Here is a 56,159-nt window from a genome sequence, read left to right on the forward strand (position 1 = left end):
TGTCCGGGTCCGCCGGGACGGCGACTTCGCCGAAGTGCGCCTGGCGGTAGGCGATCCGCAGCATGACGACGGCGTGCCGCAGCGCGGCGTACAGCGTGTAGAAGTCCATGTCGCGCGGGGTGTGGCCGGTGAGGTCCGCGTAGCGGGCCTCGACCCGGTCGCGGCGCAGGAAGTCGGGCAGCCCGGGTTGTCCGAAGGCTGTCGTCAGGTCGTGGAAGAAGCGGTGCAGATAGACGGTCCAGCCGAGGTCGACCTCGCGCGGGGCCAGTGCCGCCATCTCCCAGTCGAGGACGGCCACGGGTTCGAATCCGTCGTAGATGACGTTCCCGATGCGCGCGTCGCCCCAGTTGAGCACCGGCGTGCCCGGGTCGCGCGGCCAGAGCTCCTCCAGGCGCTCGAACGCCTCCTCGATGAGCGGTGAGCTGGCGAGCCCGTCAACCACCCATTCGTAGTAGGCGCGTTGGGCCGTGACGTGCCGCCGCAGCGCGTCACCCTCACCCGGGAGCCCCAGGAACTGCGCCTCCTTCGGCGGGACTTGGTCGTGCAGCCGGGCCAGCAGCCCGATCGTCGCCGCCTCCAGCCGCTCGCGCTCGGTGTCGCTCGCCGCGTGCAGCCAGTTGCCCTCGTAGGTGTACGGCATGACATCGGGTGGCACGCGTCCGTCGACGCGCTCCATGACGAAGAAGGGCGCCCCGAGCGGGCCCGGGTCCTCCTCCAGCCACAGCATCCCGGGGACGGGGACGTCGGTGTGCCGGGCCACGAGGCGCATCGTGCGGTACTGGCGGGCCATGTCGTACACCGGGAAGACGGTGTACGCCGCCGGATCCGCCGCGAGCCGCAACGCGCAGGCGTCCACCGGGGGTTGGAGACGGCCGGCCCCCTCCGCGTACTCGACGTCGAACAGCAGGGTCTCGCTGGACATGCCGTTGGACGTGGGGGCGGTGACGCCTACGGCCCTGGCGCCGGGCAGTCGGGTGTCGAGCCAGGCGGTGAGGCGACGGGCGAGTTCGTCCCGGTCGCGGGTCGTCGTACGGGGGCGGGGCGCCGCGGTCATGTGCCGACTCCCTTACGGTGCGACCGAGTCGAAGCCGGTGAACCCGCTCGGGTCGTGCCGCCCGAACGAGCCGTGCTCGAAGACGCCGTGCCCGACCCGGCCGTCCAGACTGAAGCGCGCGGCGTGGTCGGTGACGCCGTAGGCCGCCAACGGGTGGGCGTCGGTGAGGTCGTAGCTGCGCCGGTCGACCCATCCGCGCCCTTGCCAGGTGCCGTGCTGCCAGTCGTCGGCAGGCGGGTAGCCGGCGCCGAGGGCGAGCGGGGACGAGGTGAGGACCTCCACCTCCAGTTCCCACGGCTTGCGTACGTCGCCGAGGTGGACGAGGGCGCGTTCGGGGTGGCGGGTGCCCGAGCGGTAGGTTATCTCGGGCTGGGGCCAGCCGAGTTGGCGGTCGCGGCGGCCGGGGCGGACCAGCGTCGCCTCGTTCAGCGAGCGGTGTCCGTCCGCGTCCTCCTGGACGATCACCATCAGGAACCGGTCCTCGAAGCGCACCGGACACCAGATCCAGTGGAAGCCCTCGGTAGCGCGCTCCTCGGCGAATCGCCCGCCCTCCTCGCCCGGTATGGGCCGCACACCCCAGCTGCGGTCGCGGGTGCCGGTCCACTCGGCAGGGGTGACGCGGAACTCCTGCCCGCCCGCACGCATGGCCCCCGCCACGCCGCCCGCCTGTACGAAGCGGCGCCCTTCGAGGGTGAGCCGGTCGCCGCGGCGCTGGACGTGGTGGGGTTCCCAGAGGGCCGGGAAGTCGGCGGTCCAGGTGATGTCGTACGACAACTCGTCGTCGTCGCAGATCAGCCGCAGCCGGCGCAGCGGCTCCGCGACCTCGATGCGCAGCGGCCCGACGGCGAGCCGCGTCCGGTCCTCGCCGAGCGCGTCCGAGGCGCGCACGGCGTGCAGGGTGTTCCCCACACGCACAGTGGCGTACGCGTCGATCACCCCGACGTTGGGATACACCCCGAGGCCGAGGATGAGCAGGGCACGCCCCTGGTGGTCGAGGACGTGGAAGATGCAGCGGTCGTAGGCGTTGCGGTCGCTGGTCGCGACGTACTTCATGGACAGGGGCACCTGGTGCACCGGGTACTCGTCGAGCGGTACCGGGCGGTCGTCGTCGGCCACGGCAAACCTCCCTGGAGGCGGGCTGGGCTGACGGTACGTCAGACAGCCTCGGGTGGCCAGAGAGCGAGCCGGACGTTCGCGAACTCACGCCCTATTCCCCTCAGCGGTGACTTGTCCGCCTGCCTCCGCGTTGCCCTGGTATGCCCCCTACGTACTCCGCGACCGGTCCCCAGCGCCGTATCTTCGTTCCGCGGCCCGCGGGAGCGGTCACGCCGGCACCCCCACAGCAGCCGGACCCGCCGATCTACCGCGATCTGATGCGCACGTGGGCCGACCGTGGGCGCACCCTGCCGGGGCGCCACGACCCGGAGTGGATCCGGCTCACGGCGCCGACGGTCAGGCACGGTCAGTTCAGCGTCCTTCGGGACCTGCCAGGTGACGGGCGATGACCATCCGCTGAATCTGGTTGGTGCCCTCGACGATCTGCAGGACCTTGGCCTCCCGCATATAGCGCTCGGCCGGGAAGTCCGCGGTGTAGCCGTACCCGCCGAGGATCTGGACGGCGTCGGTGGTGACCTTCATCGCGGTGTCGGTGCAGTGCAGCTTGGCCATGGCCGCCTGCTTGGCGAACGGCCGGCCGGCGTCGCGCAGCCGGGCCGCCGCCAGATACAGGGCGCGGCCCGCCTCGATCTGGGTCGCCATGTCGGCGAGCATGAAGCGCAGGCCCTGGAAGTCGGCGATCGGCTTGCCGAACTGCCGTCGCTCGGTCGCGTACGTCACCGCCTCGTCCAGCGCCGCCTGCGCCACGCCGATCGCGCAGGCCGCGATGCCGAGGCGACCCGAGTCGAGTGCGGACAGGGCGATCGCGAAGCCCTGGCCCTCGTCGCCGATACGCCGTTCGTCGGGGACCCGCACGCCGTCGAGGTGGACCTGGGCCGTGGGCGAGCCCTTCATGCCCATCTTCTTCTCGGGCGCGGCCGCGCTCAGCCCTTCCGCGTCACCGGGCACCAGGAACGCGGTGATCCCGCGCGGCCCATCCTCACCGGTGCGGGCCATGACCGTGTAGAAGTCGGCGATCCCGCCGTGCGTGATCCAGGCCTTGGTACCGGTGATCACCCACTCGTCGCCGTCCCGCACCGCCTTGGTGCGAAGGGAGGCCGCGTCCGAGCCCGACGCCGGCTCGGACAGGCAGTACGCGCCGAGGAGCCCGCCGCCGAGCATCGCTGGCAGGTGCTCGACCTGCTGCTGCTTGGTGCCGTAGGCGGCGAGGGCGTAGGAGGCCAGGGTGTGCACGCTGACGCCGAGGCCGACGGTGAGGCGGGCCGCGGCGAACTCCTCGAGGACCTGGAGATAGACCTCGTACGGCTGGTCGCCGCCGCCGTACTCGGAGTCGTACGGCAGGCCGAGCAGTCCGGACTCGGAGAGCAGGGTGAAGACCTCGCGCGGGAAACGTCCGGCGTCCTCCTCCTCGGCCGCCTTCGGGGCGATCTCGCGCTGCGCGATGTCGCGGACGAGCGAGATCAGGTCCCGGGCCTCGTCCGTGGGCAGTTGACGGTCCACCGGCTGCGGGGCGCGGTCGGGCATGGCGACGCTCTCCTCCCTTTCGGGAATGTCGGCGGTCGCACGCCTTGGGTGGGGCGGCTCCGCCTGGTCTCTCGGGTGCCGTCAGGTGCTCCGCTCCCGGATCGCGGAAGCTGCTGACCAGCGGCTCTGCGGTGAGTATGCCCGATCGGGGACATCGAGTCACCAGTTAACGACCGCTTACTCCAAGAAACTTTCGGGCCACTGCCCGGAGGCTCCCCGGTCGCCCAAATTGGTCCGAACCATTGACCAAGTGGTCTAGTCCTCCTACCGTTTCGGTCCAACGCCTCCCCGCGTTCATGCCAATCGGCGTGCCATCCCGTGCGTTCCCCTCTGTCCCCTGCGAGGAGACACCCGATGCACACCCCGCTCCACTCCCGCGCTCGCGGCCGCACCCTGCTGGCCGCCGCGTGTTCCGCCGCCCTCGGCGCCGTTCTGCTCGCCGGCGCCGGCCCGGCCACCGCCGACCAGAACGGCCCCGACCGGGACGCCGACCGCAAGGCGGCCGGCTCCAAGGTGGTCGGCTACTTCACCGACTGGGGCATCTACGGCCGCCAGTACTTCGTCAAGAACATCGAGACCTCCGGCTCGGCCAAGAAGCTCACGCACATCAACTACGCCTTCGGCAATGTCGTCGACGGCAAGTGCGCCATCGGCGACCCCTGGGCGGACACCGACAAGCCGTTCACCGCCGCCGAGTCCGTGGACGGCGTCGCGGACACCGCCGACCAGCCGCTGAGCGGCAACTTCAACCAGCTGCGCAAACTGAAGAAGCTCCACCCGGACCTCAAGGTCGTCTGGTCGTTCGGCGGCTGGAGCTGGTCCGGCGGCTTCGGCGAGGCGGCCAAGGACCCGGCGGCCTTCGCCCGGTCCTGCCACGACCTGGTCGAGAACCCCAAGTGGGCGGATGTCTTCGACGGCATCGACATCGACTGGGAGTACCCCAACGCCTGCGGCCTGACCTGCGACACCAGCGGCCGGGAGGCCTTCCCCGAGCTGATGAAGGCGCTGCGTGCCGAGTTCGGCAAGCGGGAGCTGGTCACCGCGGCGATCACGGCCGACGCCAGCGCGGGCGGCCGGATCGACGCGGCGAACTACGCGGGCGCGGCGCGGTACGTCGACTGGTACAACCCGATGACCTACGACTACTTCGGCGCCTGGGCCGCCACCGGCCCCACGGCACCGCACTCCCCCTTGCGCTCCTACCCGGGCATCCCCCAGGAGGGCTACAACACCGCCGCCACCATCGCCAAGCTCAAGGGCCTGGGCATCCCGCCCTCGAAGCTGCTGCTCGGCATCGGCTTCTACGGCCGCGGCTGGACCGGCGTCACCCAGGCGGCGCCCGGCGGCACCGCCACGGGCCCGGCGAAGGGCACCTACGAGGACGGCTTCGAGGACTACAAGGTGCTCAAGCAGACCTGCCCGGCGACCGGCACGGTGGGCGGCACCGCGTACGCCAAGTGCGGGGACGACTGGTGGAGTTACGACACCCCGGCGACCATCGCGACCAAGATGAAGTACAAGGACCGGCAGGGACTGGGCGGGACCTTCTTCTGGGAGCTCAGCGGGGACACCGCGAACGGTGAGCTGATCAGGTCCATCAAGTAGCGGGACTCGCGGGGCACTTGGGGCGGAGGACCACGCGCCTCCGCCCCTCGGGCCTGTCCGGCCGGGTCAGTCGTCCCGCCGGGCGGGGTCGGGCGCCTTGTAGGAGGGGTCGAGCTCCTCGATGGCGCGCATGGCGCCGCCCAGGGTCTTCACCAGCAGCTCGCGCATGGTGTCGCGGGGCAGCTCGGGGCGGTCGATCCAGTCGAGGGTGGCGCCCTCCACGCTGCACACCCAGGCGAGCAGGCCCATGCGGGCGATGGGGGCGATGTCGGTATGGCCGTACGCCCCCTCGGCGATGGTCGCCACGATCGCCTCGCGCACCCCGTCCCGCACGGCGTGCACCTCGGCGTCGAAGCCGACGCCGCCGCTGACGATGGTGCGATAGGCGGCCTGGTTGTGCTCGGCGTAGCGGAGATAGCTGTCGATGGTGCGGTGGACCCGGTCCACCGGCGGCAGCTCGACGCCGCCGGCCGCGTACGTGACCAGGTCGGCGACGGAGTCCTGGATGATCGCCAGGTAGTAGCCGCGCTTGGACTGGAAGTAGTAGTAGATGAGCCCCTTGGCGACATGTGCCTGCCGGGCGATGTCGTCCATGGAGAGCGCGTCGTACGACGTGTCGGCGAACAACTTCCGCCCGATGGTGATGAGTTCGGCGCGACGCGCCACCGAACGCTCGGTGCCGCGGGAGCGCGGACGGGCCGCGTCACGCTGTTGACTAATATTCAATTTCGACCCTGGATTCCAACGGGCGGCGGGACATCGGCAGTATGGCAGACCTGCACCAGCTGCTCGTTCGAGTCTGATCGACTCTGTTGGGGCCACTCACCGCCGGGTCGGCATATGTCCGGCCAAAGAGCTCTGTGTGTCTCAGCTCACAGCAGACCGAGCTGGGTGATGAGCATCGCGACGACCACGACGAGGGTCCAGCCCAGGACGTGCTCGGCGATCTTGGGGCCGTCTTCCTCGGGGCCGCCGGTGCGGACGCGGGCGGCTGTGGCTGAGTGCGCGGTCATATGCCCACCTTGCCACCGGGAGCGGCCTTTGCGGTGGAGACGTTGCTCACAGCACAAAGGCCCCGGTTGCCCGGGGCCTTTCCGTTCGTCCGCGCCCGGCGGCTCAGCGCACGCCCACCGCGGCGAGCGCGGCGCGCTGGCGCGCGGTCGGATGTGCCGGGAAGTAGAGGTAGCAGACCCCACCGGTGCCGGAGACGACCTTGCCCGCGGCGTTGTACCGCTTGGTCCGCAGCCAGATGTTCTCCCACTCGCGCCGCCGGTAGACGCGCCGCACCGCCTCGTTGCTCGGCGAGTTCGGGTCGTTGGCGATCACGTCGCCGTCGGCGGTGAACCCTATGACGGTCATCAGGTGCCCGGCGGTGCCGTAGCCTGCCCCGGTCAGCTCCTCCTTGAGGAAGGACTGGGACGTTATGGCCGGGATGCCGGCCGCGATCAGCGTCTCCAGATCGGTGAGGGAGCCGAGCCGGGTGACGACGCCCCGGAGGCCCTCGAAGGTGGCCGCGTAGGCGGCGTTGAACGGCCAGTTGCCGCAGCCCTCGTACTGGTAGTCGTAGGTGAACCGGGCCGCGTGGCAGACCTGCGGGTCGGCGAACGCCGGGTCGACCCAGGCCAGCTGCTCCGGGGTGAGGCGACCGCCCCAGTACTCGATGATCATCTGCGAGGAGGTGGGGCTGCACCAGGCCTCGCCGCCGTTGTCGTACTCCGGGTACTGCCCGATGTGGGTCTCCTGCGAGTACCGAGGGACGATCAGCTCCCGGGCGAGACCGGGGGTGGAGGCCGGGACGGTGAAGCGGTCGGGGACGTCGGAGCCCATGGCGCCGACCCGCCAGACCTTGGGGGTGAGCTTCGTGCCGGGCTTGCGGTGGAGGGTCAGCCGCAGCCGGTAGGAGGTGAGGCGCAGTCCGGTGGCCGGGTCGTCGACGGCGAACGTGTCCGTCCAGATGCTGCTCCTGCCGTCGCTCTGGTCGTCGACCGAGGTCCGCCTGATGTCCTGGTCGCCGGCGGCCCAGCGGCCCATCACGTACCAGGGGGTGTCGGTGCCGTCGGAGTACGTCCCCCGCAGCTCGATCTGGAGCCAGGTGCCGTCGGGGGTGTGCGCGTTCCAGGAGGCGATCGCCTCGGTGGCGGGGACCGAGAGGCGGTGGACGGGGGACGTCCAGGTCGCGTACTCCCAGCGGGCGGTCCGGCCGGTGTGCGGGTCGGTGTAGTCGGTGGTGCCGGCGGGCGAGGCGATCACGATGCCGGGGCGGCTGCCCGCGACGGCCCGGGTGCCCTCGGCGGTGCCGCGGCACCAGTCGGCGTACGTGGTCCAGGCACGGTTGTCGACGGTGCGGGCCGGGGTGTCGGCAGGGGCCGCGGCATCGGCGCCGGCGTCTGAGGCGACGGCGGGGCCCGCGCTGCCGGCGACGGCTGCGGCGAGGGCGGCGGTCAGGACGGCTCTCCGGGACGGCTGTTCGGCTCTGCTCATGGGCGGAAGACCCCCAGGTGTCCGAGTCGGGCGATTCCGGTGCACGGCTGTCCGCCAACTATGGACGCAGGCGGCACCGTCTGCCAGCACTTCGGCCCTGGCGCGCCTACGAATATTGGTGTCGACCACTGGCACGACAGGGGGCGGCTCTTCGGGCCGAACGCCTTACGAGCGGGACGAGATGAGCGGGACGAGACTCTCGGCGTACGCCGCAGGAACGGCGTACGCCGAGAGGGTGACAGTTCGTCAGACGAGGTCCATGGCCGCGACCTCGTCCGGGCGGCCGTAGCTGACCGGTCCGTGGAAGCGGCGGCGGGCGGTGGTGAACCACCACACCGTGGCCACGGCCAGGACGACGGCCAGGGCGATCGGGGCGTAGTTGAAGGAGCGGGCCGTGATCGGTGAGGCGTGCGGCAGCATGAACAGGACGCTGCTGAGCAGGATCCAGGTCACGGCGACGGTCCCGACCGGCCGTCCCCAGCGGCCCAGGTGCCAGGGCCCCGGCTGGAACTCGTCCCCCAGTCGCAGCCGGAGCAGGATCGGGACGGCGTAGGCGAGGAAGAGTCCGACGACGTTGACGCTGACGATGGCGGTGAACGCCGTCTGCGACCACCAGCCGGGCAGCACGAGCGCCAGCGAGCAGGCCACCGCCAGCCACACCGCCTTGACGGGTGTGCGGGTGCGCGGCGAGACCGAGTGCCACCAGCGGGAGCCCGGCATCGCGCCGTCCCGGGAGAAGGCGAAGATCTGCCGGGTGTTGCTGGTGAGATTGGCCAGGCCGCAGAAGAGCATGGCGCCGATCACGATCAGCAGCAGCGCCTTCGCGGTGCCGACTCCGAGGCCGTCGATCAGGATCCGTACGGGAGGTGCGTCGGCGCTCGCGACCCGGTCGTAGTCACGAATGCTGTAGACCAATGCGAGCATCAGCAGCAGTCCCGCGATCGCCGAGTAACCGATCGCCCGCGTGATCCCCTTCGGCGCGTTGACCGTCGCCCGAACCGTTTCCTCGGACATGTGGAAGCTGCCGTCGAAGCCGGTGAAGGTCCAGCTGGTGACCAGCAGCCCGAGCATCCCGCCGTAAAGCCCGCTCGTGAAACCGGTGTTGTTCACGAAATGCGTGACGAAGGAAGCCGACTGATGATGTTCGGGCATGACGATCAGCGCGCTGACGATCACCACGAGTCCGATCAGCAGCCACCACACGGAGATCCGGTTCAGTACGGCGACCAGCTGCACGGTGTAGGTGTTGGCCAACCCCTGCAACACGATGATCAGGGTTGTGATCAGCACCGTTCGGTGGGGCGTCGGCTCGTACGACGGCCACTGCAGGGCCATGAAGGCCTGGAGGAAGGTGGCGGCGGCGTATCCGGTGGCCGCCGTGCCGCCGACCTGGCCCACGAAATTCAGCCAGCCGGTGTACCAGGACCAGGCGCCCTTGTGCCGTTTGGCGAGCTTTCCCGCGGAGAAATACAGCGCGCCGCTCGTCGGATAGGCCGAGGCGACTTCCGCCATCGATGCTCCCACGAAGAGCACCATGACGGAGACGCCGATCCAGCCGAAGACGAGAATGCTCGGGCCGCCCGCGTTGAGACCGAACCCGATTCCCGAAAAGATACCCGAGATGATGTTGATGATGGTGAACGAGATGGCGAAATTGTCGAATGCCTGAAAACGACGCGTGAGTTTTCTCGGATAACCCATCGCGTGCAGGGTCGCGTCGTCGTCGAGCTCGATCGGAACCGCTCCCCCGCGCGCTCGGGCACGCGGAGCCGTTATCCCTTCTGACACGGAACGGACCTTTCTCTTGGTGGGGGGTTGCGATGCGTCAGACGGGCGGCACCGGCAGCCTGCAGGCGCGGCGCGCCCGGGACAGCTGCTCGGCCGGGTCGCCGAAGACGCACCAGGGCATGCGGGAGGCGTACGGCCCCATCGCCGTGAAGGCCGCGCGTGCCTCCTCCTCGCGCCGGGCCATGACCAGGGCGTGTGCGAGGTAGGCCAGGTCGAGGACGGGGGTGAACCGGTATCCGGCCACCGTGGCCAGCCAGTTCTCGTGGATCGCCAGGGCGGTGGAGCGCCACTGCGGTTGCTCCCAGACCCGGTCGGCGAGCAGCTGGGTCGGGTCGTAGCACTCGACCAGGGCGACCAGCGGCAGCAGGCGCAGCGGTGAGTCGGCGGGCGCGCGCTGGCCGAGGAAGGCGGCGACGTCCCAGGCGGCGGTCACGGAGCCGCCGTAGCGCGGGAAGAAGCAGGCCAGGAAGCGGTGGTGGGCCTCGCGGTGCCAGAGGTCGAGCGAGAGGATGTGGGCGAACAGACGCCAGGGCCCGGGCGGCGCGGTGAGCAGGCCGCGCGGCGCATGGTCGCGCAGCCGGTGCAGCCGCGCCATCGCCAGCTTGGCCACCCAGGGCGTGGGATCGGCGGGGTCGGCCGTCGCGGCCCGGTCGCAGGCGGCCAGCGCTATCCGCTCCAGCGCCTCGGTGCGCGGGTCACGGGCGTCGGCCGCGCGCAGCGCCCGCAGCACGGCCACCCGGGCCCACAGCAGCTCGGCCTCGGGGCCGGGCTCCTCGGCCAGCCAGCGCTCGACGAGGTCGGAGTCGGCGGCCTCCGAGGCGAGCACCAGAGAGCGGTGGGCGCGCAGGCCGAAGTCGCCGCGGGATTCGGCCAGGGCGTCACGGGCGCTCAGATAACGGCCGGCCCGGACATCGACGCATGCGCTCGCGAGCAAGCGGTCGTCGGCCGCCGGATGCCACACATACTGCCCTTCGAATAACCCCGCGGCCATCTGTCCCAGCCCATCCCCGTTACGGCGTCCCACAGTTGTGCACCTGGCACCTTACTCACCGCGGGTCACAACCGGAACGCACATTTCGCGGTGGCGGCCGGAGTTTTTCGGTGGCATTGCGGACACCGGCGGCTAGTTCAAAGCGACACGTTTTCTGTTCTCGTCCGGCCATCCCGCTCCAGTACGCGCTTTCCCCTCAACTAGAATGTTCCAACGAAATATGCCCACCCCTGCTCAACTCCGGGAAAAACGATTCACGACCTCGCCACCCGGCTCCGCCGTCTCCCCCCGTCCTGCGGCCCGGTCCGACTGATCGGCGTCGACGGGCACGCCGGCTCCGGAAAGTCCACGTTCGCCGGGCAGTTGGCCCGGGCGCTGGGCGACGCCCCGGTGCTGCACCTCGACGACATCGCGAGCCATGACGAGTTGTTCGAGTGGACCGGACGCCTGCTGACCCAGGTGATCGAACCGCTCGCCCGCGGCGAGACCGCCCACTACGCCCCCTACGACTGGCGCGCGCGCCGCTTCGGACCTCGCCTCCCCGTCCCGGCCGCACCGGTGGTCGTCGTCGAGGGTGTCGGCGCCGGCCGCCGTGCGCTGCGTCCCTACCTCTCCCGTTTGCTGTGGATGGACATGCCGCACGAGGAGTCCTGGGCCCGGGGCCGCTCACGGGACGGGGAGGAGCAACGGGAGTTCTGGGACGGGTGGGTCGCGGCGGAACAGAGGCACTTCGCCGACGACCCCTCCCGACCGTTCGCCGACCTCCTGGTTCGGCAGTGCGGCAAGGGGTATGAGGTGCTTACTGGGCCTGCCGGGACGGTTGGACCGGACCAGCCGTTCACTCAGGGTGACGACCCATCGGCAATGTGCTGAACTTGTGAAGAGCCTTGCGGGACAACTTCCCGGAGTGCTCCAACTCGGCTTGACCCGGGGGCCGTACAGGACTTACGTTCTGAATGTGCGGCCAATCGAGGTCGCCCCCAGACGCGAAGCCCCCGGTTGTTCCCCCGTGATCGGGGGCTTCGTTCTGCCCTCACATCTCTTCTCCCGCGCTGTGAGGCGCGATTCGCTCACCCTCGGTCACCGAACGCGGTACACGCGCTCGGCCCCCACCTCGTCAAACGGCCGGTGCGGCACCCTGGGGCGGGCCATACCCGCGCAGGTACGATGCCCTCGGTGCGACCTACGGACGGCTGCTCTGCGCACCGCTGCAACTCCGGTCCGTGGTACGGCGGTTCGAACAAAGGCGGCCCTGGGCGACGGCCCGGCGGTCAACCGACGGGGGCACGGTTTGTGGGGGACGTGATGGACTTCGGCATGCAGGGGCCCGAGGCCCCGGCCGACCTCGCCTGGCTGCGAGGTGTGGATGCCTACACGATGGGGGCCTATCCGCAGGCGGAGGAGGAGTTCCGCACCGCGGTGCGGATCGATCCCGGGATGGCCGACGGCTGGCTCGGCCTGCACGCGCTGCGCGTCGACACGACGACCGCGCTGCTGCGGATGTTCCGGCACCGGGACCGCTTCGGGGAACAGCGCGCCCGGCACCGGCGGACGCTCAACTCCTGGTACTGGCTGGGCTGGTGGGTGCAGCCGGTCCTGGAGAGCCCGCGCGATCTGTTGCTGGCCCACGCCTCGCACTGGCTGGACGGCCGGCACGTCCCGGAACTGGACCGGGCACTGGCCGGGCTGCCCCCCGTGGACGCCGACCACCAGGTGCGCTTCCTGCACTCCTGCCGCGCCTATCTGGTCAAGGACTGGGAACAGCTCGTACGGCACACCGACCCGCTGCTCGACGACCCGATGCTCGGCATCGAGGCGGGCCTGTTCGGCGGCATGGCACGGGTACGGCTGGAGATGTACGGGCAGGCCGAGCCGCTCCTGTCGGCCGCGCTGATGCGCTGCCGCAGCGAGCAGCCGCAGCGCAAGGAGTTGCGGTACTGGCTGGCCCGGGCGCACGAGGGCACGGGCCGGTCCGCGGCCGCCTTACCGCTCTACCGTGCCGTGCACCGCGTCGACCCCGCCTTCATGGACACTTCGGCCCGGCTCGCGGCGATCGCCGAGGGCGACGGATACGACGACCCCGCCGACCTCGCGGCGATCACACTGACCGGCGTGGGCCAGGACATGGCAGACGGCCCCGACGGGCTCGATCCGCTCTTCGGCACGGAGGGACGGGACCTCCGGCTGCCGGACGCCGACCTTCCGCCGACCGGGCCGTTGCCGTCGGTGGTCGATCCGGCGGTGCGCGAGAAGACGGCCGTGTCGTCGCAGCCGCTGCCCGCCGGCCCCACCGATCCCGGGTTACTCGAGGAGGCGCTCGCCGAGCTCGAGCGGATGGTGGGGCTGGAACCCGTCAAACGCCAGGTCAAGGCACTGTCCGCGCAGCTGAACATGGCGCGGCTGCGCGCCGGGCAGGGGCTGCCGGTCCAGCCGCCCAAACGGCACTTCGTCTTCTCCGGGCCCTCGGGCACCGGCAAGACCACGGTCGCGCGCATCCTGGGCCGGGTCTTCTACGCCCTCGGGCTGCTCGGCGGCGACCATCTGGTGGAGGCCCAGCGGGCCGACCTGGTCGGCGAGTATCTGGGCCAGACGGCCGTGAAGGCCAACGAGCTCATCGACTCCGCGCTCGGCGGTGTCCTCTTCGTGGACGAGGCGTACTCCCTCTCCAACTCCGGCTACGGCAAGGGCGACGCGTACGGCGACGAGGCCCTGCAGGTACTGCTGAAGCGGGCGGAGGACAACCGGGACCACCTGGTGGTGATCCTGGCCGGGTATCCGGAGGGCATGGACCGTCTGCTGGCGGCGAACCCGGGCCTCTCCTCACGCTTCACGACTCGCGTCGACTTCCCGTCCTACCGGCCCCTCGAACTCACCTCGATCGGTGAGGTGCTCGCCGCGGAGAACGGGGACGTGTGGGACGAGGAGGCGCTGGACGAGCTGCGGTCGATCGCCGGGCACGTGGTCGATCAGGGGTGGATCGACGAGTTGGGGAACGGGCGGTTCCTGCGGACGCTGTACGAGAAGAGCTGTGCGTATCGGGATCTGCGGCTGACCACTTATCCGGGGGCGTTGACGAGGGACGACTTGTCGACACTTCGGTTGCCGGATCTGATGCAGGCGTATGGAGAGGTGCTGTCGGGGCGGGGGCCGCAGGATCCGTCGGCGATGTGACGGATCCTGCGACTCCGTATCCGGGTCAGCCGGCCAGCGCCCCCTCCGGCTCCCCGCTGCTCAGCCGCGGACTCGTCACCCGCACCTCCGGCAGCTCCCGATGCGCCGGATCCCGTACCTCGCCGACCAGCAGCTCCAGTACGTCCTCCAGCGCGACCAGCCCCAGCACCTTCCCGGACGTGTCGGCCACCTGGGCCAGGTGCGTCGCGGCGCGGCGCATCACCGTCAGGGCGTCGTCCAGGGGGAGCTCGGAGCGGAGGGTCGTCATCGGATGCCACAGCTGCTGGGGCACGGCCCGCTCCGACTCCTCCAGGTCGAGTACGTCCTTCACGTGCAGGTAGCCCATGAAGGCGCCGTTCTCCGCCGCCACCGGGAAGCGCGAGTACCCGGTGCGGCCGGTGAGCTCGACGATCTGGCCGGGGGTGACCGAGGGGCTGACGGTGACCAGGGACTCGCGTTTCAGGAGCACGTCCGTCACCGGGCGGGAGCCCAGTTCCAGGGCGTCCTCCAAACGTTCCTGCTCCTCCGGGTCGAGCAGTCCCGCCTGCCCGGAGTCCTCCACGAGCCGGTTGAGCTGCTCGCTGGTGAACACCGCCTCGACCTCGTCCTTCGGCTCGACGCGGAAGAGCCGCAGGATGGCCTGGGCGACGGCGCCGAGGGCCACGGTGATGGGCTTGCAGAAGCGGGCGAACCAGACCAGGCCGGGGCTGAGCCACAGCGCGACCTTCTCCGGGGCCGCCATCGCCAGGTTCTTCGGCAGCATCTCGCCGATGACCAGATGGAAGAAGACCACCGCGGCGAGCGCGATGACGTAGGTGAGCGGGTGGATCATGCCGTGCGGCAGGTGGATCCACTCGAACACCGGCTCCAGCAGGTGCGCCACCGTCGGTTCGGCGACCGCGCCCAGCGTCAGCGAGCAGAGCGTGATGCCGAACTGGGCCGCCGCCATCATCTGCGGCAGCCGCTCCAGTCCGTACAGCACCTGCCGGGCGCGTGCCGTGCCCAGCGGTTCGATCTGGCTGCGGCGGACGGAGACGAGGGCGAACTCGGCGCCGACGAAGAAGCCGTTGGCGAGCACGAGCAGCGCCGCGAAGGCGAGTTGGAGGACGCTCATCGGGCGACCTCCACCACGGGACCGGTCCGCACCAGGCGGACCCGCTCGGCCCGGTAATGGCCGACCCGGCGCACCGACAGCCGCCAACCCGGCAGCTCCGCCTTGTCGCCGACGGCCGGGATACGCCCGAGCAGGTCGGCGACGAGTCCGGCGACGGTCTCGTACGGCCCCTCGGGCACGTCGAGCCCTATGCGCTGGAGGATGTCGACCCGGCAGCTGCCGTCGGCGTCCCAGGCGGGCCGGCCCTCCTCCGGCGGTGCGGCGGCGAGTTCGGGCAGGTCCTGGCCGTCGTGTTCGTCGCGGACCTCGCCGACGATCTCCTCGACGATGTCCTCCAGGGTGACGACTCCCGCCGTGCCGCCGTACTCGTCGACGACGACCGCGATGGGCTGCTCGCTGCGCAGCTGGGCGAGGAGCGGCTGGACCGGCAGGGTCTCGGGGACGAGCAGCGCCGGGCGGGCGATGCGGCCGACCGGGGTGCGCAGCCGGTCACTCGAACGGATCGCCAGCGCGTCCTTCAGATGGACCATGCCGACGATTTCGTCGATCTTCTCCCGGTAGACCGGGAAGCGGGACAGACCCGTGGCCCGGGTCAGGTTGACGACGTCCTCGGCGGTCGCCGACGAGTGCAGGGCGCTCACCTTCACGCGAGGCGTCATGACGTGCTGCGCGGTCAGTTCGGCGAGCGACAGCGTCCGTACGAAGAGGTCGGCGGTGTCCTGCTCCAGGGCGCCGGCCTGGGCGGAGTGCCGGGCCAGGGAGACGAGTTCGTCGGGGGTGCGGGCGGAGGCCAGCTCCTCGGTGGGCTCGATGCCCAGGGCGCGCACGAGGCGGTTCGCGACCGAGTTCAGCGCGGCGATCACCGGGCGGAACAGACGCGCGAAGACGTGCTGCGGGCCGGCGACGAAGCGCGCGACCTGCATCGGCCGGGACACCGCCCAGTTCTTGGGCACGAGCTCGCCGATCACCATCTGCACGGCCGACGCCAGCAGCATGCCGACGACGACAGCGACACCGGGTACCGCGCCCTCGGGGATGCCGATCGCGGTGAAGGGGCCGCCCAGCAGTTCCGCCAGCGCCGGTTCGGCGAGCATGCCGACGACGAGGGAGGTGATGGTGATGCCGAGTTGGGTGCCGGAGAGCTGGAAGGACAGCTCCCTGAGCGACTCGACGACCCGGTGGGCCCGTCGGTCGCCCTCGGCCGCGGCCTTCTCGGCGTCCGTCGCCTCGACCGTGACCAGGCCGAACTCGGCGGCCACGAAGAAGCCGTTGGCGAGAATCAGGAGGAAGGCAGCTGCCAGGAGCAGCAAGGGGATGGTCATGACGCGGCCGCCCCGGTATGTCGGGAGGGGGCGGCGCAGGTACTACAGGACGATCCGTCCATCGCTGGAGGGAGTCACTCCTCGGGTAGCAGGAACCTCTGAAGACCGGTCGGAACATCAGTGGCGGAGGCGCCACAGATACGCCTCCGCCAACAGATTAATCAAGACATGGGGATTTACGGCAGGGTGAACGTCCCTCGGTCAGCCCTGCCGGTCCCCGGGTTCGGTGACGGACCGGGCCTCGGCGAGCGCCCGCAGGGCGCGCGCGTCGGCGATGGCGCGCTGCTTGGCGATGCCCGGCTGGATGCCGAGCGCGGGCAGGCTGGTGCCGTCGCTGAGGTTGAGGAACACCCAGGGATCACCCGGGCGGAGGTTCACCTGAAGGATCTCGGCCCAGTCCAGACGGCGGCTGCTGGCGATGTTCACCACGGTGACGCCGGACTCGTCGGCGACGACCTTGACGCGCGCCAGCATGGCCAGCACGCCGAACATGAGCGCGCCGGTGAGGATGAAGCTGAGGCGTTCGCCGGGGCCGAGCTTCTCCAGCAGCAGCGCGATCGCCGTGATGACGACGAAGATCGCGCTGCCGGCGGTGAGCAGGACGGCCCGGGTGCGGCCCGGCCGGAATGTGACGGGCAGAGTGGGCGGTTCGGAGGACACGGGTCGTTCGGAGGACATCGGTGTACGGCTTCTCGGTTCAGAGGCGGCAGGCGTGGATGGCCGTGGTCAGGATGGCCCGGGCGCCGATGTCGTACAGGTCGTCCATGATGCGCTGGGCCTCCTTGGCGGGAACCATCGCCCGGACGGCGACCCAGCCCTCGTTGTGCAGCGGCGAGACGGTCGGGGACTCCAGGCCCGGCGTGAGCGCGACGGCCTTCTCGAGCTGCTCGACGCGGCAGTCGTAGTCCATCATCACGTACGTCCGGGCGACCAGGACGCCCTGGAGGCGGCGCAGGAACTGCTGCACCTTGGGCTCCTCGCCGTCCGCGCCGGTCTGGCGGATGACGACGGCCTCGGACTTCATGATCGGCTCGCCGACGACCTCCAGGCCGGCGTTGCGCAGCGAGGTGCCGGTCTCGACGACGTCCGCGATGACCTGGGCGACACCGAGCTGGATGGCGGTCTCGACGGCGCCGTCGAGGTGGACGACGGAGGCGTCGACGCCGTGGTCGGCGAGGTGCTTGGCGACGATGCCCTCGTAGGAGGTGGCGACCGTCTTGCCGTTGAGGTCCGCCAGGTCGTGGCCGACGATGCCGGGCTTGGTGGCGAAGCGGAAGGTGGAGCGGGCGAAGCCCAGCGGCAGGATCTCCTCGGCGTTGGCGCCGGAGTCGATCAGCAGGTCGCGGCCGGTGATGCCGATGTCGAGCTGGCCGGAGGCGACGTAGATGGCGATGTCGCGGGGGCGCAGGTAGAAGAACTCGACGTCGTTCTCGGGGTCGACGATCCGCAGTTCCTTGGACTCGCGGCGCTGCTGGTAGCCGGCCTCATGCAGCATCTCCGCCGCAGGGCCGGACAGTGAACCCTTGTTGGGGACGGCGATGCGCAGCATGAGGTCGGCTTCCTTCGTTCGCTCTTACGGGTGTGCGGTTGCTGGGTGCTCAGAGGTGGGCGTAGACGTCGTCGAGGGAGATCCCGCGGGCGACCATCATCACCTGGACGTGGTACAGCAGCTGCGAGATCTCCTCGGCGGCCGCTTCCTTGCCCTCGTACTCGGCGGCCATCCAGACCTCGGCGGCTTCTTCGACGACCTTCTTGCCGATGGCGTGGACGCCCTTGCCGACCAGTTCGGCGGTGCGGGAAGTGGCGGGGTCGCCGTGTGCGGCCTTGTGCTGGAGCTCGGTGAAGAGCTCCTCGAACGTCTTCTTGGACATGGTGACGCTCAGCCTATGCCACATACGGGATTCGTCAGCGCCATGGTTCAGATACTGAGCGGAGGGTCGCCGCCGTCGCCACGGCCGCCGTCACCGCCTCGTGCCCCTTGTCCTCGTTGGAGCCCTCGATGCCCGCCCGGTCCAGGGCCTGCTCCTCGGTGTCGCAGGTCAGCACGCCGAAGCCGACGGGGACGCCGGTCTCGACCGAGACCTGGGTCAGGCCCTGGGTGACGCCCTGGCAGACGTACTCGAAATGGGGGGTGCCGCCGCGGATGACCACGCCGAGCGCCACGATCGCGTCGTAGCCGCGCCCCGCGAGGACCTTGGCGACCACCGGGAGTTCCCAGCTGCCGGGGACCCGCAGCAGGGTCGGCTCGTCGATCCCCAGGTCGTGCAGGGCGCGCAGCGCGCCGTCCACCAGACCGTCCATCACCTTCTCGTGCCACTGCGCCGCGATGACCGCGACCCTCAGGTCGCCCACATTGCGTACGGACAGCTCCGGTGCGCCCTTGCCGCTCACGTTCTTGCGTCTCCTCGGTGTGCTCTTACTGGTTGGTGCAGGTGGACAGGGCGGCCTCGGGGGCCGGGTCCAGCCAGGGCAGGTCGTGGCCCATCCGGTCGCGCTTGGTGCGCAGGTACCGGAGGTTGTGCTCGCCCGCCTGTACGGGCATCGGCTCCCGCTCGGTGACCTTTATGCCGTGCGCGAGCAGGGCGTCGGACTTGTCGGGGTTGTTGGTCAGCAGGCGCACGCTGCGCACGCCCAGGTCCGCCAGTATCTGTGCGCCGGCGCCGTAGTCGCGGGCGTCGGCGGGCAGGCCGAGTTCGAGGTTGGCGTCGAGGGTGTCACGGCCGCGTTCCTGGAGTTCGTACGCACGCAGCTTGGACATCAGGCCGATGCCCCGGCCCTCGTGTCCGCGCAGGTAGACGACGACTCCCCGGCCCTCGGCGCGGATGCGCTCCAGGGCCGCCTCCAGCTGGGGGCCGCAGTCGCAGCGCAGGGAGTGGAAGACGTCGCCGGTGAGGCACTCGGAGTGGACGCGGGCGACCACGTCCTCGCCGTCGCCGAGCTCGCCGTGGACGAGGGCGACGTGCTCGACGCCGTCGACGGTGGAGCGGTAGCCGTACGCCGTGAAGGTGCCGTGGGCGGTGGGCAGATGGACCTCGGCCTCGCGGCGGACGGTGGGTTCGACGGTGGGCTCGGTGAAGACCGGCTCGTGCTCGGCCGGTGGTGCGGCCTGCTCCGGCGACTCGGTGCCGCGGAGGTGGGCGATGAGGTCCTCGATGGAGATGATCGTCAGGCCGTGCTTGCGTGCGAACGGGATCAGCTGGGGCAGCCGCAGCATCTCGCCGTCCGCGCCGGCGATCTCGACGATGGCGCCGGCCGGGCGCAGCCCCGCGAGCCGGGCCAGGTCGACGGCTGCCTCGGTGTGGCCGTTGCGGACGAGGACGCCGCCGGGCCGGGCGCGCAGCGGGAAGATGTGGCCGGGGCGGACGAGGTCGGACGGCTCGGCCTTGCCGCTCGCGAGGAGCTGGAGCGTGGTCGCGCGGTCGGAGGCCGAGATGCCCGTGGTCACGCCGTGCTCGGCGGAGGCGTCCACGGAGACGGTGAACGCGGTCTTCATCGACTCGGTGTTGTCGTCGACCATCTGCTGCAGCCCAAGCCGGTCCAGCTCCTCGCCCTCCATGGGGGCGCAGATCAGGCCGCGGCACTCGCTCATCATGAAGGCGACGATCTCGGGGGTGACCTTCTCGGCGGCGATGACGAGGTCGCCCTCGTTCTCCCGGTCCTCGTCGTCGACGACCACGATCGGGCGGCCCGCGGCGATGTCGGCGATGGCCTGCTCGACCGGGTCGAGCGTGAGGTCCTCGGGGCCTTGGGTGGGGTACAGGATCGGTGGGATCGAAGGGGTGGCGCGGAGCGCCTCGTTCGGGGTGGTGGTGGGAGACGGGTGGGCGGTCATGCCGGCGCTCCTTCCAGGACGGGCCGCGCGTCGTTGCGGGAGCGCAGCCACCAGTCGCGCATGCCCCACAGGACGAGTGCGCCGTAGATGACGTAGACGAAGCCGGAGAAGGCGTAGCCGTTGGCGAAGTTGAGGGGGACGCCGACCAGGTCGACGAGCAGCCAGGCGAACCAGAACTCGACCATGCCGCGCGCCTGGGCGTACATGGCGACGATGGTGCCGACGAATATGTAGGCGTCGGGCCAGGGGTCCCAGGACAGGGTGGGGTACGCCTTGAAGAGCAGCGCCACCGCGACGGTGCCGGCGGCTGCCGCCGCGACCATGGCCGCGCGCTCGCGCCAGGTGGCGAACCGTACGGCGATGTGCCCGTCCTCGGCCTGACCCTTGCCGCGCTGCCACTGCCACCACCCGTACAGGGCGACGAGCATGACGACCGCCTGCTTGCCCGCGCTGCCGGTGAGATGTCCGAAGAAGGCGCCGAAGAGGATCAGGCCGGCCAGGAACTGGACGGGCCAGGTCCATATGGAGCGCCGCCAGCCGAGGGCGAGGGCGGCGAGGCCGAAGAGGTTGCCGACCATGTCGGACCAGAGGATGTGCTGGCCGAAGAGGGTGAAGGCCTCGGAGTTCAGCGAGTTCACCGGGCCGTCGCCCCTTCGGAGTCGGCCCGGTCGCCCAGCATCCGCTCGACGTACTTGGCGATGACGTCGACCTCGAGGTTGACCGGGTCGCCGGGCTGCTTCTGGCCGAGCGTGGTCAGGGCGAGGGTGGTCGGGATCAGGCTGACGGTGAAGAAGTCGGGCCCGGCGTCGACGACGGTGAGGCTGATGCCGTCGACGGTGATGGAACCCTTCTCGACGACGTACCGGGAGAGGTCCGCGGGGAGCGAGATCTTCACGATCTCCCAGTTGTCGGAGGGCTTGCGCTCCAACACCTCGCCGGTGCCGTCGACATGGCCCTGCACGATGTGCCCGCCGAGGCGTGCGCCGACGGCGGTGGGGCGTTCGAGGTTGACGCGGGAGCCTACGGCCAGGACGCCGAGGCTGGAGCGGTCGAGGGTCTCGGCCATGACGTCGGCGGTGAACTCGTCGCCCTCGTGGTCGACGACCGTGAGGCAGACGCCGTTGACCGCGATGGAGTCGCCGTGCTTCGCGCCGTCGGTCACGACGGGGCCACGCACTCGAAAGCGACAGGCGTCGTCGAGGGTCTCGACGGCGGTGATCTCGCCCAGCTCTTCGACGATTCCGGTGAACACTTCCCGGGTCCTCCTGCCTCATTCGGGCACGGACTCCGGGGCCTGTCGATGACGACAGAATGTACGAGCAGGGACACCGGGGGCGACGCCGGACAGGGCTCGCCTCATGGACGAACCGGTACGGCGGCGCGCATGAATGCCCGCCCGCCGCGCACTGCCTCCCATCCGGACTTTAACCGTCGGTCCAGGAATTTCACCTGGTCAACCGGCCGCTGGAGGCGACCGGGTCGCGGACTGTAACCGCCGGTTCGGACTTTCACCGACCCCGGAGTGCGCTGCTTCTGGTACAGGGCCAGTGTGCCACGCCTGATCGGCATCCATGCGGGTGAATACTGTGGGCTGCCTCACAGGCCGCGCCGCAGACCTTGCGCACCCCGTCTCGACGGCCCAACTTCCGCGCCGGGCAGCGGGCTTGAGATTGGTCCATACCTATTGACGCTATGGTCTAGTCCTCTCTAGGGTCGGCGCAACTGACGACGGTGCGGAACCCCCTCACTCTCCGCGGCCTCTTCCCGTGGGGAGCGGAGGGCACGCAGACGGCCCGGTGGCGGTGACGACGGCCCTTGCCCGCCGCCGGGTCCCCCAACTCCCGCCGCCGCAGGTTCCGGCCCGCAGCGACGCAGGACCGTCTGTCACATTTCCGCACCGGGTACTCGTCCCAGCTGACGAGGGCGCCCCGTCCGGGGGCGCCCGGCGTCCGAAGGGGCTGAAGCGACATGACCACGATCCTGGTGACCGGCGGCACCGGAACACTCGGCCGGCTCGTCACCGAGCGGCTGCGGGCGGACGGGAACGAGGTGCGGGTGCTCAGCCGGCATGCCCAGCCGTACGCCGTCGACCTGCGCAAGGGCGGTTCCGGGCTGGATGCGGCGGTTGCGGGTGTGGACACGATCGTGCACTGCGCGAGCTCGCCGGGCGGCGGTGACGAGGAGGCTGCCGCGCATCTGATCGCGGCGGCACGGAAGGCCGGAGTACGGCACCTGGTGTACATCTCGATCGTCGGCGTCGACCGGGTGCCGTTCGGCTACTACCGGAGCAAGCTCGCCGTGGAGCGGCTGGTCGAGGAGTCGGGGCTGGGCTGGACGGTGCTCCGGGCGACGCAGTTCCACGACTTGCTGGTGAGGGTGTTCGGGATCGTGTCCAAGCCGCCCGTCATGCTGCTGCCGGCCCGGGTGAAGGACCAGCCGGTCGAGGTGGCCGAGGTCGCGGACCGGCTCGCCGAACTGGCTCCGGGAGCCCCGGCCGGGCGGGTCGGGGACATGGGCGGCCCCGAGGTGCGGACCCTCGACTCGCTGGCCCGCGCCTACCTGAAGGCGACGGGCCGCAGGCGGCTCGTGGTGAGCGTGCCGCTGTGGGGGAAGGCGTACCGGGGTTTCCGCTCGGGTGGCCATCTGACGCCGGGGCTCGCGGTGGGCAAGGTGACGTTCGAGGAGCATCTGGCGCGGCTCGTCGGGGGTGGGCGCGACGCCTGACGGCGATCCGCGGCACGTCGGTGCCGTCGGGTTCTCGCGTACGGCGGGGGCGGTGGGTCGGTGGGTCGGCGGTCGGCTGGTCCGGTCGCACCGCGATCCGACGGCACAGCGTCCCAGCACTCCGCAGCTCATCGATCCGGCGGCGTGAACAGCTCGTCCTGTGCGGCGTCCCGCGCCGTGAGCAGCGCCCCGCGCAGGACGGCGCCGCCGCCCAGGCCGCCGGCCCGCACCACGGTCGCCAGCGGCGACATCCGCCGGGTCCGCTCCTCCACCCGCCGGGCGAGTTCCTCCCCGCCTGCCCGCCCGACCTCGCCGCCGAGGACCACGCAGCCCGGGTCGAGGACGGCGACGACGGAGGCGACGCCGATGGCGAGGCGGTCGGCCAGGGCGTCAAGGAAGCGGGAGGCGGACGCCGGGGCGTCGAGCGGACCGGGCGACGGTGTGGTGCCGGCCGTGCCGGCCGTGCGGGACATGCGGGACATGCGGGACGCGGTGGATGCGTCCGGCGCCCCTACCCGCGACGTGCGCGCATCCCCGTCCACCGACCCTGCCCGCTGCCCACGCCCATCCCCGTCCGCGGCCCCTCCCCGCTCCGCGCCCGCACACCCGTCCGCCGTCCCGTCGCCACCCGCCGCGACCAGCGCCACCGCGTCCCTGACCACGCCGGCGGCCGGCGGCTCGTGCACGGTGACGTCCTCGGCGGTCAGCCCGTACGCCGCCGCCAGTTCCACGATCGCCGCCGACCCCGCCAGCGAGTGGAACCCGCCCTCGCAGTCCACCGCCGACGGCAGTCCCGTCGTCCCCGGCACCGGCAGGAACCCGATCTCCCCGGTGCCGCCGGAGGCCCCGCGGCGCAGGGCACCGTCGAGGACCACGGCCGCGCCCGTGCCGTGGCCCAGCCACAGGAGCACGAAGGTGTCCCGGTCGCGGGCGACCCCGTCGCGCTGTTCCGCGAGGGCGGCCAGGTTGGTCTCGTTCTCGACGTTGACGCGGGCCTCGGGGAGCCGTTCCTGCAGGGCCGCCACCAGTCGGCGGTGCCATGCGGGCAGGCCCGAGGAGTCCCGCAGTTCGCCGGTCGCGGGGTCGATCAGACCGGGCGCGCCGATGCCCACCGTGTGGAGCCGGTCCGCCCCCGCCTCCTTCACGACCCGCTCCACCAGCGCCACCGCCTGCTCCACGGCGGGCCCGGTCCCCGTGTCGCCGCGGATCGGTACCGACGCCTCGGCGAGCACGGCCCCGACCAGGTCGGACACCACCACCGAGACGCCCTCGGTACGGACGTCCAGCGCCGCCAGATGGGCTCGGCCGGCGACGATGCCGTACAGCTTGGCGTTGGGCCCGCGCCGCTGCTCCCCCGCCTCCCCGACCACCTCGATCAGGCCGGCGCCCGTGAGGCGTTCGACGAGGTCGGCGACGGTCGGCCGGGACAGACCGGTCAGCTGCTTCAACTGCGCTGCCGTCAACGGGCCCTCCTGCTGCAGCAGTCGTAGGGCGAGCCGGTCGTTGATGGCCCGGGCGGTGCTCGGGGATGCGGGCATGCCGGGATCCTTCCAGATCGGCGGGATTGGGCGGCGGGGGCGGCCGGAGGTACGGCGGCGGGTGGCCGTGGAGGCACTCTATCTATCAGGCAGGGTTCCTGATAGTTTACGCGCGGCTCGGACGAGAAGCTCGGCAAGCGAGGAACGGGAGGGGCCGGACAATGAGTGAGGTGGTCTACGACCCGCGCGAGCTGCGGCGCGCCCGGTACGCCGTGGCGGCCGTCTTCGCCGTGCACGGTGCCGTCACCGGCTCCTTCGCGACGCGGGTGCCGTGGATCCAGGACCATGCCGGCGTCAGCGCGGGCCAACTCGGGCTCGCGCTCGCCTTCCCCGCGCTCGGCGCGTCCGTGGCGATGCCGCTGGCGGGCAGCATCAGCCACCGGTTCGGCGCCCGCAACGCCCTGCGCGGACTGATCGCCCTGTGGACACTCGCGCTCGTCCTGCCCGCACTCGCCCCCAACCTGCTGACCCTCTGCCTCGCCCTGTTCGTCTACGGCGCCACGGCGGGCATGGCGGACGTGGCGATGAACGCCCTCGGCGTCGAGGTCGAGAACCGGCTGGACCGGTCGATCATGTCCGGGCTGCACGGGATGTGGAGCGCCGGCGCCCTGATCGGCTCGGCGGCCGGCACGCTCGCGGCCCACCTGGGCTCGGACGCCCGGCTGCACCACGCGCTCGCGGCGGCGGCCCTCACCTTCCTCGGCGTGCTGGCCTGCCGGTGGGTGCTCGACCTGCAGCCCGCCGAGGACGAGGAGCCGCCGCCCCGGTTCGCGCTGCCGCCCAAGTCGGCGCTGCTCATCGGCGCGGTCGGGTTCTGCGCGGTCTTCGCGGAGGGCGCGAGCCTGGACTGGTCGGCGGTGTATCTGCGGGACCAGTTGGACACCTCGGCCGGTCTCGCGGCCGCCTGCACGACCGGGTTCACCCTCACCATGGCGATCGCCCGGCTCGCCGGCGACAAGGTGGTGGACCGCTATGGCGCCGTACGCACGGTCCGGTTCAGCGGCATCCTCGCCACGCTCGGCGGACTGCTCATCGTCGTCTCGGACGTGCCGGCCCTGGCGATGACCGGGTTCGCGCTGCTGGGTCTGGGCATCGCCGTGGTCGTGCCGCTGTGCTTCGCGGCGGCGGGACGCAGCGGCCCCAACCCCTCGCTGGCCATAGCGGGTGTCGCGACGATCACGTACACGTCGGGGCTCGTCGCCCCGAGCGCGATCGGCGGGATCGCCCAGGCCACCAGTCTGATGGTGTCGTTCTGCCTGGTCACCCTGCTCTCGTCGGGGCTGGTCGGGTTCGCGCGGGTCCTGCGCGCCGGTGACCGCGACCGCCCGAAGGTCAGCCGACCGGACGCAGCAGTTCCCGACCCGCGACCCTGAAGCCCGCACTCCACAGCATCTGAAGCCCGCACCAGCACAGCATTGGACAGGCTCCGGCGTACGGAGCGATGATCCGGCCTGACGAACGGCTCCCGGCTTGGCGCGCACTCCCGCCCTGCGGTGGGGCGGGAGCGGGACCGGGTGGGTCCGTCAGGCCAGTTCGCCGAAGCCCTCAAGGAGGAGCTTGGCGGTCTTCTCCGCGCCGTCGGTGCGGATGGCGGTCGCCAACTCCCTTGCTGCGGCGGTGGTCTGGGAAGACAGGGCCGTTGCCAGGGCGGCCGACAGGGACTCCAGGGTCGGGACCGGGCCGTCGTGGGCCGCGCCGACGCCCAGGGTGGCCACCCGGCCTGCCCAGTACGGCTGGTCCACCAGCTGGGGAACCACCACCTGGGGCACACCCGCCCTCGCTGCCGTCGTGGTGGTGCCCGCCCCTCCGTGGTGGACGACGGCGGCCACGCGCGGGAACAGCGCCTGGTGGTTCGTCTCCCCTGTGGCCAGACAGTCGTCCTGGTCGTCGATCAGCGCCAGGTCGGCCCAACCCCGGGAGACGAGCACACGGCGGCCCTGTGCGCGTACCGCCTCCATGGCCACCCGGGCGGCGTCGGATGAACCCTGCATGGCCATGCTGCCGAAGCCCACGTACACCGGCGCTTCCCCGGCCTCCAGGAAGTCCTCGACATCGGCGGGGAGCGGGCGCTCGTCCGGCTGGACCCAGACTCCGGTCTGTACGACGTCGAGCTCCGCCGGCTCCTGCCACGGTCCGAGCACCGGGTCCGCGGCCAGCAGGGGCCGACGGGTGATCGCGTAATCGCGGACGCTGTCCAGGGGCGGCAGCCCCACCTCCTCCCTGAAGGCGGTGAGTCCGGGGCCGTAGACCGCGTTCTGGCCCTCGACGTCCAGGTCCCACAGCGTCCGGTTGTCGGTGACTCCCTCGGGGAGGGGACGGCCTGGCAGCGGGTACGGCGGGTGGTGCGGCGACGGCAGCATGCCGGGGAAGTAGGACACGTACGCGAACCGCAGCCCCAGCTTCCCGGCCGCCGTCCTGGCTCCGGCCACTGCCGGGAACAGACCGGTCGCGACCACCGTGTCCGCTCCCCCGGCGGCGACGGTCACCGCCTCGTACTGCGCGGCGGCCAGCACCGCCACCCGCTCGGTCATGGAGGGCGCGGCCGTGGAGTTCACCCCCGCCGCCAGCGCACGGATCGACAGACGGACCGGCACCATCTCCACCCCGACGCCGGCCAGCCGCTCGGCGAACTCCGCGTCCTCGGGCGCGCACACCCGCACCTCGGCCCCGAGCCCACGCAGCGCGATCGCCAGAGCCACCATCGGCTCGACGTCCCCGCGCGATCCGTAAGACGACAGCACCACTCGCATGTGGCAGTTCCCCCTTCGTCCGATCAAGCGATGTTCGCTGAATCTGCTTCTTCGTGGGTGGCACGGTTCGTGTTCTGCACGGCGATGCCTGCGAGCTCACGGACCGCGTCGGCGACGGCGCGGTAGTCGTTGCGCAGGATCTTGGAGTGGTTGCTCGGGACTTTCTTGCTGACGCGGATGTTCGGGTTGCGGGCCAGTATCGGGTCGAGGTTGGCGCGCAGCTGTTCCATCGTCTTCGCGTCGGCACCCAGGTTGCCGCCGGTGGCGATCACGTACCTGACCGGTGCGCTCACCCGGTCGAGGACCGGTTCGAGAGCGGCGGGTGCGCACAGCTCGTTGGCTTCGAGGTTGATCTCCGCATGCTGACCGGCGCTCATCCGTGCGGCCAGGCCGAGCCGGCGGGCGATCGGGAACAGCGGGCTCAGTCGGCGGAACAGCTTGCGGACCTGTTCCCGGGTGTTGTCGTCGAGCCACTCGCTCGGCAGCGCGCCGTCCACGGGCACCACTGCCTGGACGCGGTCGGGGTTGCGGGCGGCCCAGTGCACCGCGATCAGCGCTCCGTAGGACCAGCCCACCAGGATCGGACGCTCTACGCCCCTTGTCCTGAGGACGGCGTCGAGGTCGCGGATGCACGCCTCGAACGAGTAGTCCGCCGATGGCTTCGACTCGCCGCGGGCACGCTCGTCGTAGGTGATGTGCCGGAAGTCGCCTCCGAGGTCGGTGATGACGCGTCGCCAGTGCGTCCGGTCGGCGTAGGAGCCGTTCAGGTAGACCACGGGACGGCCGCTCCCACCGGTGTCGGTGACGGCCAGGGCGGTGTCGTCGACCGGGAGCATGCCGGTCCAGGCGGAGTGCTCGATGGTCATGGCGTTCCTCCGGGTCAGGAGTGGATCAGGAGTGGTGGGCGGCGCGTCCGCCACAGGAAGTGCGGCCGCTGTTCGGGACGGGGGCTCCTCAGGCGCTGCGGGCGGTGATGTCGCCGTGGCTGGTGGTGGCATGGACCGCCAGGCCAGCGGCGCCGTCGGTGTTTTTGAGGGTGTTGTGGATGCGGCCGTGGGCGGTGCCGGCGTCGAGGGTGGCGGAGACTCCGCGGGCGGCACCGACGGTGATGTCGCCGGACCCCGTGCGCAGCGTGACCGTGCCGTGGACGGCCTCGGTGATGTGGAGGTCGCCCTCCTGGGTGCTGATGTCGGCGGAGCCCCCCAGGCGGCCGACCGTGATGTCGCCGGCCTGGAGGGTGAGTCGGGCACTCGCCGTCTCGTCGAGTGTGACCGTGCCCTGCGCGGCCTCGAAGGTGACGTCGCCGAGGCGTCCGACGCCGCTGAGTTCGCCGGCGGCGGTCTTCGCCTCGACGCGGGAGCCGGCGGGCAGCTGCACCACGACCTCGATCGCCCCCGAATGGCCGAGGATCCGGTTCTTCGCGGCCGGGCCCTCGATCCGCAGGACGCCGTCCCCGCGGGCGACTTCGGTCTCCTTGGCCGCCCTCACGTCGCGGCTTTCGGAGGTGTCCGCGGGCAGGACCTCGACCGTGGTGTCGGCACGGTCGGCGGCGATGAACCGTATGTGTCCCGCGGGAACGTCGACGATGACGGAGACCGGGGCGGGGGTGTCGAACTTCTGCATGATGTTCTCCTCCGGAGGAACGGGTCGCGGTTCAAGGCACGGACCGGGCCGAGGAACGGACCGCGGATCGGACCGCGGATCGGACCGCGGATCGGACCGCGGATCGGGTCCTGGATCAGGCTGGGGATCAAGGCGTGGATCAGTTCACGGCCAGATCGAGCTGGAACTCGCGCGTGCGCCGGTAGCCGCGGAAACCAAGCTTCCGGTTGACGGCCACCATGTGGACGTTGTCCTCGGCGTTGTCGGTCTCGACCTCGGTGACACCGGGGTGTTCGGCGCGCAGCCGACGCACCATCGCGGCCTTCAGCCACAGCCCCAGACCGTGCCCGCGGTGCGCCGGCACGACCGCGGTGTCGTACTGCTGGGCCCGCGGCGACGTGCCGTGCGGGAGGACGATCTCGGTGTAGCCGGCCATCGTGCCGTCGTCGTGGAGGGCGGCGACGGTCAGGAGCGTGTCCCCGCGGCCCCCGACGACGCGGGCCATCTCGCGGACGCGGTCGGCGTCCCACTCGACGTGCCCGTAGTCCACGCCTCCCATGGGCATGTCGTTCATCGCGTTCTTGGCGGAGGCGAAGGCCGCGGCGAGGTCGTCGGGGACAGTGCCGGTCCAGCCGGTGAGCCGGTAGCCGGGGTGTTCGGCGTCGGCTACGCGCCGGATCGCGTCCTGGTCCAGCCGATCGAGCTCCAGGATCAGGTGGTCGAGGGTCAGCACCGGCTTGAAGTGCCACCGCTCGGCGAATGCCTCGCCCGGGCCGTCGGCGCCGGTCGCGACGACCAGGCTTCGGCGGTTCTCCGTACGGCAGGCTGCGACGACGGCCGACAGCAGGCGGGATCCGGTGCCCCGGCGGCGGTGTTCGGGGGTGACGTGCAGTTCCAGCTCGGCCAGGTGCTCCTGTCCGGGCTGGGTGAACAGCCGCAGCCCGGCGACGGCGACGGCGGTGCCGTCCTCGTCCGTCGCCATCCAGGTGAGTCGCTGGCTGCCCAGGGCGGGCTTGGTGAGCTGGGCGTGGATCTGCCCGGGGCCGGGCGGCGGAACGTCCGGCAGATCGTGGGCCATCGAGGCGGCGACGACCTGATGCCAGGCGGTTGCCTGGGTGACAGTGATGCGGTGGAGGGGAGTGATGTGCGCGTGTGCGGCCAAGGCGGCGGCTCCTGTGACGGGCGGGATCGGGGTGACCGAGACGGTCGGGGTGTTCAACTCCAGCGAAGGTAGGTCCGGTTGACGGACCCACACATCGGTCGGCGTGACGTAATCCGACGCCGGTAGATCGTGAACGTTGGGTAGGTTGACCGCATGTTGTACGGGCGGGGGACAGAACAGGACCGGATCGATCAGTTGCTCGTGCGTGCCCGAGAGGGCGAGAGCGGTGCGCTGGTGATCCATGGCGAGGCCGGCATCGGCAAGACGGCTCTGCTGGCGTACGTCGCCGAGGCCGCCGGAACCGCCCGCGTACTGCGGACCGTGGGCATCGAGTCGGAGATGGAGCTGCCGTACGGCGGCCTGCACCAGCTGCTGTGGCCCGTGACCGACCGGCTCGACCGGCTCCCGGACGCGCAGGCCACCGCTCTGAAGGCGGCCCTCGGACTCGCCGGCCAGTCGGTGAGCGACCGCTTCGCCGTGGGAACGGCGGTGCTGGCGATCCTCACGGAGGCCGTCGGCGGCGACGACCCGCTCCTGTGTCTGATCGACGACGCGCAATGGCTGGACCAGGCGTCCTTGGACGCCCTGGCGTTCGCGGCACGCCGGCTGCACACCGAGGGTGTGGTGATGCTGTTCGCCGTCCGCGACGGGGTTCCCGGCGGCCGGATCGCGGGCCTGCCGACCCTACGGCTGAGCGGACTCGACACCGGGGCCGTCGACGCCCTTCTCACCGACCGGGCCGGCGACCTGCCGCCCCACGTACGGGACCGGATCGTCGAACAGGCACAGGGCAATCCGCTGGCGCTGCTCGAACTGCCCGCGGCGCTCACCGACGAACAGCGCGGGGGCCGGTTGAGTCCGGTCACCCTTCCGGCCGGGCTGTCCTCACCCGCCGGCCGCATCCAGGAGTCCTTCCAGGGCCACATCCGCCGGCTGCCCGAGGCCACCCGGGCGATGCTGCTGGTGGCCGCCGCCGACGACACGGGCGACCTCGACCTGGTCCTGCGTGCCTCGGCCCGCTTCGGCGCGACGCCGGCGGACCTGGAGCCGGCCGAACGCGCCACGCTCGTCGTGCTGACCGAGCACACCCTGTCCTTTCGCCACCCCCTCGTCAGGTCGGCCACCTACCAGGACGCCGCCCTGGCACGCCGGCTCGCCGCCCACCAGGCGCTGGCCGACGCGCTGGAGGGCGACTCCGGCGGCGACCGGCAGGCCGACCGTCGGGCCTGGCACCAGGCCGCCGCCACCACCGGGACGGACGAGCGGGTCGCGGACGAGATGGTGGCCGCCGCGCAGCGGGCCGGCGGCCGGCAGGGCACGGCCGCCGCTTCGGCCGCGTACGAACGTGCGGCGCAGCTCACGGCGGACGCGGCCAGACGGGCCCGGCTACTGGCGGCGGCGGCCTTCACAGCGGCGGAGGCCGGGCAGTTCGCCCGTACGGCGGCCCTGACCGACCGGATCAACGCGCTCGCCCTCGACCCGGAAACGCTCGCCGACTTCGCCCGGGTCCGGGCCATCGTCGAACTGGACCGCGGATCACCGGGCGAGGCCACCCGCATACTCCTCGCCTGCGCGGACCGGATCGGCGCCAGCGGCGACCTCCCCGCCCTCCTCGCGGAGGCCGTCCAGGCAGCGCACTCCTGCGGCGACCCGCGCCTCCTGGCCGAGGTGGCGGCCCGAATTCCCGACTCGCCGGAGTACGCGGTGATGCGCGCCATGACGGCGCTGTCCCCTGCCGAAGCGCCGGAGTCCCCGGACGCGGCGGGTGCCGTGGACGTGGCGGGTGTCCTGAGCACGGAAGGCGCTCGGGCCGCGGCAGGCGTGCCGGCCGCGACGTGTACCCCGGCGGCCAAGGCTGTCCCCGTGGCTGCCGCAGCCGGATTCGCCGAGCGGATCGCCGCCGGGGCGTACGCCCAGCGGCTCGCCGCCATGGGCACCACGTACGAGATCGCCGCCGCGTGCGTGCGGGACTGCCGCGCCCAGGACGTCGTCGGCTGGCTCCATACCGCGCTGCACCTGCTCGCCGAGGCCCAACTGGCCCTGGGGCGCTACGACGAGGCGCAGGTCTCCGCCGAGGAGGGCCTCGCGATCGCAGAGGAGTACGGCCGCCACCACCGGGGCACGTACCTGCGGGCGACCTTGGCGACGCTCGCCGCCCTGCGTGGTGAGCAGGACCGGTGCGCCGGCCTCGCCGAGGCGGCCCTGGAGCGCGCCGACGCCCACGGCATCGCGCTGGCCGGAGCCCACGCTCAGCGGGCCCTGGGCCTGCTCGACCTCGGGTGCGGCCGGGCGGAGAGCGCGCTCGCCCATCTGGAGGCGGCGAGCGCCCGGGTGGGCCATCCGGCGTTGTCGGCCTGGCTGTTGCCCGATCTCGTCGAGGCAGCGGTGCGGGCCGGCCGCGCGGACCGGGCCGCCGAGCCGTTGACCCGTCTCTCCGAGTGGGTGACCGCATCGAACCGCCCGGCGGCGTTCGCCCTGCTCCACCGCTGCCGGGCGCTGACCTGCCCCGACGATCAACCCGGCGAGGCCGAGCGGCACTTCGCCGACGCCCTGCGCCGTCACGATGAGAACCACGACAAAGGGCGCAACGACGAGGGCCGTCCCTTCGAGCGGGCCCGTACCGAGCTGCTGTACGGCGAGTGGCTGCGCCGCGCACGTCGCCGCACCGACGCCCGGCGCCACCTCCGTGCCGCCCTCGAAGCCTTCGAGGCCCTGGACGCCCGGCCCTGGGCCACCCGCGCCCGCACCGAACTCCAGGCCATCGGCGAGCAGTTCGGCCCGGACGACCGGGCGGACACCCCACTGGCCCGGCTCAGCCCGCAGGAACGCGAGGTCGTCCGGCTCGCCGCCACCGGCGCCACCAACCGCGAGATCGCCACCCAGCTCTTCCTGAGCCCTCGCACAGTCGGCCACCACCTCTACCGCGCATTCCCCAAGCTCGGCATCACCTCCCGTACCGAACTCCCGCAGCTGCTGCCCCAGGACGCCGAAACCGACCAAGGTCTCTGACCTGGCTCAGGTGGTGGAGGCCCGCCCCTGCGGGACTCGTGGCGTCGGGGATACTCCGCAACCTCTGGGCACGCTGCTCAGCGCGCCAAGTCGTAGGCGTACGACGCCGTGAAGGTCCCCGGCTTCCCCCTGCACCCGTCCGACTCCCCCGGCAGCTTCACCCACAGGTAGCCGTCGATCCGCGCCTCCCCCGTGGCGAGCGTCGGCGCCCGGCCCAGCTTGCGGCCCACCGGATCGCACCACTCGCCGTCGGCCGGGGCGCCGGCGCCGTTGCGGCTGGTGTCGATGACGGCGCCCAGGCTCGCGGGGCCGCCGAGGGCGTCGAGGACCTGTCGGTCGTAAGCGATCTCGGCGGCCGTGGTGTGGAAGTTGGAGACGTTGCTGAACACGCCGTCGGAGGACGCGGTCGAGGCGGCCCCCGCCTGCCGCAGCCACGCCGCCTGCTTGCCGGGCGCGTTCCACCCCGAGTGCCCGGCGTCGTAGTAGACGCGGGCCTTGGGGTTGGCGGCCTTCAGGACGCGGCCCGCGCGGGCCAGCGAGGCGAAGCGGTCGGCGCGTTCCGCGGCGGAGAGGCACTCCGACTGGGCGACGGAGTCGGGCTCCAGGACCACGATGACGTCGCCGGAGCCCAGCCCGGCGGCGAACCTGTCGATCCAGGCGTCGTACGCGTCGAGGTCGGGCGCCCCGCCCTCGGAGTGCCCGCCGCAGTCGCGGTCCGGGATCGCGTAGGGCACGACCACCGGCACCCGGCCCGACGCCGAACCGCCCGCGGTCACCGCGCGGACCCGGGCGGTGATGGTGGCCGGCGTGAAGTCGGCGAACCACACCGCGGCCGGCTGGGCGGCGATCCGGGACGCGATGACGGCGTGGCGCGGGTCGCCCGCGTTGTCGCGGACCCATGCGAGCACCTTGGAGTCGGGGTGGCGGTAGAGGCGGGCGGACACCACGGTCGGCTGCTGCTTCCTCTCGGTGGCGGTCGGCGACGGCGTGGGGCCGGCCTTCTTCTTCGGGGTCGGGGAAGCCGAGGTCGGAGAGGGAGAGGCCGGTGCCGGGGACTTCGTGGCGGACGGGGACGGCGGGGGCACGATCGGCGGGGACTGCAGGCTCGGTGAGCGCGTCACCTCGGGCGGGCCGGCCTCGTCGGAGCGTGCTCTGTCGTCGAGGGCGGACATCATGCCGGTCACGGTGCCGACGGCGACCACGACCGAGGCCGCCACGACCATGGCATGGCGCCGGGCCGCCCTCCTTCGCTCGGACCTGCGTGCGGCCAGCCGCTGGGCACGTAAGCCTGACACGGTCCCGCTCCCCCTCCCCCACAGCGAGCGCGTTCCCCCGTTCTGGGGAAGCGCCGGGCCCGCCGACACTCCGGTCAGCCTAAAGCTGGGACTCTGCCCCCATGGCGCAATGCGAACAATTCACCACACCCGTGGACGCGGTCGTCTCCCGTATGCGCGCCCTCGACGCGGCCCTGCCCGAGCGCGACGGGGTGGCGGTCTTCAACCGCGTCTACCTCACCGTCACGGAGGCGGTCGACCGGCACATCGACGGCGGCCGGTTCGCGGACGCGCGGGCGGCGATCACGCTGGACGTGCGGTTCGCGGAGCGGTATCTCGCGGCGGTGGAAGCGGCCGAGGACGAGCGTCGCCCACCGGCCTGCTGGCGGCCCCTGTTGCAGCTGCGCCGCCATCCGGGCGTACGACCGCTGCAGTTCGCGCTGGCGGGCATCAACGCGCACATCGGCCACGATCTGGCGCTCGCCGTGGTGGACGCCTGTCGTAGCCTCGGCTGCGAACCCGTCGAGCTGGAGGACGAGTTCGATCGGGTGGGTGATCTCCTCGTCTCGCTGGAGGAGCGCATCCGCGAAGATCTGATGCCGGGTCCCGACCTGCTCCAGATCGCCGACCCGCTCACGCATCTGCTCGGCTCCTGGAGCCTGGAGCGGGCCCGGGACGCCACCTGGTCGACGGCCCGGGCACTGTGGGCGCTGCGCGGACTCCCGGACTTCGCCGAGGAGTTCACCGAACGACTGGACGCGGCGGTGGGGTTCGCGGGACGCATGCTGCTCACGCCGCTGCCGGACTGATCCGGCCACGTCGCGTGCCGCGCCCTTCAGGTCCGCTGCCCCCGCGTTAGGTTGAGCGTTGAACTGCCACGGGCGAAACGACGCAAAGGAGCGTACGCATGGCCATCCGGCTGGGACTGCATCTCCCCCAAGCTCGGCAGTACGACATCGGACGCGATGTACCGGAGGTGGCGCGCGCCGCCGAGCAGATCGGCTACGACAGCCTGTGGGTGTACGAGCGTGCCCTCTTCCCGGAGCCCCAGACCCAGGGCCTGTACGGCGTCCCCGGGCTCCCCTGGCCCGACCACTACCGCGGAGTCCCGGATCCCCTGGTGACCCTGACCCTCGCGGTCACCGCGACCGAGCGGGTCGAACTCGGCACAGGTGTCCTGGTGGCCGGGCTGCACCACCCGTTCCGGCTGGCCAAGGCCCTCGCCACACTGGACTCGGCGAGCGGCGGCCGGCTGGTGGCGGGCCTCGGCACGGGCTGGTCGCTCGACGAGTACGCGGCCGCAGGCGTGGCCCCCTTCGAGGAGCGCGGCCGGGTCCTGGACGAGATCCTCGACGTCTGCCAGGCGGTGTGGGGCCCGGACCCGGTGACCTACGAGGGCGGCCTCACGAAGATCAACTCCTCCGTGGTCGGCCCCAAGCCCGCCCGGCCGATCCCCGTCCTGCTGGCGGCCACCAGCAAGAAGGCGATGACCCGGCTCGTCGACCGCGCCGACGGCTGGTTCCCCGTCGCCATGGGCGCCGACCAGCTCGCCACGGGCCTGCGCCAGGTGCGGGAGCTCGCGGCCGAGCGCGGCCGCACCGAGCCGCTCCGGACGGTGGCCCGGATCAACGCCCTGCACACACCCAAGGCGTACGACGGCGACGACCGCCAGCCCTTCCAGGGCAGCGTCGGCCAGATCGTCGAGGACCTCGCGGCCCATGCCGAGTCGGGCGTCGAGGAGTTCTACATCGACGTCCAGTGCACCTGCCGGGACGGCCAGGAGCTGAAGGACGTCGCCGCGGAGGTGTTCGAGGCGGTGCGGTCCGCCGGGATCTGAGCCCGGGCCTGGCTCAGTCCTCGGGCAGCTCGACGGGCGCGATCTCGTCGTAGACGTCGCCCGGGCCCGGGTTGCTCGCGTCCGTCGCCCCGCCGAAGTGGTGCATGACGCCCCAGACCGCGTTCAGCGCGGTCTGGACGGCGCCCTCGGCCCAGCCTGCCGTCCAGGAGATGTCGTCGCCGGCGAGGAAGATGCCCCGCTTGTCCTCGGGCAGCCGGTCCTGCATGAAGTGCGTGAACAGGCGCCGCTGGTAGCGGTAGTGGCCGGGCAGGTTGGCCTTGAACGCGCCCATGAAGTAGGGCTCGTTCTCCCAGGAGACCGTCACCGGGTTGCCGATGATGTGCTTGCGGATGTCGACCTTGGGATAGATCTCGCCGAGGGACTTCAGCATGACCTCCATCCGCTCGTTCGCGGACAGCGGCAGCCACTTCAGGCTGTCGTCGCACCAGGTGTACGACAGGCAGATCACGGCGGGCTTGTCCGGACCGTCGTCGAGCAGGTAGGTCCCGCGCGTCATCCGGTCGGTCAGCGTCATCGACATGACGTCCCGGCCGGTCGGATTTCCCCTGTCGTCGACGGCCTTGTCCAGCCAGAACGGCCGGTCGACCGGCACGAACAGCTTCGACGACTCCATGTAGTGGGTGCGCTCGATCGCCGTCCAGTGGTCGATCGGGAAGAGCGAGTCGTCGCAGGCGATCTTCGACAGCAGCATCCAGGACTGGGCGGTGAAGATCGCCGCCTGGTAGGTGCGGATGTCGCCGTCCGCGTCCGTCACGGTGATCCGGTTGCCGGCGGTGCGGTGCAGGCGGGTGACGGCCGGGCGGGGCCTGCCGTCGGCGTGCAGGGACTTCAGGGACGTCCCGTGGGCCCAGTGGACGATCTTCTCCGGCTCACGCTCCCACAGGCGCAGCGGCAGCTGCTGGGAGCCGCCGACGATGCCGCGGTGGTGGTCGTCGGCCTCGGTGTAGACGACGCGCAGGATCTCCAGGATGGAGTTCGGGAAGTCGGTGTCCCAGCCGCCGGTGCCGAAGCCGACCTGGCCGAAGATCTCGCGGTGCCGGAAGGACTTGAACGCCTCGGAGTCGCAGAGGAAGCCGTAGAAGGTCTGGTTGTCGAGCTTCTCGACGAGCTTCGCCCAGATCTCCCGGATGCGCGGCACGTCCCGCTCACGCATGGCCCGGTTCATGTCGGAGAAGTCGGCGCCCTCTTCGAGGCACTTGTTCCAGGCGTCGGCGACGTCCCGGTAGACCTGCGGAAGGTCGTCGATCGTCTCGGCGTAGTGGCTCTCGCCCTTGAGGTCGACGACCGTCGAAGGGGTCGCCTCGGCAAGGGGGTTGGGGAAGGGACGGGTCTGCAGGCCCACCAGGTCGATGTAGTGCTGCAGGGCCGTGGAGGACGGCGGGAAGCGCATCGCGCCCATCTCGGCCGTCAGACCCTCGGTGTTGGGGCCGTCGAAGCCGACGGTGCGCAGCCGGCCGCCGATCTCGTCGGCCTCGTACACGACCGGCTTGAGGCCCATCTTCATCAGCTCGTACGCGGCGACGATGCCGGACAGGCCGCCGCCGATGACCGCGACCTCGGTGCCGTGCTCGGTCGCGGGTATCTGGCCGAGGCCCGCCGGGTGGGCGAGGAAGTCGTCGTAGGCGTACGGGAAGTCCGGGCCGAACATGGTGATCGGCGGCTGCTGCTGCTCGTCGGTGTGCTCGACGGCGTTGGGCACCGTGGACGTCATGGGGTACGGACTCCTTGCGACTGCGACAGGGAAAGCGGGGGGAGGTTTCGGCTGCTCAGACGAGCGACCCGTAGAGACCGGGGCGGCGTTCCCCCAGATACGGGTTCGCCTCGCGGGAGGCGGCGAGGAAGGCGGGGTCGACGTCGGCGAGCACAAGCTCCTCACCGCGGCCGGCGCGGGTGCGGGCGACCCCGTCGGGCCCGGCGAGGGTGGACAGTCCGACGAACTCGAACTCCCCTTCCTGGCCGACCCTGTTGACGTACGCGACGTACATCTGGTTCTCGAAGGCCCGCACCGGGATCATCGACTCGGCGACGAACTGGAACGGATGCATCTGCGCGGTCGGCACGACCAGCAGGTCCGTGCCGGCGAGGGCGTGGGCGCGGACGTTCTCCGGGAACTCGACGTCGTAGCAGATCAGGATGCCGACGCGGACGCCGTCGAGGTCGGCCTGGACGACCGGCTGGTCGCCCGGCGTGAAGTGGTCGCGCTCGAAGCAGCCGAAGAGGTGGGTCTTGCGGTAGTTGGCGAGGCGCGTGCCGTCGGCGGAGATCAGCTGGGCGGAGTTGTACACGGTCTCGCCCGCCCGCTCGGGGTAGCCGTAGACGATCGCCAGTCCGTGCCGCGTGGCGAGTTCGGCGACGGCATCGGCGCAGTCGCCGTCCGCGGGCTCGGCGAGGCGGGCGATGTCGTCGCCGATCGCGTACCCGGTCAGGAACATCTCCGGCGCGGCCAGCAGCCCGGCGCCCGCGGCGGCGGCACGGCCCGCGGCCTCGTCGAGGACCTTGAGGTTCTCGACGGTCGAGCCGGGGCGGCCGGAGCTCTGGAGCAGGGCGGTGCGCATGCGTGTCCTCACCGGGGCGGAAGGGTGGTTGCGGGGGCCACGTAGACGGTACGGGCGGCTGACCAGGGCGGACAAGAAGGAGCCGTTGCGCGCTGGTGAGCGGTTTGTTGCGTCGGTCAGGGCTGCGGCGGCGATTCGTTGCGCGCCCTCGGACGGAGGCCCTGTCCGCCTCGGAGCGGAGGGGCGCGCGGGTGTCCCCGCCGTACGGCTGAGGCGGGGTCCCGCCCTCGGTGCGATGTGGCCGGGGCGCGCCCCCGCGACAGTGGTGGCTGTCCGGTTGACCTGCGGAAAGGACCGCCATGAACCGTCGTACGAAGACCGTCGTGCTCTGCTGTGCGCTGCTGCTGCTCACCGCCGGAACGGTCGGTCCCGTCGCCACCGCGACGGACGGGCCGCAGCAGCGCGAGGCGGCCGCGCTCACCGGCACCGCCAAGCTGTACCGCTCGGCCGGGGACGACATCACGTTCTCCTTCGACGCGCATCTGGCGGCCAAGGACACCGCCGACCCGACGAAGGCCACCGGCACCTTCGAGTTCAGCCACTACCTGGGCGACTGGGGCGCCTGGGCGAAGGCCGAGGTCGACTGTCTGGTGACCGGCGGAAAGGTGGCTGTCGTCTCCGGGGTCATCACCGACTCCGACCTGCCGGGCGCCGAGGGCAAGCGGGTCGGCGTCACCGTCCATGACGTCGGTCGTCATGACCGGCTCGGCTACAGCTGGGCCGCCACGGGCCGACCCGGTGCGGGGAACGAGCCGCCCGAGTGCGTGAGCTCCGCCCCCTTCGAGAAGGTCAGGAAGGGGACGGGCGACTTCACGGTCGTGCCGTGGCAGCCCGAGCTCTAGCCAGGGCCGACGCCGTCACCAGATAGGGCACCGCGAGCACCGCGAAGACCGTGCTGTGCGACGCGCCCGCGCCGAGCACTGCGTACACCCCGAACGTGGCGACCGTGGCGAGCTCCGTGCCCAGGCTCGCCACGGAGGTGAGGGTGGCCCGGCGGGACTCGTCGATACGGTGCTGGAGACGGACGTCGGCGAGCACCTCCGCGAGCTGGAACGCTCCGAAGGCCAGGCCGACCAGGGCGACGCCGGCCACCGAACGGGCCGCGGCGCCCACGGCCAGGGCGAGCGCGGCGCCCGCCAGCAGGGCCGCGAGGCCGGTCGTGCCGAGGCGTTCGGCCGGTCCGGACAGGAGGCTTCCGGCGGTGACGCCCGCCCAGATCAGCAGGATCAGATACGGGACGGTCGCCTCGGCGACGCCGATGTCCCGGACCAGCAGCGGGGTGTACTCGTCGAGGGCACCCCATACGGCGGCGACGGCGGGGATCAGTAAGAGCGCGCCGCGCACGGAACGGTCCCTGCGGACCTCGGCGAGCCCGGTCCGCAGCGTCGTCGCCCAGCTGTCGCCCCCGCTCTCCGGCTTCACCCGGTGCTCCGGGAACCGGGCGGCCGTGGCGGCCGTCAGCAGACAGGCCAGGATGCTGGCCGCGCCGACGGCCGGGTAGCCGCCCAGCGCGAAGGCGGGCCCGGCGAGACCGGCGGAGGCCATGGTGCCCAGCAGTCGCGCGGCGCGGGCCCGGCCCATGACCCGCGCGTACCGGTCGGCGGCGTCGAGATGAGCCAACTCGTCGTAGACCAGTGCCTCCAGCGCACCGGAACCGAGCGTTCCGCCGGCGCCCCACAGGACGAAGCCGAGCGCGAAGGCCCAGTACGCCGGCGTGAGCACCCACAGCGCGAAGCCGACGGCGGTGAGCAGCGGGCCGATCCACAGCAGCCGGCGCCGCGACACGGCGTCGGCCCAGGCGCCGGAGGGCACCTCCAGGACCACACCGGTGATGGACCACAGGGCGAACAGGGAGGAGATCTGCCACAGCGACAGGCCGGTGTCGGCGAAGAGCAGCGCGTACACCGGGTAGAGCAGGACGAAGTCGTCGAGGAACGAGTAGCCGTACAGCGTGGTCGTCAGCCGCCGGACGCCGGTGGCGGGCGCGCGTGCAGGTGAGAGTGTCATGAGGCCTTCCCGCAGGGACGTTTCGGACACCGGGGGTGCGGCGTCCGAGGCGGCCCTCGGGAGGCGCGGCTGGTGGATCAATGTCGCCAGGTCATGACACCGATGGTAGGCGGCCGCGGCTCACCCGTGCAGGGAGAATGTGGTGATCACCGCCGCGTGGTCGGACGGCCAGTCGTTGTCCTCGACGTCCGGCCAGGGGCGCGGACGACCGCTGACGTAGGTCTCGGAGTCGAGCACGCGCAGGCCCCGGTGCAGCACGAAGTCGATCCGGTCCTGCGGTTCGGGGCGTCCGCTGCCGTCCTCGTGCACGGGGTGGATCGGCGACCAGGTGTGGCCGGGGTGGGCGGCCGGGTCCGGGTGCGCCTCGCGGTAGGAGTCCCGCAGCCCGGCCTGCTCGGCCGCCTTGGTCACCGGCCACTCCACGTCCGGCCGGTCGAGGTGCGAGGGGGAGTTGAAGTCGCCGACGAGGACGACGGGCACGCCGGGGTCGGCGGCCTCCTCGATCCGGCGCAGGGCGTCCCGCAGCTGGGCGAGCCGCACCCGCTCGTGGGCGATCAGCTCGGCGGCGTCGAGCCCGTCGAAGGCGGACTCGTACGGGCCGTAGGGCGTGTAGTCGAGGTGGGCGGTCCAGAGGTCGACCTGCCGCTCCCCGACCCGGATCCGAACCCCGGCCGCCCCGTAGAAGCCGACGCCGGGGTCGCCGAAGCGGGCCGTGATCGGGTGGCGGCTGATGATCCCGAGGTTCTCGCCGGCCCGGTGGTGGTACCAGCCGAGGGCGTCGGCGAGTTCCTGGGCGGCGGTGCCGTACGTCTCCTGGAGGCCGACCACGTCCACGCCGGTCCCGGTGATGACCTTGAGCTGCTTGGCCCGGTGGTCGTGGACCTTGGTGCCGCCGTGCCAGAGGTTCCAGCTCATGACGCGCAGGCCGGGCGCCGGCAGGGCGCGCGCCCGGAGGTCGCGCAGCCGTTGCGGGGTCACGCCCTCGAGGCTGGCGAGGACGGTGCGTCCGGGGGCCGGCTCGATCGGGGCGAGGGAGGGCACCGCGAGCACCGTGCAGCCGGCCGCCTCGGCGGAGGTGACGCCGGTCGCGGTGTCCTCCACGGCGACGCAGGCGCCCGGGTCGACGCCGAGGGCGTGGCAGGCGGCGAGGTAGGGGTCGGGGGCGGGCTTGGTGCGGTCGGTGTCGTCGGCGGTGACGGAGACCGCGAAGCGGCTCGCGCCGAGGGCCGCGAGGACGGTGTCGGCGACGGCGCGGGGGGATGCCGTGACCAGGGCCGTGGGGACCTGCTCGCGGGCCAGGGCGTCGAGCAGGTCGAGCGCGCCGGGTCGGGGGACGATACCGGCGCGGACACGGTCGGCGAACTCGCGGTGGAGCGCTTCGGCGAGGTCGGTGGCCGACGCTCCCGTGGCCGCGGCCAGCCAGCCGGCGGTGTGCTCGACCGGGCGTCCGAGCACCTCCTGCTGGTCCGCCTCGGTCAGGGTCCGCCCGGCGACGCACTCCACCGCCGCCCACCACAGCTGCTCGGTGTCGACGAGGGTGCCGTCCATGTCGAACAGGACGGCACTCAGGGAATTCCCTGATGCATTTTCACGGTCTCGGGTTGCCACGTTTGCCGACTCTTTCAATTCTCGTCGATACATATTGGACGGAACAATACCTGGGTGAGACGAATTGCAATTCCCTCCGAAATTCATGCTAGGTTGACGCGACCACACCACACCGACCGGAGGTGTCGCATGCGTTTGCCTGCCCGAATCGCCGCGGTATCCGCGGCGCTCGCGTCCGTAGCGGGACTGGGATTGCTGCAGGCTCCGGCCGCCAGCGCTCTGTCCGTGCACTACACGTACAAGGACTGCGACTTCTACGTGGGGATTCCGGTCCATCACTACTACAGTCGCGACGACCAGCGCATATCCGTCGACGGCTCCTGGAAGTGCAAGAGCTCTCACACGTTCCACATGACCTCGGCCATCAACTACCAGCACCCGGCACTCGGCCGCGTCGCGTACGAGCAGAAGAACTACGAATTCAAGAGCAAAAAGTCGGCGAAATGGAGCATCACTCATCAGTGCAAGTTCGACTATCCGAATTCCGGAGCCAAGGCGAAGACCTGGCAGACCGTGTGGCTCCGGGAATACGGCGGCCGTTGGGAGACCCCATCGGTGAACCTCTACTGCGGCATGTTCAAGTAATCACCCGGCCCGGTCCACCACCATCACCGGCTGGTCCGGCAGCGTGACCGCCACGCGGACGCCGGGGGCGAAGTCCCCGGCTTCGGCCGTGGGTACGTCGGCCTTGATCTCGGGGCCGTCGTGCGGCAGTCGCACAGTGAGACGAGTGGTCGCCCCCAGGAACGTGGCGGCTGTCACCTGCCCGTCCCCCTCCGGGTCCGCGGCGACTCGTACGGCCTCCGGGCGGACGAGGACATCCACCTCGACTTCCCCGGCGGGGGAGCCGGACTTCACGGGCACGGTGCGGCCGAGCACCCGCACCGCGCCCGTGCCGTTCGTGCGGCCGGGCAGCCGGCTCACCGTGCCGACGAACTCCGCCACGAACTCCGTCCCCGGGTCGGCGTACAACTCGCGGGGGGTGGAGCACTGCTCCAGGCGTCCACCGCGCATCACCGCGACGCGGTCGGCGATGGACAGGGCCTCCTCCTGATCGTGGGTCACGAACAGCGTGGTGATGCCGAGCTCCTGCTGGATGCGGCGGATCTCCTCGCGCAGGGTGAGCCGCACCTTGGCGTCCAGCGCGGACAACGGCTCGTCGAGCAGCAGGACCCGGGGGCGCAGGGCGAGGGCGCGGGCCAGCGCCACGCGCTGCTGCTGGCCGCCGGAGAGTTGGTGCGGAAAGCGCCCGCTCTTGTCCGCGAGACCGACGAGTTCCAGCAGTTCGGCGGCACGGGCACGGCGCTCGGCCGCGCCGACCTTGCGCATGCGCAGGCCGAAGGCGACGTTGTCGAGTGCGCTGAGGTGTGGGAACAGGCTGTACGACTGGAAGACCATGCCGGCGTCGCGACGGTGCGCCGGGACCCGGGTGACGTCCTCTCCGTCCACCAGGAGGGCGCCCGAGTCAGGGTGCTCGAACCCGGCGAGCATGCGCAGGGCCGTGGTCTTGCCGCAGCCGGACGGGCCGAGGAGCGCCAGGAGTTCACCGGGCCGTACGGCGAGATCCAGCCCGTCGAGGGCGACCGTGCTGCCGAAGGCGCGGCGCAGGCCCCGGAACTCGACCGTGGCGGCCGCGTCGGCCGTGTCGGCCTTCGGCTGGGGTGCTGTGAGTGTCATCTTCCGGGTCACCTCTGGGATCGGATCACTTCTCGGTGGTGGTCGGGGAGGGAGTGCGCCCGCCGAAGGCGGCGATGGCGAGCAGCAGCAGCCAGGTCACGAACAGGCTGAGGACGGACACCGCCACGGACATCTGTGCCTGCGAGCCGCCGATACCGACGATCCAGACGGCGAAGGGCCGGAACTTCAGGATCTGAGCGACCGTGAACTCGCCGAGCACCAGCGCCAGCGTGAGGAACGAGGCGTTCAGCAGGGCCCCGCGAAGGTTGGGCAGCACCGCCCGGACCAGCGCCTGCGCCCAGCCGGCGCCGCAGTTGCGGGCCGCCTCCACGAGGGTGGGTACATCGATCGACCGCAGACCCGCGTCCAGCGCCCGGTACACGAACGGCAGCGCCATCACCGTGTAGGCGAGGACGAGTACTACGGGGAAGTCGGGATTCTGCACCGCCACGAAGGTCTGGAACAACGGAGTCGGCGAGAAGTACTCGGGCCCCCACGTCAGCACCGTGGCGATGCCCGCGACGAACGCGATCGGCGGCACTACCAGCGGCAGCGAGCAGACGATCTCGACGACCGGGCGCAGCCGCCGCGCACCGAGCCGCAGCGCGACCATCGCGGGCACCATCAGCAGCAGGACCAGCGCGATGGTGGCGGCGGCCAGTTCCAGCGAGAGCAGCAGGCTGGAGACGAAACCCTCGGCGCCGAGGATCTGTTCGTAGACGTCGAAGTTCACCCCCTGGCCGGGTACGTCGACCGTGAAGATCACGGAGGCGGCGAGCGGCAGCAGGAAGTAGACCGCGGCGCACAGCAGGACCACACCGCGCCCGGGGCGGACCTTCCCGATTCCGCGACTGGTCAGGCGAGCCATCGGGCACTCCGTCGTTGCAGGGGCAGGTACACGGCCATCACAAGGCCCGCCACGAGGACCATGTCCAGGCTCAGGGCCAGCGCGACGTTCTCCTGGCCGACCAGGACGTTGCCGGCGAGGGCGTCGGCGATCTGCAGGGTGACCAGCGGGATCGAGCTGCCGACCATGGCGGCCGCGGTGGCGTACGCGGCGAAGGCGCTGCCGAAGAGCAGCACGAAGCCGCCGAGCAGTGAGGGGGCGAGCACCGGCAGTGCGACGTGCCGCCAGTACTGGGCGTTGGTGGCGCCGTTGTTCCGGGCGGCCTCACGCCACTGGGTCCGCAGTCCGTCGAGCGCCGGAGTGATGGTGAGGACCATCAGCGGGATCAGGAAGTACAGGTAGGCCAGCGTCAGCCCGGAGAAGCCGTAGAGGCTCCACCCCTTGTCCGTCAGGTCCAGGCGACGGGTGAGGAAGCCCGAGTTGCCGAGCGTGGCGACGAAGGCGAAGGCCAGCGGGACACCGCCGAAGTTGGCGAGGACCCCGGAGGCGGTGAGCACGGCCTCACGCAGCATCTTGGACCGTGAGGTCACCACGGCCTGCGCCAGCAGCAGCCCGCTCACCACGCCGATGGCCGCGGAGAAGGCGGAGAGCTTCACGCTGCCGATCAGGGCGGTGAGGTACGCCCCCTGCAGCGAGGCGGTCACATTGGCGACGCCGTACGAAGTGGCTCCCGTGACGGGGTCCTTGACGGTGAAGGCGCCGTTCATCATGGCCAGGGCGGGGATCCCGAAAGCGAGCGCCACGAAGGCGAGCAGCGGGACGACGGCGAGCCCGCCCCCGACGCGGCGCCGCCGCCCGGAGGGGGCGGCGGGCGCGGCGGCGTCGGTACCGGTGTTCGCCGAGGCGGCGGGGGCGACGGTCGCGTCGGTCCGGGTCGTCATCCGGAGACAGCCTTGCCCCAGCCCTGGGCGAGGACTTCCTTGGCTTTGGCCTGCTGGGCCTCGGTCGGGAAGGCTGCCGTACCCGAGACCTCGGGCAGCTTGGCCGCGGCGGCCTTGTCGAGCGTGCCGGCCTTCTCCATCGAGGCCATGAGAGCCGGGCGGGCGTACCCCTTGAGCCAGAGGTTCTGGCCCTCGGCGCTGTAGAGGTACTCCTGCCAGAGCCGGGCGGCCGCCGGGTGCGGGGCGTCCTTGTTGATGGCCTGCGAGTAGTACTGGGAGAACTTGCCGTCGGTCGGGACGGCGACCTTCCAGTCCAGTCCCTTGGACTTGAACTCCTGCGCGTATCCGGCGTTCAGGTAGTCCCAGTCGATGGTGATGGGCGTCTCGCCCTTCTCGACCGTGGCCGGAGTCGACTCGACCGGCGTGTAGTTGCCGTTCTTCTTCAGTTCGGCGATGAAGTCGATCCCCGGCTGCAGGTCGTCGAACGAGCCACCGTTCGCCAGGGCCGCCGCCCACACCCCGGCGAAGGCCGAGCCCGACTTGGTGGGGTTGCCGTTGAGGGCGACCTGGCCCTTGTACTGCGGCTTCAGCAGGTCCTTGAAGGTGGTCGGGCACTCCTTGACGCGTCCCGCGTCGCAGCCGATGGAGATGTAGCCGCCGTAGTCGTTGTACCACCGGGCCTGGGCGTCCTTCTGGGCCACGGGGATGTCGTCGAACGACGCGACCTTGTATGGGGCGAACAGGCCCTGCTGGGCCCCGCTCAGCGCGAACGACTGTCCCAGGTCCAGTACGTCGGGCGCACGGTCCTGGCCCTTGAGCGTGGTGACCGCGCTGATCTCCTCCTGGCTGGAGCCGTCGGGATTGTCGACCTCGACCTTGATGCCGTACTTCTTCTCGAATCCGTCGATGAGGGCGCCGTAGTTGGCCCAGTCACGCGGCAGGGCGATCGCGTTGAGCTTGCCCTCCTTCTTCGCCGCCTTCACCAGGGCGTCCATGCCACCGAACTCCTCGGCGGAGGTGGCGGTGGCGGCGCTCTTGCCGTCGGCGCTGGTGGACGCGTTGTCGGGGGCGGCGCCACAGGCGCTCAGGGCGAGCGCGGCTACGACGGCGAGGGCGCCGCTTCGGGCGGCGGTTCTCGGCAGGGCTGTGCTCGGCAAAGACGTGGCCACGGTTTCTCCAGGGGACGCGCGACGGTGCAGGAGGATCTTGCCCAGGAAAGATCTCGAACTTGTCTGAACAAGTTGGCCCCAGTAGGCCCGCCGATGGTGACACGTCCGTTAACACTGGCGAAAGCCTCTGCCCTGAATTTGTGCATAGTCCCCACTGACACGGATCACCACGGGATCTCGATTACGCTGGTCACGCTGTGCACAGCAATCGACTCAGAGGGGAAGCATGGCGGCGCGACACGAGGAGATCGCCGACGAACTGCGCCGGGCGATCGACCGCGAGGAGTACACGGTCGGCAGTCTGCTGCCCGCCGAGACCGACCTCGCGGCCCGCTACGGCGTCTCACGCGGCACGGTCCGGCAGGCCGTCGCGACACTGACCGCCGAGGGCCTCATCGGCTCCCGCCAGGGCGCCCGCCGGCTCGTCCTCGCCAGCCGCCGCAGCCAGAGCTTCGCCGAACTGCGCAGCTTCGCCCAGTGGGCACAGGCGATGGGGCGCGAGGCGACCGGGCACGTGGTCGCGCAGGAGTACCGCCCGGCGACGGCCGAGGACGCCGTACGTCTTCAGCTGAGCGCCGGAACCCCGGTGCTGCACGTCCTGCGGGTGCGCGGCCTGGACGGCGAGCCGGTGCTGCTGGAGCGGACCGTGTACGCCGACTGGATCTCCCCCGCCGTCGAGGCCATCGAGCCCGACTGCCCGTCCGTCACGCAGCGCCTCTACGACGACTCGGGCCTGGTCTTCGCCTACGGCGAGCACGTCATCGACGCGGTGGCCGCGGGCGCCCAGGACGCCGAACTGCTGGGCATCCGCCGCACGAGCCCGCTGCTGCGGGTCCGCCGCGTGACGACGACCCGCGAGGGACGGCCGGTGGAGTGGTCGGACGACCGCTACCGCTCGGACGCGGTGAGCTTCAGCGTGCACAACTCGATCGACAACAACGCGCTGGCACGCAAGACGGCCGACTGAGGTTCTCCGCCGAGCGGCTATGCACGTCCTCCTGCCGGAGGAGGCCGTCGTGCCCAGCGGCCCGGAAGACTTCCGGAAGAGGCCGAACCGCCAGTTCGAGGGGGACTTCATGGACGCCGCCAAGATGCTCGACCTGCCGTTCGTCGACGCGCACACGACGGTCGTCGCCGCGGATCCGGACGCCGTCTGGCGCGCCGTCGCCGAAATGGTCGACCGCAGCGTCAGGAACCGGCCCACCGCGTTCGTCGCACGCCTGCTCGGCTGCGCCGACCGCACCGCGTCCGGCCCGAGGCCGCCGGCAGAGGGCTCCACGGTCCCCGGGTTCCACGTGGTCAGCGCGGTGCCGGGGAGGGAGCTCGCACTCGCCGGGAGCCACCGCTTCTCGACGTACGCCTTGATCTTCCGGTTGGAGGAGGCAGGCGGGGGACACACGAGGGTGCGCGCCGAAACGTGGGCGGCCTTCCCGGGCCCGGCGGGCACCCTGTACCGGCTCCTGGTGATCGGAACACGCGGCAACGCGGTGGTCGTACGGCGCATGCTGACGACCGTGCGCAAACGCGCCCGATAGGGGCGCGGGGCTGTATGGATGTGCTGCTCCGCCGCGTGGGCGCGATCAACCTCCACCAAGCCGCGGACGACCCACTACGTGGGCGACCCGGAAGAAAACCGCCGCAGCAATGGCGACAAAACCAGAACGGACTTGGTCCGCTCCACGAACGGCTCGCCCGCGATCCGCTCAAGCACCCGCTCGAAGTGCCGCATATCAGAGGCGAAGACCTGCACGACCGCGTCCGCGTCACCGGTGACGGTCGACGCGGCCACGACCTCCTGGTACCGCTCCAGCCCCCGCCGGATGGTCTCCGGCGAGGTGTTGTGCCGGCAGTAGATCTCGACGAACCCCTCGGTCTCCCAGCCCAGGGCGGACGGGTCCACCCGCACGGTGAAGCCGGTGATCGCCCCGGTGGCCCGCAGCCTGTCCACGCGCCGCTTCACGGCAGGCGCGGACAGGCCGACCAGTTGCCCGATGTCCGCGTAGGAGCGGCGGGCGTCCTCGGCGAGGGCGTGCACGATGCGTTCGTCGAGATCGTTCAGCACTGCGGGGTGTTCACTTCACTTCTGGTGTTGCGAGAGCCTCATCCGTCGCGAGACGGGAACGGCGATAGCCGTACACGAAGTAGAACACGAGACCGGCGGCCATCCAGAACCCGAAGACCACCCAGGTGACGCTGTCGAGGCTGAACATGTTGTACGCGCAGAACAGGAAGCCGAGCACCGGCAGCACCGGCCCGAACGGCACCCTGAACGTGCGCTCGAGCTCGGGCCGCTTCACGCGCAGCACGATCACCGCGATGTTGACCAGCGCGAAGGCGAACAGCGTGCCGATGCTGGTGGCGTCGACGAGCTTGCCCAGCGGGATGAGGGCGGCGAGCGCACCGCAGAAGAGGGACACGATGACCGTGTTGAGGCGGGGCGCGCCGGTCTTCGCGTGGACCTTGCCGAGCGCCTTGGGCACCAGACCGTCGCGGGACATCGCGAAGAGGATGCGGGTCTGGCCGTAGAGCACCGTGAGGACCACGCTCGCGATGGAGATGACCGCGCCGAGGGCGAGCAGCGTGCCCCAGAAGGTCTGGCCGCTGACGTCGTTCATGATCGCGGCGAGGGAGGCGCTGGAGCCCTCGAACTTCGTCCAGTGCCAGGCGCCGACGGCTACACCCGCGACGAGCACGTACAGCGCGGTCACGATGATCAGCGACAGCATGATCGCCCTCGGCAGGTCCCGCTTGGGGTCCTTGGCCTCCTCACCGGCGGTGGAGGCGGCGTCGAAGCCGATGTAGGAGAAGAAGAGCGTGGCACCGGCGGCGCTGACGCCCGCCATGCCGAGCGGCATGAAGTCGGCGTAGTTGCCGGACTTGAAGCCCATGAAGCCGACCGCGCAGAACAGCACCAGCGCGGCGATCTTGACGGCGACCATGATCGTGTTGGCGCGGGCGGACTCCCGGACGCCGCCGAGCAGGAACACCATCGCCAGCAGGACGACGATCAGCGCGGGCAGGTTGATGATCCCGCCCTCACCGGGCGCGGAGGACAGCACGGACGGGATGGTGACGCCTATGGTCCCGTCGAGCAGCTCGTTGAGGTACTCGCCCCAGCCGACGGCGACGGCGGCCACCGACACGCCGTACTCCAGCACCAGACACCAGCCGCAGATCCAGGCGACGAGCTCGCCCATCGTTGCGTACGCATACGAGTACGAGGAGCCCGCGACCGGGATGCTGCCGGCCAGCTCGGCGTAGGACAGGGCCGAGAACAGCGCCGTCAGACCGGCGATCACGAAGGCCAGGGTGACCGCGGGACCGGCCTCCGGGACGGCGTCGCCGAGGACGACGAAGATGCCGGTGCCGAGGGTGGCACCGATGCTGATCATGGTGAGCTGCCACATGCCCAGGGAGCGCCGCAGGGCCCCTCCCTCACCCTGACCGCCCTCCGCGACCAGGTGTTCCACGGGCTTGCGACGCATCAGACGCGCGCCGAGACCCGGGGACGGCGGGCCTGTCCGGTTGCTGTTCTGCGGGGGTGCGCCTTGGTCGAGCACGCGCTGACTCCTTCGTCGCTGCCTATCGGGGCGGCGGGGACCGGCGGCACCCTGCGACAACAGGAACCCACCGAGCGGGGTCCCTGCCACGCCACGTACGAGGCGACAGCCTACGAGGAGCGGCGTTGCCGTTGTAATGCAGCAACCTTGCGTATGCCCGCAAGATCATTGCGTTCCTGGGGGCTGGGTGGGTGTTCGTTGCAGGGCGGCGTTCGACCGTTGCGTACGGGCTGTTCAGGGGAGGTCTCGGACGAGGAACGTGCAGGGGTCGACGCACTCGCGGATCGTGCCGTCGGCGTCCTCGTACGAGTAGCGGTCGAGGTAGTCGGTCAGAGACCGGTAACCGAGCCGGGCGTAGAGGGCGGCCGCCCGCGGGTTGTCCTTGGCGACACCGATGCCGACGACGTTCAGGCCCCGTTCCCGGGCCAATCCCTCGGCGGCGCGTACCAACGCCGTACCGATGCCGCGCGAGCGCAGCTCCTCGGGCCACACGGCGAGGCCGCCGATCTCGGGGCAGCCGGGACGCGCTGCGCGTACGTCGGCGTCCGCGCAGCCGATCCAGCGCATCTCCGTGTGTCCGACGGGCCGCCCGTCCAGCCAGGCGACGAGACAGGTGCACTCCCCCGCCTCCTGGCGCGCGAACCGCCGGGCATGGAAGGAAGTACGGCCGGGCGAGCCCATGTACCGGTCCAGCAGGGCGACGTCGGCGGCCGTACAGGCGGTGATCTCCATACCCCGACGGTAGAGCCCGAGCACGCCGAACGGCCCCCGCTTTTCCCGGCGTGCGGGACAACGGGGGCCGTGCGCAAGGGCGTTGAGGCGTCAGCTCCAGCTGGCGTACAGCGGCTTGCCCTCCGCGTAGCCGGCCGCGCTCTGGATGCCGACGACGGCCTTCTCGGCGAACTCCTCCAGGGAGCCGGCACCAGCGTAGGTGCAGGACGACCGCACGCCCGCGATGATCGAGTCGATCAGGTCCTCCACGCCGGGCCGGGCCGGGTCGAGGAACATGCGGGAGGTGGAGATGCCCTCCTCGAACAGGGCCTTGCGGGCGCGGTCGTACGCGGACTCCTCCGACGTACGGTTGCGCACGGCACGCGCGGAGGCCATGCCGAAGGACTCCTTGTACGCCCGCCCCTGGGCGTCGTGCTGAAGGTCGCCCGGCGATTCGTACGTCCCCGCGAACCAGGACCCGATCATCACGTTGGACGCACCGGCCGCGAGCGCCATGGCGACGTCACGCGGGTGCCGCACACCACCGTCGGCCCACACGTGCTTGCCGTACTTCTTCGCCTCGGCGGCGCACTCCAGGACCGCAGAGAACTGCGGCCGGCCGACGCCGGTCATCATGCGGGTCGTGCACATCGCGCCCGGACCGACACCGACCTTGATGATGTCGGCCCCGGCCTCGACGAGGTCCCGGACCCCCTCGGCGGCGACGATGTTGCCGGCGACGATCGGCACCTGCGGGTCGAGTGCGCGCACGGTCCTGATCGCGTTGATCATCGACTCCTGGTGGCCGTGCGCCGTGTCGATGACGAGCGTGTCCACGCCCGCGTCGAGCAGCTGCTTGGCCTTGCCCGCCACGTCGCCGTTGATACCGACGGCGGCCGCGATGCGCAGCCTGCCGTTCGCGTCGACGGCCGGCGTGTACAGCGTGGCGCGCAGGGCGCCCTTGCGGGTGAGGATGCCGGCGAGACGGCCGTCGGCGTCCACGGCGGGGGCGTAGCGCCGGTTGTGGTGGTCGAGGGTGTTGAAGGCCTCGATCGGGTCGATGTCCGCGTCGAGGAGCAGCAGGTCACGGGACATGACCACTTCGAGCTGGGTGAAGCGGTCCACGCCGGAGAGGTCGGAGTCGGTGACCACGCCGATCGGCTTGTTGTCCTCGTCGACGACGACACCGGCGTTGTGCGCACGCTTGGGCAGCAGCGACAGCGCGTCGGCGACGGTCTGGTGCGGGGCCAGCACGATCGGGGTGTCGAGGACGTGGTGGCGGCTCTTCACCCAGGCGATGACGTCCGTGACGACGTCGATCGGGATGTCCTGCGGAATGACCACCAGGCCGCCGCGCCGGGCCATCGTCTCGGCCATACGGCGGCCGGCGATGGCGGTCATGTTGGCGACGACCAGCGGGATCGTGGTGCCCGTGCCGTCCGGGGAGCTGAGGTCCACGCCCTGCCGCGAGCCGACCGCGCTGCGGCTCGGGACCATGAAGACGTCGTCGTACGTCAGGTCGTACGCGGGCTGGATGTCATTGAGGAAACGCACGTGCTGCACATCCCAGTCGATCAGAGGTGGCCCCCGGACAGGTCAGCCAGGGGTAGGAGCACGTACTTCATTGTCCCATGTCGTCGGGTATGAACGGGCTGGTCGGAACGTCCAGGCAGGCGGACGGCCCCTTCGTCACTTCCTCCGAAGCCGCGGCGGTGTCGGGCGACCGAGAGCCGGCTTCCCGCCCCTGGGCCCCCGGGCCCCCGGGGGCGGCCTCCGGATCTCAGGGGCTTCCCCCGGGGTCTGTTCCCAGGGCCGCGAGGGGCGTCGACGGGCGCCTCCCCCGGCCCCTCCCGCCTGCCGTCCAGGGGGCGCCCCGGAAGCGGGCACTGACGCGGTCCCCGGGCCCGCCTTCCTACGTTGGCGGACGAGCCCATGTGAGGGCTCGGCCGACCACGGTCACCGCGACCGGGAGGGAGCTGATGGGCATGCAGCAGTACGGGCTCACCCCTTACCACGAGAGCGAGTCCTACGAACAGGAGCTGGAGTTCGGCGCGGAGGCGCAGATGCCCGGCGAGTACGAGATGCAGGGTGCCGAGGCGGAGTTCGGCACGCACGCGGAGCAGCCCGAGTTCGCCGGGCACGCCGAGGGCACGTTCGGCGGCCCCGGCGAGGCGGGCGAGTTCGGGGCCCATGCCGAACAGTGGGAGGCGGAGGCCGGGTTGCACGAGGGGCCCGGGCTCCACGAGGGGGCACCGCTCCACGAGGGCATGCCCGGGGAGCTGGTCCCGGCGCGGCAGTCGGAGAGTCCGCTCACCGAGCAGGAGGAGATCCAGCTGGCCTCGGAGCTGTTGGAGATCACGACCGAGGCGGAGCTGGAGGAGTTCCTCGGCCCACTCCTGCAGCGGATCGGCAGGGGTGTGGGCGGGTTCCTGAAATCGCGGGTCGGCCGGGCGCTCGGCGGCGCGCTGAAGGGCATCGCCAGGTTCGCCCTGCCCTTGGCGGGCAAAGCCCTCGGTTCCGTCGTCCCCGGCCTGGGCACCATCGCCGGCGGCATGCTGGGGACGATGGCGAGCAAGCTCTTCGAGGTGCAGTCCGAAGGCGTCGACCGGCAGGAGTACGAGTTCGAGATCGCCCGGCGCTTCGTGCGGCTGGCCGCGGCCTCGGCGCAGAACGCGGCGCTCGACCAGCGCCATGCGCCACCCCAGCTGCTGGCCCGTGACGCCCTGCTGGCCGCCGCACAACTGCATGCGCCGGGCCTCGCCCGCCACCCGCAGCTGATCACGCGCCCCGGCCCTTGGTACTGGCCGGAGGCCGCACCGGGCACGCCCGCGAACGGCCAGGTGGCCGGCCGTGCCCGCTCCGGCCGGTGGGTCCGCTACGGCCGCAAGATAGTGATCCTGGGGCTCTGAGGAGCCGTGGAGGCCACATCCGCGGCCGTGCCCCTGCTGGACGGCGAGGCCCGCGCCCTGCTGACCCGGCTGGACCGGGTCAAGCCGTTCGCGCTGCACGAGACGATGGTCCCCGCCGCCGCCCCGACCCCGCAGGCCCAGGCCGCCGTGGAGCGGTTCCTGCTCACCGGGCGCCGGGAGCTGCGCCGCCGGGTCGCAGCGTATCTGGCCTGGCTCGCCGGCCCGGGCCGCACCGCTTCCCCACAGCTCGCGCAGCGGCGGTTCACGGTACTGCGCAGCCGCTTCAACGGCGTTCTGACCCAGTTCGACCTGTTCCAGGAGGCGATCACCCAGCGCAGCGAACGGGACACCGGGGTGTGGCTGGCCGGCCTGGACATCGCGGCGGCGGACGCGCTGACGACTCCGCGCACCCCGCTGCACACACCGCCCCCCGTCCTCACCTACCTCGATCACGGGCCGGGAGCGGCCATCCGCCGGGCCAACACCCGGATACCGGGCGGCGGACGTACGCCGGTGGCCCTCATCCGCATGCCCCGCGAACGCATGGTGGGGTACGGAATCGGCGCCTCCCTGGTCCACGAGGTCGGCCACCAGGCCGCCGCCCTGCTGGGCCTGGTGGACTCCCTGCGACCGGTGCTGCTCGACGCCGAGCTGACCGGGCGCGACCCGGCGGAGCGGGCCGCCTTCGCCTACTGGGGGCTGACGATCAGTGAGATCGTCGCCGATTTCTGGTCGGTCGGGCAGCTCGGCGTGGCGGGCACGCTCGGCCTGATGGGTGTGGTGAGCCTGCCCCGCAGGTTCGTCTTCGCCGTCGTGCCCGACGACCCGCATCCGATGCCGTACATCAGGGTCCGGCTGAGCTGCGCGCTGGGAGACGCGCTGTATCCGCACCCGCAGTGGCGCGCGCTGGCCTCACTGTGGTCCGCGCTCCATCCGCCGGCTCCGCTCCCCCGGAACCTGATGCTCCTGCTGGAGGCCCTGGAGTCGACGGTGCCGCGCTTCGTGGACGTCCTGCTGAACCACCGGCCGCCCACGCTCGGCGGCCTGCGGCTGGCGGACGTCATGCCGCTCGCGTCGCGCCGGCCGGAGCAGCTCCTGGCCCGGCACCGGTACTGGACGCGCAGGCCCGAGCTCCTGCGCCGGGCCCCGCCGACACTCGTCTTCGCGGTCCTCGGCCAGGCGCGAGCCGCCGCCCGCATCACCCCCGAGGTGGAGAGCCTCCTCCTCGGGGACGCGATCACCCACTGGGCCCTCGCCGGCACGCTCGCTACGACGCAGCGGTGCGCGGGGGCCCGACCCGAAGTGTCCGCCGGCACTGCCGGAAGCTGAGGAGTTCGTCATGGCCGATCTCAAGGCCCAACCACAGACCATCGAACAGGGCGGCAGGGTCCTTCTCACCTTCGAGCTGACCCGGCGCGAACTGGCCGCGGCGGCCGCCGCCGGCTCCTCCGCCGGCATGCAGATCACCGCCACAACGGCCCCCGCCGGCAACCCGTCGGGTACGACGCCCTCCGCCGCCGACAGTCCGGGAGGCGGCCCGGCGGGGGCGGCGGCGCCTGCCGCCGAGGCGAGCATCAGGTGGGTCGTCGACGGAATCGGCACCCTGACCACCACGGGCACCGACACCGACGACCAGGGGCCGTGGACCGCCTTCTGGGACGTGCCCGCCGACCAGCAACCCAGCCGCTACACCGCGCGTGCCATCTACACCACGCCCGGCCGGCCCCCCGTGGAGGACACCGACCAGGTCACGGTGCAGACCAAACCCTTCGCACGCGGCGACTCCCTCCGGGTGCACATGGGCCGGACGGACACCAAACCCACCGACGACCAGGCGCTGTGGACGGTCATCCGGCGCAGCACCGACCGCCTCGCCTTCCAGCCGTACGCGGACTGGATCAACGAGATCATGTGCGGCACGAGGCAGCTGCCGACGGTGCCCGCCCCCCGGCATGAGCCCATGAGCCGCGCGCTGCCCTTCCCGGGTGTCGACGCCTATCTGCTGCTCAAGGTCGCCACCGAGGTGTTTCTGCTGGTCAACTGTGGTGTTCATGTGACGTCCAGTGACATCGCCGGGCAGTTCAAGCTCACCGACCGGGAGCTGGCGGACGAACTGGACCGCTACAGCACGGACGAACCGGGCGGTGACGCCTTCCAGTCGGCGATCATCAACCGCTGGACGCGCTATGTGAAAGCCGACCCGCTGCACGCCCCGGCCGCCGACCCGGCTGTCCTGCCGTACCTCAGCCTGATCCGGATG

At 71.4% G+C, this 56,159-nt stretch carries 50 protein-coding genes and 1 riboswitch (2 of these 51 cut by a window edge); of the genes, 15 read left to right on the plus strand and 35 right to left on the minus strand.

The annotated features are described in order from the left end of the window. From ACIBAG_RS41570 to ACIBAG_RS41580, 3 genes are all read right to left on the minus strand, one after another. Nucleotides 1–1,054: the 5' portion of a phosphotransferase family protein gene (locus ACIBAG_RS41570; RefSeq protein ID WP_399112785.1), read on the minus strand. 59 nt of this gene lie to the left of the window's left edge; the window shows 1,054 of its 1,113 coding nt (coding positions 1–1,054); the start codon lies at nucleotides 1,052–1,054; its stop codon lies beyond the left edge, outside the window. 12 nt (nucleotides 1,055–1,066) lie between these two features. Next, nucleotides 1,067–2,107 carry a hypothetical protein gene (locus tag ACIBAG_RS41575; RefSeq protein WP_399112903.1) on the minus strand — a complete coding sequence of 347 codons (1,041 nt, stop codon included), beginning with the start codon at nucleotides 2,105–2,107 and terminating at the stop codon, nucleotides 1,067–1,069. A gap of 414 nt (nucleotides 2,108–2,521) precedes the next feature. Beyond that, nucleotides 2,522–3,694 (minus strand): acyl-CoA dehydrogenase family protein, encoded by a 1,173-nt coding sequence (locus tag ACIBAG_RS41580; protein WP_399112787.1) that lies wholly within the window; start codon nucleotides 3,692–3,694, stop codon nucleotides 2,522–2,524. Nucleotides 3,695–4,048: 354 nt separating this feature from the next. On the opposite strand from ACIBAG_RS41580, the gene ACIBAG_RS41585 reads away from it, so the two are divergent. After that, complete coding sequence (locus ACIBAG_RS41585; protein WP_399112789.1) at nucleotides 4,049–5,299, plus strand: glycoside hydrolase family 18 protein; 1,251 nt, start codon at nucleotides 4,049–4,051, stop codon at nucleotides 5,297–5,299. A gap of 66 nt (nucleotides 5,300–5,365) precedes the next feature. On the opposite strand, the gene ACIBAG_RS41590 is transcribed toward ACIBAG_RS41585, so the two are convergent. The 5 genes from ACIBAG_RS41590 to ACIBAG_RS41610 form a co-directional block, all read right to left on the minus strand. Continuing rightward, nucleotides 5,366–6,025 carry a TetR/AcrR family transcriptional regulator gene (locus tag ACIBAG_RS41590; protein WP_399112790.1) on the minus strand — a complete coding sequence of 220 codons (660 nt, stop codon included), beginning with the start codon at nucleotides 6,023–6,025 and terminating at the stop codon, nucleotides 5,366–5,368. 146 nt (nucleotides 6,026–6,171) lie between these two features. Next, on the minus strand, nucleotides 6,172–6,312 hold the full coding sequence (locus ACIBAG_RS41595; RefSeq protein ID WP_399112792.1) for an SCO1431 family membrane protein: 141 nt from the start codon (nucleotides 6,310–6,312) through the stop codon (nucleotides 6,172–6,174). A gap of 103 nt (nucleotides 6,313–6,415) precedes the next feature. Further along, nucleotides 6,416–7,780 carry a peptidase C39 family protein gene (locus ACIBAG_RS41600; protein WP_399112794.1) on the minus strand — a complete coding sequence of 455 codons (1,365 nt, stop codon included), beginning with the start codon at nucleotides 7,778–7,780 and terminating at the stop codon, nucleotides 6,416–6,418. Nucleotides 7,781–8,026: 246 nt separating this feature from the next. Next, nucleotides 8,027–9,481 carry an amino acid permease gene (locus ACIBAG_RS41605; RefSeq protein ID WP_399112796.1) on the minus strand — a complete coding sequence of 485 codons (1,455 nt, stop codon included), beginning with the start codon at nucleotides 9,479–9,481 and terminating at the stop codon, nucleotides 8,027–8,029. 124 nt (nucleotides 9,482–9,605) lie between these two features. Further along, nucleotides 9,606–10,559, minus strand: a complete 954-nt coding sequence (locus tag ACIBAG_RS41610; RefSeq protein ID WP_399112797.1) for a hypothetical protein — start codon at nucleotides 10,557–10,559, stop codon at nucleotides 9,606–9,608. Nucleotides 10,560–10,811: 252 nt separating this feature from the next. On the opposite strand from ACIBAG_RS41610, the gene ACIBAG_RS41615 reads away from it, so the two are divergent. Together ACIBAG_RS41615 and ACIBAG_RS41620 are read left to right on the plus strand one after the other, a co-directional pair. Then, the gene (locus ACIBAG_RS41615; RefSeq protein WP_399112905.1) at nucleotides 10,812–11,432 is read left to right on the plus strand and encodes a uridine kinase; all 621 of its coding nucleotides are present in this window, start codon (nucleotides 10,812–10,814) and stop codon (nucleotides 11,430–11,432) included. A 432-nt stretch (nucleotides 11,433–11,864) separates the two neighbouring features. Continuing rightward, nucleotides 11,865–13,730 (plus strand): AAA family ATPase, encoded by a 1,866-nt coding sequence (locus ACIBAG_RS41620; protein WP_399112799.1) that lies wholly within the window; start codon nucleotides 11,865–11,867, stop codon nucleotides 13,728–13,730. A 25-nt stretch (nucleotides 13,731–13,755) separates the two neighbouring features. Here the strand turns inward: ACIBAG_RS41620 and ACIBAG_RS41625 are convergent, their stop codons facing one another. The 9 genes from ACIBAG_RS41625 to ACIBAG_RS41665 form a co-directional block, all read right to left on the minus strand. Then, a complete protein-coding gene (locus ACIBAG_RS41625) occupies nucleotides 13,756–14,844 on the minus strand; it encodes a hemolysin family protein (RefSeq protein ID WP_399112800.1) in 1,089 nt (362 codons plus the stop codon). After that, nucleotides 14,841–16,166 (minus strand): hemolysin family protein, encoded by a 1,326-nt coding sequence (locus tag ACIBAG_RS41630; protein WP_399112802.1) that lies wholly within the window; start codon nucleotides 16,164–16,166, stop codon nucleotides 14,841–14,843. Before ACIBAG_RS41630 ends, ACIBAG_RS41625 begins: the two co-directional genes overlap by 4 nt. A 201-nt stretch (nucleotides 16,167–16,367) precedes the next feature. Beyond that, nucleotides 16,368–16,844, minus strand: a complete 477-nt coding sequence (locus ACIBAG_RS41635) for a PH domain-containing protein (RefSeq protein ID WP_399112804.1) — start codon at nucleotides 16,842–16,844, stop codon at nucleotides 16,368–16,370. A 19-nt stretch (nucleotides 16,845–16,863) separates the two neighbouring features. After that, nucleotides 16,864–17,715 carry an ATP phosphoribosyltransferase gene (gene hisG / locus ACIBAG_RS41640; protein ID WP_399112806.1) on the minus strand — a complete coding sequence of 284 codons (852 nt, stop codon included), beginning with the start codon at nucleotides 17,713–17,715 and terminating at the stop codon, nucleotides 16,864–16,866. Between the two features lie 49 nt (nucleotides 17,716–17,764). Beyond that, nucleotides 17,765–18,037, minus strand: coding sequence for a phosphoribosyl-ATP diphosphatase (locus tag ACIBAG_RS41645; protein WP_007491392.1), 273 nt, complete (start codon nucleotides 18,035–18,037; stop codon nucleotides 17,765–17,767). Between the two features lie 34 nt (nucleotides 18,038–18,071). Beyond that, nucleotides 18,072–18,557, minus strand: a complete 486-nt coding sequence (gene ribH, locus ACIBAG_RS41650) for a 6,7-dimethyl-8-ribityllumazine synthase (RefSeq protein ID WP_003988915.1) — start codon at nucleotides 18,555–18,557, stop codon at nucleotides 18,072–18,074. 25 nt (nucleotides 18,558–18,582) lie between these two features. Then, entirely contained in the window at nucleotides 18,583–19,998 is a 1,416-nt protein-coding gene (locus tag ACIBAG_RS41655) for a bifunctional 3,4-dihydroxy-2-butanone-4-phosphate synthase/GTP cyclohydrolase II (RefSeq protein ID WP_399112809.1), read from the minus strand. Next, nucleotides 19,995–20,636 (minus strand): nicotinamide riboside transporter PnuC, encoded by a 642-nt coding sequence (locus ACIBAG_RS41660; RefSeq protein WP_399112811.1) that lies wholly within the window; start codon nucleotides 20,634–20,636, stop codon nucleotides 19,995–19,997. Before ACIBAG_RS41660 ends, ACIBAG_RS41655 begins: the two co-directional genes overlap by 4 nt. Beyond that, nucleotides 20,633–21,250, minus strand: coding sequence for a riboflavin synthase (locus ACIBAG_RS41665; RefSeq protein WP_399112812.1), 618 nt, complete (start codon nucleotides 21,248–21,250; stop codon nucleotides 20,633–20,635). The genes ACIBAG_RS41660 and ACIBAG_RS41665 overlap by 4 nt, the downstream gene beginning before the upstream one ends. 147 nt (nucleotides 21,251–21,397) lie before the next feature. Then, nucleotides 21,398–21,528, minus strand: a riboswitch (FMN riboswitch). Between the two features lie 438 nt (nucleotides 21,529–21,966). On the opposite strand from ACIBAG_RS41665, the gene ACIBAG_RS41670 reads away from it, so the two are divergent. Further along, a complete protein-coding gene (locus ACIBAG_RS41670; RefSeq protein WP_399112814.1) occupies nucleotides 21,967–22,722 on the plus strand; it encodes an NAD(P)H-binding protein in 756 nt (251 codons plus the stop codon). A gap of 128 nt (nucleotides 22,723–22,850) precedes the next feature. Here the strand turns inward: ACIBAG_RS41670 and ACIBAG_RS41675 are convergent, their stop codons facing one another. Continuing rightward, a complete protein-coding gene (locus ACIBAG_RS41675; RefSeq protein WP_399112816.1) occupies nucleotides 22,851–24,260 on the minus strand; it encodes an ROK family transcriptional regulator in 1,410 nt (469 codons plus the stop codon). A 161-nt stretch (nucleotides 24,261–24,421) separates the two neighbouring features. Between ACIBAG_RS41675 and ACIBAG_RS41680 the strand changes: the two genes are divergently transcribed. After that, nucleotides 24,422–25,633, plus strand: a complete 1,212-nt coding sequence (locus tag ACIBAG_RS41680) for an MFS transporter (RefSeq protein WP_399112818.1) — start codon at nucleotides 24,422–24,424, stop codon at nucleotides 25,631–25,633. 150 nt (nucleotides 25,634–25,783) lie between these two features. Here ACIBAG_RS41680 and ACIBAG_RS41685 read toward each other — a convergent pair whose 3' ends face one another. From ACIBAG_RS41685 to ACIBAG_RS41700, 4 genes are all read right to left on the minus strand, one after another. Next, nucleotides 25,784–27,010 carry a glycosyltransferase gene (locus ACIBAG_RS41685; protein ID WP_399112820.1) on the minus strand — a complete coding sequence of 409 codons (1,227 nt, stop codon included), beginning with the start codon at nucleotides 27,008–27,010 and terminating at the stop codon, nucleotides 25,784–25,786. A 23-nt stretch (nucleotides 27,011–27,033) separates the two neighbouring features. After that, nucleotides 27,034–27,876: an alpha/beta fold hydrolase gene (locus tag ACIBAG_RS41690; protein WP_399112822.1), complete on the minus strand. Its 843-nt coding sequence runs from the start codon at nucleotides 27,874–27,876 to the stop codon at nucleotides 27,034–27,036. Nucleotides 27,877–27,964: 88 nt separating this feature from the next. Then, nucleotides 27,965–28,633 (minus strand): DUF4097 family beta strand repeat-containing protein, encoded by a 669-nt coding sequence (locus ACIBAG_RS41695; protein ID WP_399112823.1) that lies wholly within the window; start codon nucleotides 28,631–28,633, stop codon nucleotides 27,965–27,967. 139 nt (nucleotides 28,634–28,772) lie between these two features. Then, entirely contained in the window at nucleotides 28,773–29,831 is a 1,059-nt protein-coding gene (locus ACIBAG_RS41700; RefSeq protein ID WP_399112825.1) for a GNAT family N-acetyltransferase, read from the minus strand. A 96-nt stretch (nucleotides 29,832–29,927) separates the two neighbouring features. On the opposite strand from ACIBAG_RS41700, the gene ACIBAG_RS41705 reads away from it, so the two are divergent. Further along, the gene (locus tag ACIBAG_RS41705; RefSeq protein WP_399112827.1) at nucleotides 29,928–32,783 is read left to right on the plus strand and encodes an AAA family ATPase; all 2,856 of its coding nucleotides are present in this window, start codon (nucleotides 29,928–29,930) and stop codon (nucleotides 32,781–32,783) included. A gap of 77 nt (nucleotides 32,784–32,860) precedes the next feature. Here the strand turns inward: ACIBAG_RS41705 and ACIBAG_RS41710 are convergent, their stop codons facing one another. Continuing rightward, a complete protein-coding gene (locus ACIBAG_RS41710) occupies nucleotides 32,861–34,006 on the minus strand; it encodes a glycoside hydrolase family 6 protein (RefSeq protein WP_399112907.1) in 1,146 nt (381 codons plus the stop codon). Nucleotides 34,007–34,179: 173 nt separating this feature from the next. On the opposite strand from ACIBAG_RS41710, the gene ACIBAG_RS41715 reads away from it, so the two are divergent. Together ACIBAG_RS41715 and ACIBAG_RS41720 are read left to right on the plus strand one after the other, a co-directional pair. Continuing rightward, a complete protein-coding gene (locus ACIBAG_RS41715; RefSeq protein WP_399112828.1) occupies nucleotides 34,180–34,866 on the plus strand; it encodes a DUF5995 family protein in 687 nt (228 codons plus the stop codon). A gap of 98 nt (nucleotides 34,867–34,964) precedes the next feature. Further along, complete coding sequence (locus ACIBAG_RS41720; protein WP_399112829.1) at nucleotides 34,965–35,894, plus strand: LLM class F420-dependent oxidoreductase; 930 nt, start codon at nucleotides 34,965–34,967, stop codon at nucleotides 35,892–35,894. Nucleotides 35,895–35,907: 13 nt separating this feature from the next. Here the strand turns inward: ACIBAG_RS41720 and ACIBAG_RS41725 are convergent, their stop codons facing one another. Both ACIBAG_RS41725 and ACIBAG_RS41730 read right to left on the minus strand, forming a co-directional pair. Continuing rightward, nucleotides 35,908–37,626: a flavin monoamine oxidase family protein gene (locus ACIBAG_RS41725; RefSeq protein WP_399112831.1), complete on the minus strand. Its 1,719-nt coding sequence runs from the start codon at nucleotides 37,624–37,626 to the stop codon at nucleotides 35,908–35,910. Nucleotides 37,627–37,681: 55 nt separating this feature from the next. Continuing rightward, nucleotides 37,682–38,470 carry a carbon-nitrogen hydrolase family protein gene (locus tag ACIBAG_RS41730; protein ID WP_399112833.1) on the minus strand — a complete coding sequence of 263 codons (789 nt, stop codon included), beginning with the start codon at nucleotides 38,468–38,470 and terminating at the stop codon, nucleotides 37,682–37,684. A gap of 299 nt (nucleotides 38,471–38,769) precedes the next feature. Between ACIBAG_RS41730 and ACIBAG_RS41735 the strand changes: the two genes are divergently transcribed. Continuing rightward, nucleotides 38,770–39,312 carry a Repetin gene (locus ACIBAG_RS41735; protein ID WP_399112834.1) on the plus strand — a complete coding sequence of 181 codons (543 nt, stop codon included), beginning with the start codon at nucleotides 38,770–38,772 and terminating at the stop codon, nucleotides 39,310–39,312. Here ACIBAG_RS41735 and ACIBAG_RS41740 read toward each other — a convergent pair. Both ACIBAG_RS41740 and ACIBAG_RS41745 read right to left on the minus strand, forming a co-directional pair. Then, nucleotides 39,281–40,477, minus strand: a complete 1,197-nt coding sequence (locus tag ACIBAG_RS41740; RefSeq protein ID WP_399112836.1) for an MFS transporter — start codon at nucleotides 40,475–40,477, stop codon at nucleotides 39,281–39,283. The two genes, ACIBAG_RS41735 and ACIBAG_RS41740, sit on opposite strands and share 32 nt — an antisense overlap. A gap of 120 nt (nucleotides 40,478–40,597) precedes the next feature. Continuing rightward, nucleotides 40,598–42,085, minus strand: a complete 1,488-nt coding sequence (locus tag ACIBAG_RS41745; RefSeq protein WP_399112837.1) for an HAD-IA family hydrolase — start codon at nucleotides 42,083–42,085, stop codon at nucleotides 40,598–40,600. A 129-nt stretch (nucleotides 42,086–42,214) separates the two neighbouring features. On the opposite strand from ACIBAG_RS41745, the gene ACIBAG_RS41750 reads away from it, so the two are divergent. Further along, on the plus strand, nucleotides 42,215–42,670 hold the full coding sequence (locus ACIBAG_RS41750; RefSeq protein ID WP_399112839.1) for a hypothetical protein: 456 nt from the start codon (nucleotides 42,215–42,217) through the stop codon (nucleotides 42,668–42,670). Here the strand turns inward: ACIBAG_RS41750 and ACIBAG_RS41755 are convergent, their stop codons facing one another. From ACIBAG_RS41755 to ACIBAG_RS41770, 4 genes are read right to left on the minus strand one after another with little or no spacing between them, the layout of a single operon-like run. After that, nucleotides 42,671–43,762 carry an ABC transporter ATP-binding protein gene (locus ACIBAG_RS41755; RefSeq protein WP_399112840.1) on the minus strand — a complete coding sequence of 364 codons (1,092 nt, stop codon included), beginning with the start codon at nucleotides 43,760–43,762 and terminating at the stop codon, nucleotides 42,671–42,673. A gap of 25 nt (nucleotides 43,763–43,787) precedes the next feature. Next, nucleotides 43,788–44,630 carry an ABC transporter permease gene (locus ACIBAG_RS41760; protein WP_399112842.1) on the minus strand — a complete coding sequence of 281 codons (843 nt, stop codon included), beginning with the start codon at nucleotides 44,628–44,630 and terminating at the stop codon, nucleotides 43,788–43,790. Continuing rightward, on the minus strand, nucleotides 44,618–45,550 hold the full coding sequence (locus ACIBAG_RS41765) for an ABC transporter permease (protein ID WP_399112843.1): 933 nt from the start codon (nucleotides 45,548–45,550) through the stop codon (nucleotides 44,618–44,620). Before ACIBAG_RS41765 ends, ACIBAG_RS41760 begins: the two co-directional genes overlap by 13 nt. Further along, nucleotides 45,547–46,719, minus strand: a complete 1,173-nt coding sequence (locus tag ACIBAG_RS41770; RefSeq protein WP_399112844.1) for an ABC transporter substrate-binding protein — start codon at nucleotides 46,717–46,719, stop codon at nucleotides 45,547–45,549. The genes ACIBAG_RS41765 and ACIBAG_RS41770 overlap by 4 nt, the downstream gene beginning before the upstream one ends. Nucleotides 46,720–46,945: 226 nt before the next feature. Between ACIBAG_RS41770 and ACIBAG_RS41775 the strand changes: the two genes are divergently transcribed. Next, nucleotides 46,946–47,686, plus strand: coding sequence for a GntR family transcriptional regulator (locus ACIBAG_RS41775; RefSeq protein WP_399112845.1), 741 nt, complete (start codon nucleotides 46,946–46,948; stop codon nucleotides 47,684–47,686). A gap of 109 nt (nucleotides 47,687–47,795) precedes the next feature. Then, complete coding sequence (locus tag ACIBAG_RS41780; RefSeq protein ID WP_399112909.1) at nucleotides 47,796–48,254, plus strand: hypothetical protein; 459 nt, start codon at nucleotides 47,796–47,798, stop codon at nucleotides 48,252–48,254. Nucleotides 48,255–48,328: 74 nt separating this feature from the next. Here the strand turns inward: ACIBAG_RS41780 and ACIBAG_RS41785 are convergent, their stop codons facing one another. The 4 genes from ACIBAG_RS41785 to ACIBAG_RS41800 form a co-directional block, all read right to left on the minus strand. Further along, nucleotides 48,329–48,781, minus strand: coding sequence for an Lrp/AsnC family transcriptional regulator (locus tag ACIBAG_RS41785; protein WP_062713983.1), 453 nt, complete (start codon nucleotides 48,779–48,781; stop codon nucleotides 48,329–48,331). A gap of 10 nt (nucleotides 48,782–48,791) precedes the next feature. After that, nucleotides 48,792–50,279: an amino acid permease gene (locus ACIBAG_RS41790; RefSeq protein ID WP_399112846.1), complete on the minus strand. Its 1,488-nt coding sequence runs from the start codon at nucleotides 50,277–50,279 to the stop codon at nucleotides 48,792–48,794. A gap of 234 nt (nucleotides 50,280–50,513) precedes the next feature. Further along, nucleotides 50,514–51,011 carry a GNAT family N-acetyltransferase gene (locus tag ACIBAG_RS41795; RefSeq protein WP_399112847.1) on the minus strand — a complete coding sequence of 166 codons (498 nt, stop codon included), beginning with the start codon at nucleotides 51,009–51,011 and terminating at the stop codon, nucleotides 50,514–50,516. 90 nt (nucleotides 51,012–51,101) lie between these two features. Further along, the gene (locus ACIBAG_RS41800; RefSeq protein ID WP_399112849.1) at nucleotides 51,102–52,544 is read right to left on the minus strand and encodes a GuaB1 family IMP dehydrogenase-related protein; all 1,443 of its coding nucleotides are present in this window, start codon (nucleotides 52,542–52,544) and stop codon (nucleotides 51,102–51,104) included. A gap of 425 nt (nucleotides 52,545–52,969) precedes the next feature. Between ACIBAG_RS41800 and ACIBAG_RS41805 the strand changes: the two genes are divergently transcribed. The 3 genes in view from ACIBAG_RS41805 to ACIBAG_RS41815 are tightly spaced (at most 10 nt apart) and all read left to right on the plus strand, a layout consistent with a single transcriptional unit that may run on beyond the window. Continuing rightward, entirely contained in the window at nucleotides 52,970–53,899 is a 930-nt protein-coding gene (locus ACIBAG_RS41805; protein WP_399112851.1) for a hypothetical protein, read from the plus strand. A 6-nt stretch (nucleotides 53,900–53,905) separates the two neighbouring features. Further along, nucleotides 53,906–55,228 (plus strand): hypothetical protein, encoded by a 1,323-nt coding sequence (locus ACIBAG_RS41810; RefSeq protein WP_399112853.1) that lies wholly within the window; start codon nucleotides 53,906–53,908, stop codon nucleotides 55,226–55,228. Nucleotides 55,229–55,238: 10 nt separating this feature from the next. After that, a protein-coding gene (locus tag ACIBAG_RS41815) for a hypothetical protein (protein ID WP_399112855.1) crosses the window boundary here: on the plus strand, nucleotides 55,239–56,159 show its 5' end (the start). It continues 1,137 nt past the right edge of the window; the window shows 921 of its 2,058 coding nt (coding positions 1–921); it begins with the start codon at nucleotides 55,239–55,241; its stop codon lies off the right edge, out of view.

It is taken from the genome of Streptomyces sp. NPDC051243 (assembly GCF_044455405.1).
GTDB lineage: Bacteria > Actinomycetota > Actinomycetes > Streptomycetales > Streptomycetaceae > Streptomyces.

Bases quoted from the DNA above. Each gene is read 5' to 3' on its own strand.
- ACIBAG_RS41575 (WP_399112903.1), bottom strand. From the start codon at position 2,107: ATGAAGTACGTCGCGACCAGCGACCGCAACGCCTACGACCGCTGCATC.
- ACIBAG_RS41580 (WP_399112787.1), bottom strand. From the start codon at position 3,694: ATGCCCGACCGCGCCCCGCAGCCGGTGGACCGTCAACTGCCCACGGAC.
- ACIBAG_RS41585 (WP_399112789.1), top strand. From the start codon at position 4,049: ATGCACACCCCGCTCCACTCCCGCGCTCGCGGCCGCACCCTGCTGGCC.
- ACIBAG_RS41595 (WP_399112792.1), bottom strand. From the start codon at position 6,312: ATGACCGCGCACTCAGCCACAGCCGCCCGCGTCCGCACCGGCGGCCCC.
- ACIBAG_RS41600 (WP_399112794.1), bottom strand. From the start codon at position 7,780: ATGAGCAGAGCCGAACAGCCGTCCCGGAGAGCCGTCCTGACCGCCGCC.
- ACIBAG_RS41605 (WP_399112796.1), bottom strand. From the start codon at position 9,481: ATGGGTTATCCGAGAAAACTCACGCGTCGTTTTCAGGCATTCGACAAT.
- ACIBAG_RS41610 (WP_399112797.1), bottom strand. From the start codon at position 10,559: ATGGCCGCGGGGTTATTCGAAGGGCAGTATGTGTGGCATCCGGCGGCC.
- ACIBAG_RS41620 (WP_399112799.1), top strand. From the start codon at position 11,865: ATGGACTTCGGCATGCAGGGGCCCGAGGCCCCGGCCGACCTCGCCTGG.
- ACIBAG_RS41625 (WP_399112800.1), bottom strand. From the start codon at position 14,844: ATGAGCGTCCTCCAACTCGCCTTCGCGGCGCTGCTCGTGCTCGCCAAC.
- ACIBAG_RS41630 (WP_399112802.1), bottom strand. From the start codon at position 16,166: ATGACCATCCCCTTGCTGCTCCTGGCAGCTGCCTTCCTCCTGATTCTC.
- ACIBAG_RS41635 (WP_399112804.1), bottom strand. From the start codon at position 16,844: ATGTCCTCCGAACGACCCGTGTCCTCCGAACCGCCCACTCTGCCCGTC.
- hisG (WP_399112806.1), bottom strand. From the start codon at position 17,715: ATGCTGCGCATCGCCGTCCCCAACAAGGGTTCACTGTCCGGCCCTGCG.
- ACIBAG_RS41645 (WP_007491392.1), bottom strand. From the start codon at position 18,037: ATGTCCAAGAAGACGTTCGAGGAGCTCTTCACCGAGCTCCAGCACAAG.
- ACIBAG_RS41655 (WP_399112809.1), bottom strand. From the start codon at position 19,998: ATGACCGCCCACCCGTCTCCCACCACCACCCCGAACGAGGCGCTCCGC.
- ACIBAG_RS41670 (WP_399112814.1), top strand. From the start codon at position 21,967: ATGACCACGATCCTGGTGACCGGCGGCACCGGAACACTCGGCCGGCTC.
- ACIBAG_RS41675 (WP_399112816.1), bottom strand. From the start codon at position 24,260: ATGCCCGCATCCCCGAGCACCGCCCGGGCCATCAACGACCGGCTCGCC.
- ACIBAG_RS41680 (WP_399112818.1), top strand. From the start codon at position 24,422: ATGAGTGAGGTGGTCTACGACCCGCGCGAGCTGCGGCGCGCCCGGTAC.
- ACIBAG_RS41685 (WP_399112820.1), bottom strand. From the start codon at position 27,010: ATGCGAGTGGTGCTGTCGTCTTACGGATCGCGCGGGGACGTCGAGCCG.
- ACIBAG_RS41690 (WP_399112822.1), bottom strand. From the start codon at position 27,876: ATGACCATCGAGCACTCCGCCTGGACCGGCATGCTCCCGGTCGACGAC.
- ACIBAG_RS41695 (WP_399112823.1), bottom strand. From the start codon at position 28,633: ATGCAGAAGTTCGACACCCCCGCCCCGGTCTCCGTCATCGTCGACGTT.
- ACIBAG_RS41705 (WP_399112827.1), top strand. From the start codon at position 29,928: ATGTTGTACGGGCGGGGGACAGAACAGGACCGGATCGATCAGTTGCTC.
- ACIBAG_RS41710 (WP_399112907.1), bottom strand. From the start codon at position 34,006: ATGGTCGTGGCGGCCTCGGTCGTGGTCGCCGTCGGCACCGTGACCGGC.
- ACIBAG_RS41715 (WP_399112828.1), top strand. From the start codon at position 34,180: ATGGCGCAATGCGAACAATTCACCACACCCGTGGACGCGGTCGTCTCC.
- ACIBAG_RS41720 (WP_399112829.1), top strand. From the start codon at position 34,965: ATGGCCATCCGGCTGGGACTGCATCTCCCCCAAGCTCGGCAGTACGAC.
- ACIBAG_RS41725 (WP_399112831.1), bottom strand. From the start codon at position 37,626: ATGACGTCCACGGTGCCCAACGCCGTCGAGCACACCGACGAGCAGCAG.
- ACIBAG_RS41730 (WP_399112833.1), bottom strand. From the start codon at position 38,470: ATGCGCACCGCCCTGCTCCAGAGCTCCGGCCGCCCCGGCTCGACCGTC.
- ACIBAG_RS41735 (WP_399112834.1), top strand. From the start codon at position 38,770: ATGAACCGTCGTACGAAGACCGTCGTGCTCTGCTGTGCGCTGCTGCTG.
- ACIBAG_RS41740 (WP_399112836.1), bottom strand. From the start codon at position 40,477: ATGACACTCTCACCTGCACGCGCGCCCGCCACCGGCGTCCGGCGGCTG.
- ACIBAG_RS41750 (WP_399112839.1), top strand. From the start codon at position 42,215: ATGCGTTTGCCTGCCCGAATCGCCGCGGTATCCGCGGCGCTCGCGTCC.
- ACIBAG_RS41755 (WP_399112840.1), bottom strand. From the start codon at position 43,762: ATGACACTCACAGCACCCCAGCCGAAGGCCGACACGGCCGACGCGGCC.
- ACIBAG_RS41760 (WP_399112842.1), bottom strand. From the start codon at position 44,630: ATGGCTCGCCTGACCAGTCGCGGAATCGGGAAGGTCCGCCCCGGGCGC.
- ACIBAG_RS41765 (WP_399112843.1), bottom strand. From the start codon at position 45,550: ATGACGACCCGGACCGACGCGACCGTCGCCCCCGCCGCCTCGGCGAAC.
- ACIBAG_RS41775 (WP_399112845.1), top strand. From the start codon at position 46,946: ATGGCGGCGCGACACGAGGAGATCGCCGACGAACTGCGCCGGGCGATC.
- ACIBAG_RS41780 (WP_399112909.1), top strand. From the start codon at position 47,796: ATGGACGCCGCCAAGATGCTCGACCTGCCGTTCGTCGACGCGCACACG.
- ACIBAG_RS41795 (WP_399112847.1), bottom strand. From the start codon at position 51,011: ATGGAGATCACCGCCTGTACGGCCGCCGACGTCGCCCTGCTGGACCGG.
- ACIBAG_RS41805 (WP_399112851.1), top strand. From the start codon at position 52,970: ATGGGCATGCAGCAGTACGGGCTCACCCCTTACCACGAGAGCGAGTCC.